At 71.5% G+C, this 57,402-nt stretch carries 50 protein-coding genes and 2 pseudogenes (2 of these 52 only partly in view); 29 read left to right on the plus strand and 23 right to left on the minus strand.

Annotation, left to right across the window (positions count from 1 at the left end; translation table 11 throughout):
* The 3 genes from QQK49_RS17075 to QQK49_RS22915 all read right to left on the minus strand — a co-directional run.
* Positions 1-82 carry the start of a DUF3626 domain-containing protein gene (locus tag QQK49_RS17075; protein WP_284304996.1) on the minus strand. It extends 800 nt beyond the left edge of the window, so only the first 82 of its 882 coding nucleotides appear in the window; the start codon lies at positions 80-82; its stop codon lies beyond the left edge, outside the window.
* Between the two features lie 64 nt (positions 83-146).
* On the minus strand, positions 147-1,031 hold the full coding sequence (locus tag QQK49_RS17080) for an alpha/beta fold hydrolase (protein WP_284304997.1): 885 nt from the start codon (positions 1,029-1,031) through the stop codon (positions 147-149).
* Between the two features lie 65 nt (positions 1,032-1,096).
* Complete coding sequence (locus QQK49_RS22915) at positions 1,097-2,032, minus strand: DinB family protein (protein ID WP_348536223.1); 936 nt, start codon at positions 2,030-2,032, stop codon at positions 1,097-1,099.
* A 455-nt stretch (positions 2,033-2,487) separates the two neighbouring features.
* Here QQK49_RS22915 and QQK49_RS17090 point away from each other — a divergent pair, with 455 nt between their 5' ends.
* The 3 genes from QQK49_RS17090 (at position 2,488) to QQK49_RS17100 (ending at position 6,015) form a co-directional block, all read left to right on the plus strand.
* A complete protein-coding gene (locus QQK49_RS17090) occupies positions 2,488-3,453 on the plus strand; it encodes a helix-turn-helix transcriptional regulator (protein WP_284304998.1) in 966 nt (321 codons plus the stop codon).
* Between the two features lie 93 nt (positions 3,454-3,546).
* The gene (locus tag QQK49_RS17095; RefSeq protein ID WP_284304999.1) at positions 3,547-5,316 is read left to right on the plus strand and encodes a DNA/RNA non-specific endonuclease; all 1,770 of its coding nucleotides are present in this window, start codon (positions 3,547-3,549) and stop codon (positions 5,314-5,316) included.
* A 249-nt stretch (positions 5,317-5,565) separates the two neighbouring features.
* Positions 5,566-6,015 (plus strand): hypothetical protein, encoded by a 450-nt coding sequence (locus QQK49_RS17100; protein WP_284305000.1) that lies wholly within the window; start codon positions 5,566-5,568, stop codon positions 6,013-6,015.
* A 126-nt stretch (positions 6,016-6,141) separates the two neighbouring features.
* Here QQK49_RS17100 and QQK49_RS17105 read toward each other — a convergent pair whose 3' ends face one another.
* Entirely contained in the window at positions 6,142-7,128 is a 987-nt protein-coding gene (locus QQK49_RS17105) for an aldo/keto reductase (protein WP_284305001.1), read from the minus strand.
* A 122-nt stretch (positions 7,129-7,250) separates the two neighbouring features.
* Here QQK49_RS17105 and QQK49_RS17110 point away from each other — a divergent pair, with 122 nt between their 5' ends.
* The 9 genes and pseudogenes from QQK49_RS17110 (at position 7,251) to QQK49_RS17145 (ending at position 14,763) form a co-directional block, all read left to right on the plus strand.
* Positions 7,251-8,720, plus strand: a complete 1,470-nt coding sequence (locus tag QQK49_RS17110; protein ID WP_284305002.1) for a GntP family permease — start codon at positions 7,251-7,253, stop codon at positions 8,718-8,720.
* 208 nt (positions 8,721-8,928) lie between these two features.
* Positions 8,929-10,878, plus strand: a complete 1,950-nt coding sequence (locus QQK49_RS17115) for a methyl-accepting chemotaxis protein (RefSeq protein WP_284305003.1) — start codon at positions 8,929-8,931, stop codon at positions 10,876-10,878.
* A gap of 133 nt (positions 10,879-11,011) precedes the next feature.
* The gene (locus QQK49_RS17120) at positions 11,012-11,653 is read left to right on the plus strand and encodes an IMPACT family protein (protein ID WP_284305004.1); all 642 of its coding nucleotides are present in this window, start codon (positions 11,012-11,014) and stop codon (positions 11,651-11,653) included.
* A gap of 52 nt (positions 11,654-11,705) precedes the next feature.
* Positions 11,706-12,530 (plus strand): NAD(+) synthase, encoded by an 825-nt coding sequence (nadE, locus tag QQK49_RS17125; protein WP_284305005.1) that lies wholly within the window; start codon positions 11,706-11,708, stop codon positions 12,528-12,530.
* A 69-nt stretch (positions 12,531-12,599) separates the two neighbouring features.
* Positions 12,600-12,854, plus strand: coding sequence for a type II toxin-antitoxin system VapB family antitoxin (locus QQK49_RS17130; RefSeq protein ID WP_284305006.1), 255 nt, complete (start codon positions 12,600-12,602; stop codon positions 12,852-12,854).
* Positions 12,851-12,949 (plus strand): annotated as a pseudogene (locus tag QQK49_RS22920) (hypothetical protein); the annotation flags it as partial. The gene QQK49_RS17130 and the pseudogene QQK49_RS22920, both read left to right, overlap by 4 nt.
* Before the next feature lie 77 nt (positions 12,950-13,026).
* Entirely contained in the window at positions 13,027-13,254 is a 228-nt protein-coding gene (locus QQK49_RS22925; RefSeq protein WP_348536267.1) for a type II toxin-antitoxin system VapC family toxin, read from the plus strand.
* A gap of 238 nt (positions 13,255-13,492) precedes the next feature.
* A complete protein-coding gene (locus QQK49_RS17140; protein ID WP_284305008.1) occupies positions 13,493-14,161 on the plus strand; it encodes an enoyl-CoA hydratase/isomerase family protein in 669 nt (222 codons plus the stop codon).
* 2 nt (positions 14,162-14,163) lie between these two features.
* Positions 14,164-14,763 carry a TetR/AcrR family transcriptional regulator gene (locus QQK49_RS17145; RefSeq protein ID WP_284305009.1) on the plus strand — a complete coding sequence of 200 codons (600 nt, stop codon included), beginning with the start codon at positions 14,164-14,166 and terminating at the stop codon, positions 14,761-14,763.
* 95 nt (positions 14,764-14,858) lie between these two features.
* Here the strand turns inward: QQK49_RS17145 and QQK49_RS17150 are convergent, their stop codons facing one another.
* The gene (locus QQK49_RS17150; protein WP_284305010.1) at positions 14,859-15,767 is read right to left on the minus strand and encodes a GlxA family transcriptional regulator; all 909 of its coding nucleotides are present in this window, start codon (positions 15,765-15,767) and stop codon (positions 14,859-14,861) included.
* Positions 15,768-15,771: 4 nt separating this feature from the next.
* Positions 15,772-16,320, minus strand: coding sequence for a cysteine hydrolase family protein (locus tag QQK49_RS17155; RefSeq protein WP_284305011.1), 549 nt, complete (start codon positions 16,318-16,320; stop codon positions 15,772-15,774).
* A gap of 209 nt (positions 16,321-16,529) precedes the next feature.
* Here QQK49_RS17155 and QQK49_RS17160 point away from each other — a divergent pair, with 209 nt between their 5' ends.
* The 7 genes from QQK49_RS17160 to QQK49_RS17190 all read left to right on the plus strand — a co-directional run bounded on the left by QQK49_RS17160 (position 16,530) and on the right by QQK49_RS17190 (position 23,602).
* Positions 16,530-16,940, plus strand: a complete 411-nt coding sequence (locus QQK49_RS17160; protein ID WP_284305012.1) for a protein-tyrosine phosphatase family protein — start codon at positions 16,530-16,532, stop codon at positions 16,938-16,940.
* 745 nt (positions 16,941-17,685) lie between these two features.
* Positions 17,686-18,741: an ATP-binding cassette domain-containing protein gene (locus tag QQK49_RS17165; RefSeq protein WP_284305013.1), complete on the plus strand. Its 1,056-nt coding sequence runs from the start codon at positions 17,686-17,688 to the stop codon at positions 18,739-18,741.
* Positions 18,742-18,797: 56 nt separating this feature from the next.
* The gene (locus QQK49_RS17170; protein WP_284305014.1) at positions 18,798-19,262 is read left to right on the plus strand and encodes a hypothetical protein; all 465 of its coding nucleotides are present in this window, start codon (positions 18,798-18,800) and stop codon (positions 19,260-19,262) included.
* On the plus strand, positions 19,184-20,767 hold the full coding sequence (locus QQK49_RS17175; RefSeq protein WP_284305015.1) for an ABC transporter ATP-binding protein: 1,584 nt from the start codon (positions 19,184-19,186) through the stop codon (positions 20,765-20,767). The genes QQK49_RS17170 and QQK49_RS17175 overlap by 79 nt, the downstream gene beginning before the upstream one ends.
* Positions 20,767-21,762: an ABC transporter substrate-binding protein gene (locus tag QQK49_RS17180; protein WP_284305016.1), complete on the plus strand. Its 996-nt coding sequence runs from the start codon at positions 20,767-20,769 to the stop codon at positions 21,760-21,762. Before QQK49_RS17175 ends, QQK49_RS17180 begins: the two co-directional genes overlap by 1 nt.
* The gene (locus QQK49_RS17185) at positions 21,759-22,805 is read left to right on the plus strand and encodes a FecCD family ABC transporter permease (protein WP_284305017.1); all 1,047 of its coding nucleotides are present in this window, start codon (positions 21,759-21,761) and stop codon (positions 22,803-22,805) included. Before QQK49_RS17180 ends, QQK49_RS17185 begins: the two co-directional genes overlap by 4 nt.
* Positions 22,802-23,602, plus strand: a complete 801-nt coding sequence (locus QQK49_RS17190) for an ABC transporter ATP-binding protein (RefSeq protein WP_284305018.1) — start codon at positions 22,802-22,804, stop codon at positions 23,600-23,602. The genes QQK49_RS17185 and QQK49_RS17190 overlap by 4 nt, the downstream gene beginning before the upstream one ends.
* 63 nt (positions 23,603-23,665) lie before the next feature.
* Here QQK49_RS17190 and QQK49_RS17195 read toward each other — a convergent pair whose 3' ends face one another.
* The 4 genes from QQK49_RS17195 to QQK49_RS17215 form a co-directional block, all read right to left on the minus strand.
* Positions 23,666-23,977 carry a MoaD/ThiS family protein gene (locus tag QQK49_RS17195; RefSeq protein ID WP_284305019.1) on the minus strand — a complete coding sequence of 104 codons (312 nt, stop codon included), beginning with the start codon at positions 23,975-23,977 and terminating at the stop codon, positions 23,666-23,668.
* Positions 23,978-24,080: 103 nt separating this feature from the next.
* Positions 24,081-27,224 (minus strand): ThiF family adenylyltransferase, encoded by a 3,144-nt coding sequence (locus QQK49_RS22930; RefSeq protein ID WP_348536224.1) that lies wholly within the window; start codon positions 27,222-27,224, stop codon positions 24,081-24,083.
* Positions 27,225-27,324: 100 nt separating this feature from the next.
* Positions 27,325-28,587, minus strand: coding sequence for an MATE family efflux transporter (locus QQK49_RS17210; RefSeq protein ID WP_284305020.1), 1,263 nt, complete (start codon positions 28,585-28,587; stop codon positions 27,325-27,327).
* Positions 28,584-29,387: a hypothetical protein gene (locus QQK49_RS17215; RefSeq protein ID WP_284305021.1), complete on the minus strand. Its 804-nt coding sequence runs from the start codon at positions 29,385-29,387 to the stop codon at positions 28,584-28,586. Before QQK49_RS17215 ends, QQK49_RS17210 begins: the two co-directional genes overlap by 4 nt.
* Positions 29,388-29,648: 261 nt before the next feature.
* Between QQK49_RS17215 and QQK49_RS17220 the strand changes: the two genes are divergently transcribed.
* A complete protein-coding gene (locus QQK49_RS17220; RefSeq protein ID WP_284305022.1) occupies positions 29,649-29,774 on the plus strand; it encodes a hypothetical protein in 126 nt (41 codons plus the stop codon).
* A gap of 76 nt (positions 29,775-29,850) precedes the next feature.
* On the opposite strand, the gene QQK49_RS17225 is transcribed toward QQK49_RS17220, so the two are convergent.
* Both QQK49_RS17225 and QQK49_RS17230 read right to left on the minus strand, forming a co-directional pair.
* Positions 29,851-30,396 (minus strand): hemerythrin domain-containing protein, encoded by a 546-nt coding sequence (locus QQK49_RS17225; protein WP_284305023.1) that lies wholly within the window; start codon positions 30,394-30,396, stop codon positions 29,851-29,853.
* A gap of 78 nt (positions 30,397-30,474) precedes the next feature.
* Positions 30,475-31,685: pseudogene (locus QQK49_RS17230) on the minus strand (ATP-binding protein).
* A gap of 294 nt (positions 31,686-31,979) precedes the next feature.
* On the opposite strand from QQK49_RS17230, the gene QQK49_RS17235 reads away from it, so the two are divergent.
* On the plus strand, positions 31,980-33,257 hold the full coding sequence (locus QQK49_RS17235) for an HNH endonuclease signature motif containing protein (protein ID WP_284305024.1): 1,278 nt from the start codon (positions 31,980-31,982) through the stop codon (positions 33,255-33,257).
* Positions 33,258-33,289: 32 nt separating this feature from the next.
* Here QQK49_RS17235 and QQK49_RS17240 read toward each other — a convergent pair whose 3' ends face one another.
* From QQK49_RS17240 to QQK49_RS17260, 5 genes are all read right to left on the minus strand, one after another.
* The gene (locus QQK49_RS17240) at positions 33,290-34,870 is read right to left on the minus strand and encodes an FtsK/SpoIIIE domain-containing protein (RefSeq protein WP_284305025.1); all 1,581 of its coding nucleotides are present in this window, start codon (positions 34,868-34,870) and stop codon (positions 33,290-33,292) included.
* Positions 34,801-37,251, minus strand: coding sequence for an FtsK/SpoIIIE domain-containing protein (locus QQK49_RS17245; protein WP_284305026.1), 2,451 nt, complete (start codon positions 37,249-37,251; stop codon positions 34,801-34,803). Before QQK49_RS17245 ends, QQK49_RS17240 begins: the two co-directional genes overlap by 70 nt.
* 152 nt (positions 37,252-37,403) lie before the next feature.
* Positions 37,404-38,267, minus strand: a complete 864-nt coding sequence (locus QQK49_RS17250; protein WP_284305027.1) for a hypothetical protein — start codon at positions 38,265-38,267, stop codon at positions 37,404-37,406.
* 250 nt (positions 38,268-38,517) lie between these two features.
* Positions 38,518-39,387: an Fpg/Nei family DNA glycosylase gene (locus QQK49_RS17255; protein ID WP_284305028.1), complete on the minus strand. Its 870-nt coding sequence runs from the start codon at positions 39,385-39,387 to the stop codon at positions 38,518-38,520.
* A 3-nt stretch (positions 39,388-39,390) separates the two neighbouring features.
* Entirely contained in the window at positions 39,391-40,446 is a 1,056-nt protein-coding gene (locus tag QQK49_RS17260; protein WP_284305029.1) for an App1 family protein phosphatidate phosphatase, read from the minus strand.
* Positions 40,447-41,129: 683 nt separating this feature from the next.
* On the opposite strand from QQK49_RS17260, the gene QQK49_RS17265 reads away from it, so the two are divergent.
* Together QQK49_RS17265 and QQK49_RS17270 are read left to right on the plus strand one after the other, a co-directional pair.
* Complete coding sequence (locus QQK49_RS17265; protein WP_284305030.1) at positions 41,130-42,248, plus strand: YihY/virulence factor BrkB family protein; 1,119 nt, start codon at positions 41,130-41,132, stop codon at positions 42,246-42,248.
* A gap of 307 nt (positions 42,249-42,555) precedes the next feature.
* On the plus strand, positions 42,556-43,191 hold the full coding sequence (locus QQK49_RS17270) for a hypothetical protein (RefSeq protein ID WP_284305031.1): 636 nt from the start codon (positions 42,556-42,558) through the stop codon (positions 43,189-43,191).
* A gap of 168 nt (positions 43,192-43,359) precedes the next feature.
* Here QQK49_RS17270 and putP read toward each other — a convergent pair whose 3' ends face one another.
* Positions 43,360-44,880: a sodium/proline symporter PutP gene (gene putP, locus QQK49_RS17275; RefSeq protein ID WP_284305032.1), complete on the minus strand. Its 1,521-nt coding sequence runs from the start codon at positions 44,878-44,880 to the stop codon at positions 43,360-43,362.
* A 253-nt stretch (positions 44,881-45,133) separates the two neighbouring features.
* Here putP and QQK49_RS17280 point away from each other — a divergent pair, with 253 nt between their 5' ends.
* Positions 45,134-46,351: a globin domain-containing protein gene (locus QQK49_RS17280; protein ID WP_284305033.1), complete on the plus strand. Its 1,218-nt coding sequence runs from the start codon at positions 45,134-45,136 to the stop codon at positions 46,349-46,351.
* Positions 46,352-46,418: 67 nt separating this feature from the next.
* On the opposite strand, the gene QQK49_RS17285 is transcribed toward QQK49_RS17280, so the two are convergent.
* Positions 46,419-46,787, minus strand: a complete 369-nt coding sequence (locus QQK49_RS17285; RefSeq protein WP_284305034.1) for an FKBP-type peptidyl-prolyl cis-trans isomerase — start codon at positions 46,785-46,787, stop codon at positions 46,419-46,421.
* A gap of 72 nt (positions 46,788-46,859) precedes the next feature.
* Positions 46,860-49,484 (minus strand): aminopeptidase N, encoded by a 2,625-nt coding sequence (pepN, locus tag QQK49_RS17290; protein WP_284305035.1) that lies wholly within the window; start codon positions 49,482-49,484, stop codon positions 46,860-46,862.
* A gap of 126 nt (positions 49,485-49,610) precedes the next feature.
* On the opposite strand from pepN, the gene QQK49_RS17295 reads away from it, so the two are divergent.
* A complete protein-coding gene (locus QQK49_RS17295; protein ID WP_284305036.1) occupies positions 49,611-50,186 on the plus strand; it encodes an LOG family protein in 576 nt (191 codons plus the stop codon).
* 111 nt (positions 50,187-50,297) lie between these two features.
* A complete protein-coding gene (locus QQK49_RS17300; protein WP_284305037.1) occupies positions 50,298-50,993 on the plus strand; it encodes an inositol monophosphatase family protein in 696 nt (231 codons plus the stop codon).
* 43 nt (positions 50,994-51,036) lie between these two features.
* Here QQK49_RS17300 and QQK49_RS17305 read toward each other — a convergent pair whose 3' ends face one another.
* Positions 51,037-51,807 carry a dimethylarginine dimethylaminohydrolase family protein gene (locus QQK49_RS17305; RefSeq protein WP_284305038.1) on the minus strand — a complete coding sequence of 257 codons (771 nt, stop codon included), beginning with the start codon at positions 51,805-51,807 and terminating at the stop codon, positions 51,037-51,039.
* A 410-nt stretch (positions 51,808-52,217) separates the two neighbouring features.
* Here QQK49_RS17305 and QQK49_RS17310 point away from each other — a divergent pair, with 410 nt between their 5' ends.
* From QQK49_RS17310 to QQK49_RS17320, 3 genes are all read left to right on the plus strand, one after another.
* Positions 52,218-52,886, plus strand: coding sequence for a cytochrome P450 (locus QQK49_RS17310; RefSeq protein ID WP_284305039.1), 669 nt, complete (start codon positions 52,218-52,220; stop codon positions 52,884-52,886).
* Positions 52,790-53,473 carry a cytochrome P450 gene (locus QQK49_RS17315; protein ID WP_284305040.1) on the plus strand — a complete coding sequence of 228 codons (684 nt, stop codon included), beginning with the start codon at positions 52,790-52,792 and terminating at the stop codon, positions 53,471-53,473. The genes QQK49_RS17310 and QQK49_RS17315 overlap by 97 nt, the downstream gene beginning before the upstream one ends.
* Before the next feature lie 96 nt (positions 53,474-53,569).
* Complete coding sequence (locus QQK49_RS17320) at positions 53,570-54,463, plus strand: D-hexose-6-phosphate mutarotase (protein WP_284305041.1); 894 nt, start codon at positions 53,570-53,572, stop codon at positions 54,461-54,463.
* 1,023 nt (positions 54,464-55,486) lie between these two features.
* Here the strand turns inward: QQK49_RS17320 and QQK49_RS17325 are convergent.
* Both QQK49_RS17325 and QQK49_RS17330 read right to left on the minus strand, forming a co-directional pair.
* A complete protein-coding gene (locus tag QQK49_RS17325; RefSeq protein WP_284305042.1) occupies positions 55,487-56,488 on the minus strand; it encodes a M66 family metalloprotease in 1,002 nt (333 codons plus the stop codon).
* Positions 56,489-56,731: 243 nt separating this feature from the next.
* A protein-coding gene (locus QQK49_RS17330; protein WP_284305046.1) for a DNA-3-methyladenine glycosylase I crosses the window boundary here: on the minus strand, positions 56,732-57,402 show its 3' portion. It continues 106 nt past the right edge of the window; 671 of the gene's 777 nt are visible here — the last part of the coding sequence; its start codon lies beyond the right edge, outside the window; the stop codon is at positions 56,732-56,734.

A 57,402-nucleotide genomic window follows, 5' to 3' on the forward strand; every position in this document is an offset into this window, starting at 1 on the left:
ACGACCGACCGAGGGGACCGCCCGCACATCTGCTCTCGACGTGCGCGAGGGCGGCCGCCGCCCACCTGCTGGTCCCGGTCATGAGAGCCATGATGAACGGTGCGCGACTCTGCCGGGAGACGGATCGGGGTGAGGCGGACGCCGACTCAGCCGGCGAGGTGGGCGCGAATCTCCGCGAGCACCTCGGCGGGCGCCTCCTCGGGGATGTAGTGGCCGCAGTCGACCTCGCGGCCCGAGACGGTGGTGGCGAACCGGCCCCACATCTCGAGGGGCTCGAAGAACCGGCCGATGATGCCGTGCCGGCCCCACAGCACGCGCAGCGGCACGTCGGTGCGGTGCCCGGCGGCGAGGTCGGCACGGTCGTGTTCGAGGTCGATCGTCGCGGCCGCGCGATAGTCCTCGCACATGCCGTGCGCGGCACCGGGGCCGGTGAGGGCGGCGACGTAGGCGTCGAGGATCTCGGCGGGGAACGGCACCAGGCCCGCGTGACGCCCGGCCAGGACGGATTCGACGTAGGCCCTCGGATCGCCCTCGAGCAGTTGCTCGGCCATGGGGGCCGGGGTCGTGAGGAAGAACCAGTGCCAGTAGGCGTGCGCGAACGCCCGGTCGGTGTTCTCGTACATGAACAGAGTCGGGGCGATGTCCATGAAGAGCGCAGCCGACACCGCCTCCGGCTCGTCGAGCACCAGCCGGGCTGCGACCCGAGCACCGCGGTCGTGGGCGGCGACGGCGAAGCGCTCGTGCCCCAGGTGGCGCATGATGGCGAGGACGTCGGCGGCCATGACCCGCTTGCTGTAGGCGGCGTGATCCTCCCCTCCGGGCGGACGCCCTGAGGCGCCGTAACCCCGCAGGTCACAGGCCACCACGTCGAACTCCTCGGCGAGGTCGGACGCGACCCGATGCCAGATGAGGTGCGTCTGTGGGTGACCGTGGAGCAGCACCAGCGGCGGCCGCCCTACGGTCCTGCTGGTCCACGCGGCGATCTCGACGCCGCCGGAGTCGACGACGACCTCCTCATAACCCTCGAACATGTCCGCAGGCTAGCCCTGCGCCCGTCGGTCGCGGGAGCAGCTGGGCATGGCCATGTCGTGATGATTCAGGGACGCCGGTGCGCGTAGAGATCCCGCAAGAGCGCGATCTCGGCGCCGTGATGGATGACCTCGCGGTTGATGTGCAGGACGAGTTCGATCATCGGGTGCTCCGCCCAATCGCCTTCGGCCTCCCCCACCGGCTGGGCCAGTGCGTCCTCGTCCAGTCCGCGCACGCCGTCACGCCAGCGGGCGTACACGTCGTCCAACTGCGCCAGGGCGCCTGCGGCGTCACCGGCGTAGTCGAAACTCATGTAGTCACAGGGCGGCCCGCCGAAGTGTGCGGCGACGCGCACGCCGAGGCAGCCGACGATGAGGTGGCCGAGACGCCAGGCGATCGTCGTGACGGGTTCGGGTGTGGGCGGCGGGAACTCGAAGTCGATCGTGAAGTCGCCGCCGCCTCCCTGGATCGCGGCGCCGCCGGTGCCGCGCGGGCGCACGGTCCAGCACCCCGGCACCGGCTCCCAGAAGTACTCCTCGTCGGTGAGCCCCTCGAGTCGGGGCCGTAGCTGCCCGTCCCAGTGGAACTCGAGCTGGTCGAGCAGACGCTGCGTCAGATCCATGCCGGACATCCTTCTCTCTCGCAATCTCTCGTCAACCTGCGCGCCGGAGCGCGATACACGTCCCAGCCAATTGGCCAGACGCTCGGTGGGTCCGGCGTCGGCGGCCGGCTCGACGACGGCGTCGAAGGGGACGCCGTTCGCCATGCCGCGCGGCTCGGCCGGCAGTGTGGCGCGGGCCGCGGCGAGGCCGGCTTCGGCGATCTCCGCCGGCGCCTCGGCCGGCAGTCCTGCCGCGGTGGCGAGATCCCAGCCGTGGGCCAGCACCTCCATCAGATAGATCGCCGCGACGACTCGGCCCGGAAGCGTCGGCCCCCACCCCAGGGCGATGTCGGCGCTCAGGGTGTCCTCCGTCCAGGCCTCGCGGGCCTCGGCCGACCGCAATCGGAGGAAATCGGCCCGCTCGGAGGCGGAGACGGCGCATCCACGCGTTCGGCGGCGATCCGCTCGTAGAGGGCCTCGTAGTCCTCGTGCGTGCTGACCACGCCGGCATAGGGGTCGGCGTGGTCGCGACCGAAGCCGGTGATCTTCTCGTAGACCGTGCCGATGTGCCCCAGCAGCCGTCGCACGTCGAACTCGGCACAGGGGTGGCCTGACGCAGGGTCGAGTCGTCGACCTGGGCCACCAGGCCTGCACACCACTCCTGCGCGGCGAACAGCTGCGGCCGCAGATCGTCGCCGGGCGAGGTCGAGGCGGGGTTCGTCGACGTCGGATCACTCGTGCGGGTCGTGTCGGTCATGTCGGGTCTCCGATCAGGTGATGCAGGTCGATCCGGACGATCCGAACGCTAGACCCCGATGGGTGACACCTTGTGTCACCTTTCAGAGGACACTCGACACATGCGTGCGGATCGTCTGCTCGACCTCGTCGCCCTGCTCCGTCGCCATGAACGGATCACGGCCGCGGACCTCGCCGAACGCCTCGGGGTCTCGCGGCGCACGATCCTGCGCGACATCGACGCCCTCTCCTTGTCGGGCGTGCCCGTGTTCGCCGAGCACGGCCGCGGTGGCGGGTTCTCCATCCTGCCCGGCTACCGGCCGGAGACCGCCGGCCTCACCGCCGCGGAATCGGCCGCGTTGTTCCTCCCCGGGGGTCAGATCGCCGCCGACGCCATCGGCCGCGGGGCGGAGTTCCGTTCGGCGCGCAGAAAATTCGAGGCCGTCCTCGACGACGACGCGGCGCGGGGCGTCGGCGACGTGGCCAGTTGGCTCCTCGTGGTGCCCGAGGGCTGGGGCACCGCCGCCGACACCCCTGCCGCCGTCCCCCACCTCGCCGCGGCCGCCGCACGTCGCGAGGTCATCGACATCGCCTACCGCGCACGAGGACAGGGCGAACGCCTCCGCCGGGTCAGGCCCGTCGGCGTCGTCCTCGCCGCCCGTACCTGGCATCTCGTCGCCGAGAAGGACGACACCGGCGAACAGCGCACTTACCGGGCCGACCGCGTCGGGTCGGTGCGCCCCACCGGACAGCACTTCACCCCCGCGACCCCTCTCGCGCAGGCGTGGGAACGTGCCCGCGAGTCCTACTCGACCGCGAGCGGCGTCACCGTCCGGCTCGTCACCGACGAGGCCTGCCTCCCGACCGTCAGGTACGTCGTCTCCCTCGCCGGGCGCGTCTGTCACGTCTCCGAACTCGGCGACGGGACGCTGGCCGTGACGGGCGTGGTCGAACGGCTTCCCCTGGCCGCCGCGATCTTCGCGGGACTGGCGCACCTGGCCGAGATCACCGACCCGCCGGAACTCCGCGACGCGGTCGCCGAGATCTCCCGCCGCAACCTGGCCCGCTACGCGCCTGACGCCCACTGATCACGTCGATCGGCCGAAGAACCCCCGCGCCGATCCACGATCGTTCACCGCTTCGTCACCCACGGGCCGCGCGGGAGCGGGAGGCTGACGGGCATGTCGCCGAAGAACCCTGACGGGACGAAGGATTCACGAACCGACGCGCTGCGGCGGTTCGTCCGCGCCCACGCCGACGCCTACCTGGCCGACCCCAACATCACCTCCGTCGGCGTGGGGTACAAGGAGGTCGACGGCACGAGGACCGACACGGTCGCGATCCAGTTCACCGTGGTCGAGAAGCTGGACGAGGCCGACCTCGCGCTCGTCGGGTCGACCCCGGTTCCGGAGACCATCGAGATCGACCAGCAGACCGTCCCGACCGACGTCGTCGAGCGCACCTTCCGTCCCGCCTACGTGGTCGTGCCCGAGGCCGCCTCCGACACCCGGCGCCGGCGGATCGACCCCGGCACGCCCTACGCCCTCTCCAACTGGCACGTCCTGCACGGTCCACGCGGACGCATCGGTGACGCGGTGCTGCAACCCGGTCCGCACGACGACAACCGGGTCGACCGCAACCGGCTCGGGACGCTGGTCCGGTCACATCTCGGCGCCGCCGGGGACTGCGCGATCGCCACGATCGAGGACCGCCGGTTCGAGCCCGACATCCTCGACCTCGACGTCGTGCCGACCGAGATCGGCGAGCCCGAACTCGGCGACAAGGTGATCAAGAGCGGCCGCACCACCGGTGTCACGCACGGCGTCGTCACCCGACTCGACGTCATGGTGCGCCTCGACTACGGCGAGGGCGTCGGCGAGCAGAACATCGGCGGGGTCGAGATCGGCCCCGACCCCAACCGTCCCGCGCCGGACGGGCAGATCAGCGACGGCGGCGACTCCGGCTCGGTGTGGCTGTTCAGGGCCGGCAACGGACGCACGAGCACCGTGCTCGCCGGACTCAACTTCGCCGGCGAATCACCCGGCGGACGCGATCACGCCATCGCCAACCTGCCGTCCTCGGTGACGACCAAGCTCGACGTGACGCTCTCGCCCACCCGAGGCGCCCAGGCGGCCGGCCACGCCGCGGCGGCGCGCGGCTACGACCCGGCGTTCCTGCGCGCCGAGGTCCCGACGCCCGACCTGGGCGACCTCGCGGGCGACGCCGTCGAGGTCGACGGCTCGACCGTCATCCCCTACACCCATTTCTCGCTGACGATGAGCGCGTCGCGACGGTTCGCCCGCTGGGTGGCGTGGAACGTCGACGGCGACTCCCTCAAGAAGCTGAGCAGGTCGGGCACGAAGTTCCGCCTCGACCCCCGGATCGCGAAGAAGCACCAGGTCGGGGACGAGTTGTACGCCGACAATCCCATCGACCGCGGGCACATCGCGCGCCGCGCCGACCTCACCTGGGGTCCGGCGCCCGAGGCGGAGAAGGCCAACAGCGACTCCTTCTTCTTCACCAACATCGCCCCGCAGATGGACGACTTCAACCAGGGCGCGCGCGGCGGCGTGTGGGGGCGACTGGAGGACGCGGTCTACGCCGAGGTCGAGGTCGACCGGCACCGGATCAGCGTCATGGCCGGGCCGATCCTCGCCGAGGACGACCGCGAGTACCGAGGCGTGCGGATCCCCCGGGAGTTCTGGAAGGTCATCGCGTTCGTCGAGGCCGACGAGCTCAAGGCCCGGGCCTTCCTGCTGACCCAACGGCTCGACCGACTCCAGGCGTTCGAGCTCGGCGAGTTCCGCACCTACCAGGTCACGCTCGAGCTCCTGGCCGACCGCAGCGGCCTGGTGTTCCCCGAGACTCTCACCGACGCGGAGACCTCGCAGGTGGCGCAGGCCGTGGCCCAGCCGCGCATGCTGCAGCGCACGACCGACATCGTGTGGTGAGGCCCGGCCCGTGTTGACACCGAGGTCTCCAGCTGCAACCTCGTGCGTCACGCGACCGACTCCTGATGGCCGCGGTCGAGGGCCCTCAGTGGCGCATCCACCGCGGGCCGGATGGGTGGAACTTCGTTAGTGTTCACCAGGACAGGCCGTCTCGAAGAGCGCATCGGCCGGGTCGCCCCGGTCTCCGACACGCTACGGAACACCCGCCTCGATGAGACGGTGACACCGCTAGGACACAGGAGTCTGCTGATGAAAGCCTCGACCATCGCCCCGATCCTGCTCATCACCGCCGTCGGCCTGGCCGGCTGCTCCGGAGAGGAACAGACCGCGCCGGACACCGCACCCAGCACTCCGGCCACGTCCACGCAGACGTCCGCGTCCACCCCCACCGAGACCGCCACGATGACGGAGACCGAGACGGCGACCGCCACTGCGACCGACGGCGCGACCGACGCCGAGACCACCGCCGGTAGTGGCGCGAACACCGGCGGTTTCGACATCAACAGTGCGAGTGAGGACGAGATCGCTTCCCGCCTCGAACAGGCCGGTGTCCCCGATGCGAACACGTGGGCCACGCGCATCAAGGAGAACGGCCCCTACACGGCCGACAACGCCACGAGCAAGCTGCGGGAACTCGCCCAGAAGTACCCCCTGGACATCAACACCCTCAATGAGATTCGTCGCGCGCTCGGATTCTGATCCTCGCTTCTGCCGGCTGGGCCCGGAGCGGCTGTCACCGAGCAGCGGTTGCGTGACCTCGACGGACACCGTGGGGTGAGACCGAGACGGTGATAGGTCCGGCTCGCGCAGCCGGGCCGACTCTCGTCAGGGGCGGCGTTCGCGGGCGGTGGCGAAGGAGTCGTAGCGCTCGCCGGAGCCGGGCGGCACGGCCTCGTCCAGGGCGACGAGGTCGTCGGCACTCGGATCCCACGCCACGGCCTCGGCGTTGGTCGCCACCTGCTCCGCCCGGGAGACACCCGCGATGACCGAACTGACCGCCGGCTGGGCTGCCAGTCCGCCGATCGCCACGTGCAGCAAGGGGACTCCGCGGTCGTCGGCGTAACTCTGCAGCGCCTCGACGATGTCCCAGTTCGCGTCACGCAGACGCCGGCCCTGCGCCTGGAGACGGCTGCCCTCGGGCGCGTCCTCGCCGCGGCGGTACTTGCCGGTGAGCAGGCCGTAGGCCAGCGGGAAGTACGGCAGGATCCCGACCCCGAGGTGCTCGCAAGCCGGCGCGAGATCGGCCTCGGCCGCACGGTTGTACAGCGAGTACTCGTTCTGCGCCGAGATGAACGCCTCGGTGCCGAGCGAGCCCGCGAGCCAGTGCGCGTCGACGACCTCCCACGCCCGCAGGTTGGAGCAGCCGACGTAGCGCACCTTGCCCTCGCGCACGAGGTCGTCGAGCGTGCTCAGCGTCTCCTCCATCGGCGTCACCCGGTCGGGGGTGTGCAGTTGGTAGAGGTCGATGTGGTCGGTGTCCAGGCGGCGCAGGCTGCCCTCGACCGCGCGGCGGATGTAGCGCCGCGAGCCCCGCCGACCGAAGTCCGGGCCGTACAGACCGTCGAGGTCCATCCCGAACTTCGTGGCGATGACCACGTCGTCGCGGCGACCACGCAGTGCCCGCCCGAGCAGCGCCTCGCTCTCACCGCGCGAATACGAGTCGGCGGTGTCGAAGAGCGTGACTCCGCACTCGATGGCGGCGTCGACGATCCGGACGACCTCCTCGGCGTCGGTGCGCGCGCCGAAGGCGTTGCATCCGATGCCCAGCGTCGAGACGGCCAGTCCACTGTCACCCAGGGTCCTGTACTCCATGTCCCGACCCTATGCGCAAGCCCCGATCAAGTCTTCGTCGCGAGTCGGCCCCACCGGACCCGCCGAGGAGGAGACTGTGGCCTTCCGCATCATGAATCCACCGGCCTGACAACGAGGTAGCCGTGATCGCTGTCCACACGGCGATCGCCATCCTGGCGATCGTCCTGCTCATCATCAAGTTCAAGATCGACCCGATCATCTCCCTGGTCATCGGGTGTCTGTACCTCGGACTCGCCGGCGGCATCGGCTTCGCGGCCACGGTCGAGGCCATCACCGCCGGCTTCGGCGACATCATGGCCAAGATCGGCCTGCTCATCGGATTCGGTGTGCTCATCGGCTCGTTGCTGCACACGACCGGCACCTTCGACCGGCTCGTGGGCGTGCTGCTGCGGGTGCTCGGCCCCAAGCGGATCCCCTACGGGCTCACCGTCGCCCTCTCGACCATCTTCCCCTCGATCTACGTCGACGTGCAGGTCGTCCTCGGCGCGCCCGTGGCCCGTCAGGCCGCCCCGCACCTGGGCAAGAACGGCCTCGCCCTGATGGCGGGCGCGCTCGGCACCGGCATCTTCTGCGGCTACGTGTTCGTCGTGCCCGGCCTCGCCGCCGTCTCCATCGCCGGCCTGCTGCAGATCCCGCTCGGGACCTACCTCATCTACGGCATCGTCTTCGGCCCGCTCACCGCCGTCCTCACCACGTTCGTCTTCAGCCTCATGCTGCGCGGCGGCTACTGGAACGCCGAGAAGGACGTGGAGGTCGACGAGCTCGACGCTCTCGCAGCCACCACCGACACCTCGGTCGACTCCGACACGACCCGCGCCGCGCACTCCGCCGGCACCGATCACGCCATGCATGGCGCCGACGACACCGGCCGTAGTGCAAGCACCACCGAGGTCGACACGACGACCGCCTCCCCCGCCACGACGGCAGGGCGCCGCATCCCGCCGCTCGGGGTCGCCCTGTTGCCGATCCTCGTGCCGCTGGTGCTCATCGCGTTCGGCGCGTTCATGGGGCTGGCGGGTGTCGAGAACGAAGCGATCGACTTCTTCGGCGACGCCAACGTGGCGATGTTCATCGGACTGCTCCTCGCGTTCTTCCTCGCGCGCCGCACCGTCGACCGCGAGCGCACCGACGAGGCGTTCGGCGCGGGCCTGCACACGGCCGGCGAGATCCTCCTGGTCACCGGCATCGGCGGTTCGCTCGGCGCGGTCATCAAGGCGACCGGACTGGCCGACGTCCTCGGCGGACTCTTCAGCGCCGAGGCCGGCGCGCCGATCATCCTCAGCGTGCTGCTCGCCTGGTTCATCGCCGCGGTGCTGCACCTGGCCATCGGGTCGGTGTCGGTGGCGGCGATCACCGCGGCCGGCATCATCGCCCCGATCCTCGGCTCGATCGGGGTGGCCCCGATCGCCATCGGACTCGCCATCGCGTCGGGCTCACTGTTCGCCCTCCAGGTCAACAGCAACTTCTTCTGGATGTACAAGGCCCTCCTCGGGCTGACCACCCAGGGCAGCCTCAAGACGATGACGATGGTCACCTCGATCGCCTCGCTGGTCTCGCTCCCGTTCGTCATCGCGGTGGCGTTCCTCGCCTGATCTCCGGCGCGGATCGCCCGCTCTCCGTTTCCCACTCACGTTTCGTCGCCGAAAACGGACATCTTTCCGAAATTGAGGGTTGACCTCGGGCTCGACGACCCTTCCGACCTGCACATGTGTCCTCCGACACAACCCCGTATCGCTTTGCACCGGGACATTCCGGCCGAAGGGGAAGAGCAACCACCCCTGCCCGTCGAGAGGCCCGACCATGTCCGTTTCTCTGCCCCGTGCACTCAGCTCGATCCGGGCACGCCTGCTGCTGCTGGCGCTGCTCCCCTCGCTGGCCGTGTTCGTTCTCGCGGGGATCATGACCGTGGAGCAGTGGAACACCCGGTCGGAGCGCTCGACCCTCGTCGGACTCGTGCAGTCCTCCTCGGAGATGTCCGGTCTGGCGCACAACCTCCAGGCCGAACGCGGCGCCACGAACACCTACGTCGCCACCAAGGGGGCGCAGCTCGCCGACCGGATTCCGACGCTGCGCAAGGCGACCGACGAGTCGTTGGCGAGCGTCGAGGCGGCCCTGGCCGATAGCGGCCTGTCCGACGAGGCCGCCGCTCCGCTCCAGAAGGCCCTGGCCGAGACGCGCGGCATCGCCACGATCCGCCAGGAGGCCGACGCGTTCTCGCGCCCGCCGGCGGAGTTCGTCGCCGAGTACACGCGGGTCATCGAGGGCGTGCTCGACACGTTCGGGCCGATCGGGCAGGCCACCTCCGACGCCGAGACCGCCCGCGAGGTCACCGCGCTCGCGCAGATCTCCCACGCCAAGGAGAAGGCCGGCCTGCAGCGGGCTCAGATGACGGCCGTCTTCGCCGCCGACAAGTTCGGAGACGGTCAGCGGGACCGCATCGTCAACCTCGTCGCTCAGCGCGAGGCGTTCCTGCACGCGTTCTCCGTGAGCGCCGGGCAGAACGGCATCGATCAGCTCACGGCGATGCAGGGCTCCGACATCGCCAAGCAGGTCGACTCCATGACGACGGAGGCCCTGGGCAAGACCTCCGGCTTCGGTCAGGACCCCGACGCGTGGTTCTCGACCGCGACGGAGTACCTCGACGGCCTGCGGGGCATCGAGCAGCGGGGATACGAACGTCTCGCCGCGGAGGCCGACTCGATGTTCGGCACCGTGCAGCGCGAGTTCCTCCTGACCGTCGCGCTGGTGCTGCTGACGATGGCCCTCACGGTGGGCCTCGGCATCTGGACCGTCCGGTCGATCACGGGCTCGCTGGCCTCGATCGAGACCACCCTGCACGAGCTGCGCGACGGCCACCTCGACGTGCGCGCCGAGATCGTCGGCGACGACGAGATCTCCGCGATGGGGCGCTCGCTCAACACCGCGCTCGACGCGCTGGAGTCCGCGATGGGGCGGATCACCGACGCCGCCAAGCGGCTTCGCGGGTCGGCCACCGACCTGTCCGGTGTCGCCTCCGGCCTGCTGACCACCGCCGGCGAGAGCTCGACCGAGGCCAGCGAGGCGTCGACCTCCGCGGGGCACGTGTCGGCCGACATCGCGTCGCTGGCGCACTCCGGTGAGCAGCTGCGTGAGGCGATCGGCGAGATCTCCCGCTCGGCGGCGCAGGCACAACAGGTCGTGTCGGGAGCCGTCGGCCAGGCCGACCGCGCCGCCGCCACCCTGACCGAGCTCGGCGCGTCCAGCGTCCGCATCGGCGAGGTGCTGAAGACGGTGTCGGACATCTCCGAACAGACCAACCTGCTGGCGCTCAACGCGACGATCGAGGCGGCCCGCGCCGGTGAGGCGGGCAAGGGCTTCGCCGTGGTCGCCAGCGAGGTCAAGGAGCTCGCCCAGGCGACGACGAACGCCACCGAGGACATCGCGGGTCGGATCTCGCGCCTGCGCTCCGACACCGAGGCCGCGTCGGTCAGCATCAGCGAGGTCAGCTCGACCATCGCCGAGATCAACGAGATCCAGACCGCGATCGCTGCAGCCGTGGAGGAGCAGTCGGCCACGACACAGGAGATGACCGCCCACATCGAGCAGGCCGCGGGCAACTCCCGCAACATCGCCTCCCGCGTCACCCGCGTGGCCGACGCGGCCGGACGCACGGATGCGTCCGCGACGACCACAGGAGCTTCGGCGGAGAGCATGTCGGAGCTGTCGCACGAGCTCGACGCCATCGTCGGGGAGTTCCGGGTTCGCACCTGAGCGGGGTGACCCGTGGTTTCGGCGACGCGTCCGTGGGCGCGCGGGTGCGGGGGTGCGGGGATCCGTGGGTCTGAGGGTCTGCGACTCGGCGGGCGTCGGTGGCAGGCGCCGTCCCCCGTGTGAGGATGAGCCGATGAGCGTGTGGTTGCCGCAGGGGTATCGCGAGGTCAGCGAACTCGAGGTGAAGCGGTCCCGGTTCCTCACGACCGTGGCGCGGGTCGAGGACGAGGCGGGTGCCCGCGAGGTCGTCGCCGAGGTGCGCCGGACCTGGCCCGACGCCCGTCACCACTGCACCGCGTTCATCGTCGAGATGCCCGGCGCGCAGCCGGTCGAACGGTCCTCCGACGACGGCGAGCCCTCGGGCACGGCCGGCCGGCCGATGCTCGACGTCCTGCGCGGCGCGGGACTCGCGCAGGTGGTGGCGGTGGTCACGCGCTACTTCGGGGGCGTCAAACTCGGCACCGGCGGTCTGGTGCGGGCGTATTCGGACGCCGTGTCCCTGGCGATCGACGGCGCCCCGCGGGTGCGGCCGGTGGTCTCCTCGGTGTCCGAGGTGACGTTCTCCTACGCCGACGCCGCCCGCGCGCAGGACGCCTTCGCCGCGCACGGCCTGAGGGTCCTCGACAGCGAGTACGGCGAGGCGGTCACCCTCCGGGTCGCCGGTGACGGGGAGCTCCTGCGCGGGCTGGCCGCCGAGATCGTCCGTGAGGACGTGGCGATCGAGCCCCGCGGTGAACACCTGGTCGAGGAACCCGAGCCTCCGGCATCGGCCTGACGCGCCGGTGGCCGACGCGCACGTGGTCGGCCGCGCGGGCCAGAATGGGCGAATGCGAGCACGACAGAAGACGATCATCGACGAACTCGGGGTCCGGCCGGAGATCGACCCAGCAGGCGAGGTCGAGCGCCGCGTGCAGTTCCTCGCCGACTACCTGAGCGCCACGGGCGCGCGCGGGTACGTCCTCGGCATCTCCGGCGGCCTCGACTCGACGCTGGCCGGGCGGCTGGCGCAGACCGCGGTGGAGCGCCTGCGGGAGAGCGGCGGTGAGGCCGTCTTCGTCGCGGTCCGGCTGCCGTACAACGTGCAGCACGACGAGGAGGACGCTGCAGCCGCAGTGGAGTTCGTCGCCGCTGACGAGACGTTGACGTACAACGTCGCTCCGGGCGTGGACGGCTTCGAGGAGGAGTACCGGCGCACGGTGGGGGTGCCGATGACCGACTTCACCAAGGGCAACACGAAGGCCCGCCTGCGCATGGTCGCGCAGTACGCCGTGGCTGGTGACCGGGGGCTGCTGGTGATCGGCACCGACCACGCCGCCGAGAGCGTCACCGGGTTCTTCACCAAGTTCGGCGACGGCGCCGCCGACATCCTGCCGCTGTCCGGCCTGAACAAGCGTCAGAACCGGCAGCTCCTGCAGCATCTGGGTGCGTCGGAGCGGCTGTGGGCCAAGACCCCCACCGCCGACCTGCTGGACGAGAACGCCGGCCGCGCCGACGAGGACGAACTCGGCCTGACCTACGAACACATCGACGACTTCCTCGAAGGTCGTGAGGTGCCGGACGAGGTCGCCGAGAAGATCGAGGACCGCTGGTGGCGCACCCGCCACAAGCGCACGACGCCGGTGATGATCGACGAGACCTGGTGGCGGGCCTGACGACCCACGCTCACACCGGGTGTCGCTCATCCCTGTCAGGGAAGAATCCTCCTTGATATTCTTCCTTTCGTGTCCCTGAACATCAAGGACGCCGAGACCGACCGTCTCGCCCGCGAGCTGTCCCGCATCTCCGGGGAGTCGCTCACGGTGGCGACGCGCATCGCCATCGAAGAACGCCTCGAGAGGATCCGCCACGCCCGACGGCGAAGCACCAGGCGCGACGACATCCTGGGGATCATCGAGACCGGGCGGGCCGAGCGCGACCTCGATCCGCGCAGCGACGAACAGATCCTCGGCTACGACGAGCACGGCCTCCCGACATGACCGTCGTCCTCGACACCTCGGCACTGCGGGCCATCATCTTCGGGGAGGACGACGCGGAGGCCATCATGGACGACCTCCTGGCGCGCGACGACGAACTCCTCGTGAGCGCGGCCACCATGGTCGAGGCTTCCATCGTGGTGACCGCCCGACGGGGGACGACGCGTGCCGGCGCCTGGACTCGCTCGTCGATCACCTCGGAGCCACAACGCATCCCGTCGATGCAGCCCAAGCCGCTCGAGCCGCCCGCGCCTGGCGACGGTTCGGCAAGGGTCGTCATCCCGCCGGACTGAACTACGGCGACTGCTTCTCCTACGCCCTGGCGAAAGAGACGGACGCCGCCCTGGCGTACAAGGGAGAGAACTTCGCGCAGACGGATATCCGTTCGGCCTTCGACGAGTGAATCCCCCGCCCTTGTCGAGCCGCTGACAGCGGGAGCAGGTCGGAGTCTTGCTCAGAGGCCGGCGCACGTCGACGTCTCGCGCGCTCGGTGGCTGCGGGGTGCTTCGACGAGTGAGTCGTCGTCCGCCGGTGCCCCGAGGCAGCACCGGGCATGTTTTTAGAGATGCTCTCTGTTATGGTCCTCGGACCTGGGTACGGCCTGGTCAGGCAGCGCCCGATCCACTTCTGAGGAGCAACGCATGCCGACGATCTCCCCCGACGGACCCATCTGGACGCTGGACCTCGGCGCCGACGAGAACCGCTTCTCACTCGAGTGGCTCGAGCTCGTCGACTCCGCACTCGATGAGCTCGAGGCATCCGCAGAGCCGGCGGTGCTGGTCACGTCCGGGACGGGCAAGTTCTACTCGAACGGCTTGGATCTGGATTGGCTCGTGCAGAACTTCGACCAGCACGCGGCCTACGTGGCCAAGGTCCAGACGCTGCTCGCGCGTGTCCTGACCCTTCCCGTCCCGACCGTCGCCGCCATCAACGGCCATGCCTTCGGCGCCGGGGCGATGCTGGCCCTGGCCCACGACTACCGGGTGATGCGTGACGACCGGGGCTACTTCTGCTTTCCCGAGATCGACATCCAGATCCCGTTCACCGCCGGCATGACCGCTCTCATCACGAGCAAGCTCTCTCCCCGTGCGGCCTTCGACGTGATGGCCACCGGACGCCGCTTCAGTGGCGTGGACGCCGCAGCGGCCGGTGTGGTCGAGCGCGCAGTCTCCCTGGATGAACTCCCTGACGTCGCAACCGGTCTGGTGAGCGACCTCGCAGGTAAGGACCGAACCACCCTCGGCACCATCAAGTCACGGATGTACGCGGAGGCCGTCGACGCACTCCGCAGGCCGGCCCAGGAGTCCTGAGGATGGGTCGTCCGCGCCGCTATGACCTCGACGTCCTTCACGATCACGCCCGGCGGCTGTGGATCGACATGGGGATCGACGACGTCACCATGCGAGCGCTGAGCACCGAATCGGGCGCCTCGAACGGCGCCGTGTACCACGCGTTCGGATCGCGCAGCGGGCTCCTCGCCCGGGTGTGGAGCACGGAGGCACAGAAGTTCCTCACCTTTCAGCGAAGCCGGGTGGTGGGTGCGCTGAGAGACGGCGATCCCGTGTCTGCGCTGGTCACCGCCGCACTGACGCCTGCGTCCTACGCACTGGAGGATGCGGACGGGGCTCGGCTTCTGCTCAGCACGAACGCAGACCGGCTCATGACCCCCGAACTCGATGCCGAGGCAGAGGGACGACTCCGTCGCCTGCAGCGGGACCTCGGTGCGCTTCTCATCGACCTGGCCGAGGCGATGTGGGGTCGGCGAGACCGGGCCGCCGTGACCGCCGTGCAGTATTGCGTCGTCGATCTACCGGCGGCGCTGCTCCTGAAGAACGCGGACATCACCGACCCCTGGCCCGGCACGTGCTCGAACACGCGGTCAGAGGAATCGCCTCGGCGCCACCGCCCGTGAACGGCCGGGCGTCCGGCCGCAACGCATCATGATCGCCCGCATCCCACGCTGACAGGGAAGGTGAGGTTCGAACGTCACGCTCCGGATTCCGCTCGTCAGTCGGCGACGGTGCCACGGCGCGCGCGCGGGGATCGGGCGTCGGCGTATCCGACGGCGGTGGCTGCGGCGTGGCGGGTCCACCCCTGGGTCTGCAGGTGGCGGGCGCGTTCACGGCGCACTGCCGTCGAATAGGCCTGGGGCGTCAGGCCGGTGGCGGCGACGAAGTGGCGTGCGAGGGTGCGTCCGCTGACGCCGAGTCGCCGGGCCAGCGCGTCGAGGGTGTGCGGGGGCTCGGCGGGGTCGTCGAGGACGTCCTGGGCGCGGTGGGCGAGGTCGCTGAGGTGATCGCGGTGGGTGAGCATGACGGACGCCTGCGGCGCCGCTCCCGCCCGCCACGCGGGGACGACGAGGGTGCGGGCGACCCGCGCCGCCAGGGCCGGGCCGTGGTCGTGGGCCACGAGGTGTAGTGCCAGATCGATACCGCTCGCGATGCCCGCGGAGGTGTGCAGGCGGTCCTCGCAGGTGTAGAGGACGTCGCGCATGACCGAGACGTCGCGCGACGTGGCGAGCTCGTCGATCAGGTCGTGGTGGGTGGTTGCACTGTGACCTGCGAGGACGCCGGTCCGAGCGAGAGCCAGCGCGCCGGCGCAGATGCTCGCGACGTGGCCGCCGGCGTCCCAGTGCTCGCGGATCCGGGTCAGCAGGGCGGGGGCGAATCCCGCCGCCGTCTGCGTCTTCCAGCCGGGGACGAGGACGAGGTCGGCCGGGGTGAGGTCCGGCCAGTCGGTGGGGGCGGCGAAGGCGAGTCCCTGATGGCTCTGCACGCGCCCGGCGGCGCCCACGTAGCCGACCTCGTATCGTCCACCGACCTCGGAAGCGTTGACGAACACCTGGGCCGGGCCCGCCACATCCATGAGGTGCGCCGCGTCGGGTAGCACGATCAGGACACGGCGGGTGAGGGTCATGCGATCAGACTCCCACGACCTCGTCGACGGAGACGATCGTGGCGAACCTGCCCGACAGTGCAGCGGCGGTGCGGGCGATCACCTCCTCGGCGTCCAGAACTCCGGACCCGTCGGGCAGGGGCAACGGGTGCGTGGCGGTGATGTCGATGACGACCTCGACGTCGTGACCCAGGTCGCACGCGACCCGCGCCGTGGTCTCGACGCACTGCTCGGTGCGGATGCCGGCGAGACGCAGACGCCGGACTCCGCCGGCCGTGAGGTGCTGGGCGAGGTTCGTCGTGGTGAAGGCGTTGTGGCTGGTCTTGGTGACGGTGATGTCCTCGCTGCGCGGCGTCAGACCGGGCTGCAGTCCGACGAGACCGTTGTCGGGGTCAAAGGGGCCACCCGTGCCGGGAGAGGCGTGAAGCACCCAGACGACGAGCTCCTCCCGGGCGCGAGCAGCCTCGACCAGGCGCTTGACCCGGGCGACGATGTCGGGCGCCGAGATGTCCGACCACGATGACTGCTGCCGGAACGACTCCTGGACGTCGATGACGACTAACGCGGTATCCATGACTCCAGCGTCATGGAGGCGAGGCGCGGGGGCCAGGGGTGCGTACGACGCGAAGCGGAACGATCAGGTCATGCAGAGACAGCGCGGGGCGAGCTTCCCCTCCCCGGACTTCACCCCCGAAACACCGACTTCACACCCGATAGTTTCGGGTGTGAAGTCGGTGTTCTGGGAGTGAGGTCCGCACCTCACCTCCGGGTGACACTTGGGCCATGGAGTGGGAGCTGTCGACACCCGGGGTCGTGGAGTTGCCCGGCGGACGACGCGTGCGAGGTCGGCGCGTGCGCGCCACACCGGCGGTCGCGGCCGACCGGACCCTGTTCCTGACCCTCCGCCGGCCGCGCGGGTCCGACGACGGAGCCTGGATCTGCTGGCCCGACTTCGCGCTGCCGATCGACCGCTCCGCCGCCACTCGAGAGATCCGCCGGGCCTGGGACCTCAGCGCCGACCACCGCGTCGAGGTCGCCTGCGGCGGTGGTGTCGGACGCACCGGCACGGCCCTGGCCGCGATGGCGATGCTCGACGGACTCGAACCGGACGCGGCCATCGCCTGGATCCGCGCCCACTATCATCCTCGGGCCGTCGAGACTCCTTGGCAGAGAAGCTGGCTGCGGAGCTGGTGAGGAGAGGGATCGGTGGCGGGAGACGAACTGCACGGTGATCCCGGCATCGAGAACCACCTGCGCTCGGCGGGGTTGGACATCCCCGACGGGTGACGCCGGGACGCCGGGGCATCTGCGGGCGCATCGCCACCGCCGACCGCCACACCCGAGCTGAAACCGCTGGGGGTCCGGGCGGTCTCGGCATCGGGCGCCGCGAGGCGTGCGGCGGCGTCGGGGAGGAGGTCCCCGGGGCGCACGGCAGGGCCCCGTTCGTGATAAGAATGATTCCTATTATGCTCTGGTTTCCCCGCGCTGTGACCCTCGTGAGACCGCATCTGCCCGCCTGGACCGCCGTACTCGTGCTGCGCATCGCGGGAACGCTCCTGGGCCTCCTCGCCGCCGCCTCACTCGGCATGGCGCTGGCCGGCGGTACACCACGGCCCTGGCTCATCGCGGCCGCCTCGGCCGTCCTCCTCCGGGTCCCCGTGACGATCCTCGGCGGTACCGCGGCCGGCCACCTCGACCGGCACGTGGCCGCCGAGGTGCGGTCCTCCGCGATCCGGCATCTGTGGCGCCTCGGCCCGCACGCCGCCCCCGGGCACCGCGTCGGCCACCTCCTCGTCACCTTCGTCGATTCCGTCGACGCCGCCACGGCCTACCTCAGCCGGTACCTCGTCCAGCTCGCGACCCTCCTCCTCGTCGTCCCCCTCACCCTGCTCGCCGTCGCGACCGTCGACGTGGCCGCCGCCGTCGTCGCCGCGGGGGGATGGCCGGCTGCCTCCTCGCACAGCGCGTCTGGAAGCGCCTCACCGGCGACCGCGGCCGGGAGGTCTGGGAGGCCCAGCGCCGCTACGCGGCCGACCTCGCCGACGCGCTCGAGGGCATGGCCACCCTCATCGACGCCGGCGCGGCCGAGGCCATGCGGCGGCGTCTCCTCGCCGCGGCCGACGGCATCCGGGCGGCGACGACCCGCCACCTGCGCGTCTCCCTCGCCTCGTACCTCCTCACGACGCTGGCGGCCGGTGTCGCGAGCGCCGGGGCCGTCGCCCTGCTCGCGGGTGCGGCACGGCCGGCAGCGGGCATCGTCGCCGCGTTCGTCGTGCTGGAGACGTTTCGCGCCTTCACCGACCTGCGCAATCTCTGGCACGAGGTGTTCTACGGGGTCATGGCGTTGCGCGGCGTCTTCGCCCTCCTCGACCGGAGTCCGGTGGCTCAGGACCGGCCCGGCACGAGCACGGACTCCGGTGAGATCGGCGCCGCGCCGCAGATCAGGTGCGAGGGCGTCCGGTACGGGTACGCGCCCGAATCGGGCGAGGGCGGATCGCTCGCGCTGGACGGAATCGACCTCGACATCCCGGCCGGGGTGACGACGGCGCTCGTCGGGGCCTCGGGCTCCGGCAAGTCGACGCTCGCGCGTCTGCTGCAGCGCCACGACGACCGCTACGAGGGTCGCATCCTCCTCGACGGCGTCGAGCTGCGCGACCTCCCGCTCGCCGCGGTCCGGTCCGCCGTCGGCGTCGTCGACCAGGACGTCTTCCTCTTCGACGAGTCGGTCGCCGCGAACATCACCCTCGGACGCCCCGGCGCGAGGCGGGAGGAGCTGGAGCGGGTCGTGGCCGCCGCCTGCCTCGACGACGTCGTGGCCGAGCTGCCCGCGGGCCTCGACACGGGCGTCGGACGTCGCGGCGGGCGGCTCTCCGGCGGCCAGCGGCAACGGGTCGCCACGGCGCGGGCCCTGCTGCGCGACGCCCCCTGCTCATCCTCGACGAGACCACCTCCAGCCTCGACGGGCTGCGCGAGGCCCGGGTCGCCGCTTCGCTGACCGAGCTCCGGCGCGGACGGACGACCCTCGTCATCGCGCACCGTCCGGCCACCGTGATGCGGGCCGATCACGTCGTCGTCCTCGGGAACGGGCGGGCGCAGGCGTGCGGCACCCCGGCAGCGCTGCGCGCGAGCGGCGACCTCGCGGTCGTCCTCGGCGAGGAGGCTTCAGCACCCGACCTCCCCCTCGACCCGGCATGCGTCCCGTCGGCAGAGGTCTCCCCCGGCGGGGCCGGCCGACGTCTGCCCCGCCTGCCCGCGCGCACGCTCGGCGGCATGGCGCCGGGGCTGCGCGGCATGGCACCGTCCATGCAGGGCCACCTGCGGTCGTTCACGCTGGCCGCCGCCTCGGGTGTCGTGGACCAGGTGTGCGAGGTCGCGGCCGCCACCCTCGCGTTCGTGCTCCTCGCGCGGGCGGCGGCCGGACTCCCCCATCGGGAGTGGTGCTCGCCGGCCTCGTCGTGGTCCTCGTGCTGCGGGCCGTGTCGGCCTGGGCGGAGAACCACCTCTCGCACGTGCTGAGCTTCGAGGTCTCCCACGACCTGCGGGACCGCCTCGTCCGCGCGTTCGCCCACCTGCTCCCGCACGGTCTCGGTCGGCGATCCGTGCCGCAGCTCACGCAGATCGCCCTCGGCGACTGCGAGAAGGTCGAGGTGTTCTACGCCCACACGGCGATCTACCTCGTCTCGGCGATCGTCACCCCCGCCGTGCTCCTCGCCGGCCTCGCCACCGTCCAGCCGGTGGCCGCCGTCGTGGTGCTTGCGTGCCTCGTCCTCGGGGCGGCCCTGCCTGCGCTGACCCGGGTGGCGGGTGCTCGCGCAGCCGAGTCGGCGTCCGACGCGACGGGAATGCTCCGCGACACGGTCGAATCGGCGGTGGCGGGTGTCCGCGAGATCGTCTCCCTCGGTCTCGAACCGGTCGTTCTCGCCGACCTGGCCGCCGCCGAGGACGCCCACCAGCGCGGACGTCACCGCCGGCTACGGATCTCCGCGCTCGAAGAGTCGCTCACCACGGCGCTCGTCACCGCGACCCCGCTCGCCATGGCCGGCGTCCTCACCGCCCACGGCACGGATGCGGCGCTCACCCTCGTCCTCACGGGCGTGGCCACCGCGGTCATGGTGCCCGTCGAGGTGCTCCTGCGCGTCACCCGGCACACCGGTGACACCCGCGCCGCGGCGCGGCGCATCGGCACCGTGCTCACGACCCCCGACCCCGTCGACCGCAGCGGCCGGCTGCCCATGCCCACGGCGAACGACATCGAGGTCGACGGCGTGAGCTTCTCCTGGGCCGGAGCGCCCGCCCCCACCCTCACCGACGTGCGTGCCTCCTTCCCCGCCGGAACGACGACGGCCGTCGTCGGCGCGTCCGGGGCGGGCAAGTCGACCCTCGTCGCGGTCCTCGCCCGTCACGTGCGTCCAGAACGCGGCACCGTCACCCTCGGCGGCATCCCGATCGAGCGGATCGACCCCGACGCCTACGACCTCGTCACCATCGGCCAGGACGTGCGCCTCTTCCACGACACCGTCCGCGCCAACCTCACCCTCGGGGCCGAAGACGCCCCCACCGACGACCGCCTGTGGGAGGTGCTGCGTCACGCCCGGGTCGACGACGTCGTGCGCCGTCTCGACGGCGGGTTCGACGCCGTCGTCGGCGAACGCGGCGGACGGCTCTCCGGCGGGGAGCGGCAGCGTCTGGCCCTCGCGCGGGCGCTGCTCGCCGACGCCTCCGTCATCGTCCTCGACGAGGCGGTCAGCCAGGTCGACACCGCGGGCGAGGCCGCCCTTCATGCCGCCCTGCGCCGGCTCGGCCCGCGCACCGTCGTCATGGTCGCCCACCGGTTGTCGACGATCCTGTCCGCCGACCGCGTCGTCGTCATGGACCACGGACGCGTCGTCGACCAGGGCGTCCACGACGACCTCATGTCCGGATGCCCGGAGTACCGGGCACTCGTCGAGCCGCAGCTCGCGGCGATCACACCGGTGACGGCCGACATCCCGGCCCCGCCTACCCAGAGGAGAAAAACCTGATGAAGAGGACCAGCGTCCACGTCATGGCCGCCTTGGCCGTCACCGTCTCGGCGGCCGCCTGCGCCGCCCCATCCGTTCCGCCCGACGGCAGCGCCGCCGCGACCGGACCCGCCGCGGCGGGGACCGCATTCCCCACCACGGTGACGAACTGCGGTCGCACCGTGACGATCCCGTCGCGCCCGAGCAAGGTCGTCGCCTTCGACGGCGCCGCCGAGACCGTCTTCGCGCTCGGTGCCGCCGAGCAGCTCTCCGGCTACTTCGGCGCCGACCCCAAGGCCCTCCCTGCCGACCTCGCCGCCCAGGCCGGCACGACCACCCGGATCGGGAGCACCTTCCCCGCGCCCACCCTCGAGGCGGTGACCAAGGACAAGCCCGACCTCATCCTCATGTACGGCGAGAACGAGAAGGGCGGACTCACCGGGGAGCGGCTCGACCAGCTCGGCATCCCCCACCTGCAGCTCTCCGAGGCCTGCCGCGACAAGCCCGACGCCACCGTCGAGGGCTACCTCGGCGACGTCCAGACCATCGCCGACGCGCTCGGTCGCGGCGAGGACGGGCGCCGACTCGTCGCGCAGTGGCGACAGCGGCTCGCCGAGCTCCCCGCGCCGAGCGACCCCCGCCCGAGCGTCATGGTGAGCGGCAACGTCGATCCCAAGTCCCCGTTCGCCTCGGGCCGCGGCAGCTTCGTCCAGGACCAGCTCACCAAGGCCGGCGCCCGCAACGTGTACGAGGACGTCGCCAAGGGCTACCTCTCCCCCTCGTGGGAGGACGTCGCCACGCGCAACCCCGACATCATCGTCGACGGCTCCGGCGGCATGGAGAAGAGTCGCGACGCCCTCCTCGCGCACCTGCGCGCCAATCCCGCCCTGGCCCAGATGACGGCGGTCGAGAAGAGCCGCGTCATCGCGGTCCCGTTCTCGCAGAACGTGCCCGGACCGCAGGCCATCGACGGCATCGTCGCCATCGGCAAGGCCGTCGCCGAGGCCCGCGGGTGATCGTCCGGTCGCCCGGCGCACGGCGTCACCTCCACCCCGGCGTCGTCGCGCCGGTCGCGCTGGCGTTGCTCGTCGCCGGCCTCGTCGTGTCGGGGATGATCGGCCCGTCACCGACAGCGGCGGGCGACGTCCTGGACATCGCCTACCGACGCGCGCACGGTGTGGAGTACGTCTCGCCGGGCGACCGGCTCGTCTCCGAGATCCGGCTTCCCCGTGGGGTTCTCGCGGCAGTCGTCGGAGTGGCCCTCGGCGTCGTCGGCTGCGTGCTGCAGGCCGTGGTTCGCAACCCGCTCGCCGACCCGGGGATCCTCGGCGGCACCTCGGGCGCCTCGCTCGGCGCGGTGCTCGCCATCGTGCTCGGGGCCGTCGGCCCCGTCGCCGGTCTCGGCGTGCCGGCCGGGGCATTCATCGGCGCTGCGGGCGGGTTCGGTCTGTCGATGATGCTCGCCGCGCGCCCGACGGGGCTCTCCCCGCTGCGGCTCGTCCTTGCCGGGATGGCCGTGAGCTTTCTCCTCTCGGCTCTCGCCAACGTCGTCGTCATGCGCGCCGGGGACGACCGCAAGATGCGCTCGGCCGTCTTCTGGCAGATGGGGTCCGTGGCGGATGCGACGTGGCACACCCTCCTGCTGCCGCTGGTGCTCCTCGTGCCGGGCACCGTCTGGCTCATGGTGCGGGCGCGGCGGCTCGACGCGCTCGCCTTCGGGGACGACACGGCGATGGCGCTCGGCATGTCGCCGTCGCAGCTGCGGCTCGAACTCCTCGTCATCGCCGCGCTGTTGACGGGTGTGTGCGTGGCGGTCGCGGGCGGAGTCGGGTTCGTCGCCCTCGTCGTGCCGCACGCGGTGCGGATCGTCGTGGGCCCGATCCACCGGCGTCTGCTCCCGTGCGTGGCCGTGGCGGGCGCTGCCTTTCTCACCTGGGCGGACGTCGCCGCGCGCGTCGTCGCCCCACCCGCCGACGTCCCCCTCGGCGTCGTCACGGCACTCGTCGGGGCGCCGGTGTTCGCGGCCCTGCTGCGGACCGGCATGAACGGAGGCGAATGATGACCACACCGTGCCGCGCGCCCGAGGCGACGTCCTCGGGCCGGTTGCGCCTGGCCGATGTCGACGTGTCGATCGGTCGCACGGTCATCGTCCACGGCGCCGACCTCGAGGCGCGTCCGGGCGAGGTGACCGTGCTCGTCGGGCCGAACGGCAGCGGCAAGTCGACGCTCCTGCGCAGCATCTTCCGTGCGTGCCGGGCGGAGGGTGTCATGACGCTCGACGACCTCGACCTCACGCGTCTCGGGCGCCGTGACCTGGCGCGGCGTCTCACCGCTCTCACTCAGGAGCAGATGCCCGCCGCCGGCCCCACGGTTCGGGAGGTCGTCGGCCTGGGACGGATGGTGCACCTCGGGGACTTCTCGCGTCCAGGCGCGCGCGACCGCGAGATCGTCGAGGAGAGCATGCGCGCCACCGAGGTCGATCACCTCGCGGACCGGGACTGCGCATCGCTCTCCGGCGGCGAGCGTCAGCGCACGCATGTGGCGCGGGCCCTGGCCCAGCGCACCGGGGTCGTCGTCATGGACGAGCCGACCAACCACCTCGACATCCACCACCAGGTGCGACTCCTGGAACTGCTGCGGGCGTCGGCGGAGGACGGGCACACGGTGCTCGTCGCCCTCCACGACCTCACCCTCGCCGCGGTCTGGGCCGACCACGTCGTCATGATGCGGGCCGGACGCGTGCTGCGCCACGGCCCGCCGCGGGAGGTACTCACCCCCGAGCACGTCCGCGACTGCTTCGGCGTGAACACCACCTGGGTCCACGTGGCCGGACGGGACCGGCTCGTCGTCGTGTGAGGCCGGTCCCGACGTCGGCCTCGCCGAAACGCCCTCGGCGAGGAATACGTCCCGTCTCTGGGCTCACCCGCCTGCGACGGCGCTCATGACCCGGATCTCATCGCCTGGAGAGACCGCCGTGGCGAGACCGCCGGACCTGCGCACGTTCGTGCCGCCGACGAACAGTTGGACGAACGGCATCGGCTCCCCGGCCGGGGTGGCGATCGCGTCGCGGAACCCGGGGTGATGCCGGTCGACAGCGAGCAGCGCCGTCTCGAGCGTGGCGCCCTCGGCCGTCACCTCCTCCGGGACGGCGAGGGTGACACGGCCCACGCCGGCGGTGAGACGGCGCAGCGGCGTGGGGACGACGACGTGGACGGGCTTCTCGGACGACATGGGGTCTCCTCGGGGGGACGGGATCAGGATGCAAAGGGACGGGCAGGAGCGGGACGAGCCATCGGAGGCTCGGGCGTGGGCCGGAACCCGCAGGAGGGGACGGTCACGGCATCGGCGAGGTGCCGAGCCCGGCCGCCTGCCACGCGAGGATGCCGCCGCCCAGGTCACGGACGTCGTCGCGCCCCACAGCCGTGAGCGCCCCGACGGCCTGGGCCGAGCGGCGTCCGCTCTGGCAGTGCACGACGACCGGCCCGTCGGGCAGCGGATCGATCCCGGACTCGAGGTCGGTGATGAGGTCGTCCAGCGGCACCCATCGCGCGCCGGGTATGGCGGCGACGGCCCGCTCCGGCGCGGTCCGCACGTCGACGAGCGGGATTCCTTCGTCGAGCAGACGTGCGGCCTCCTCGGGGGTGACCAGTCGCCCGTCGCCGCCCGAGGTGGCGCACACGCCTGCGGCCACCTCGACGAGTGCGGTCACCCGCTTCCGCGGCATGGGATCGACCGGCACCTCCGTGAGGATCCCCTCGGCGGCGTCGTAGGCGACGAGACGCCCGAGCAGCGTCCGGCCCACGCCGGTGACGAGCTTGACGACCTCCATCGCCATCATCGTGCCGATCGTGCCGCACATCGCCCCGAGCACCCCGCCCTCGGCACACGACGGGCTGAGCTCGGGCGGCGGCGCCTCCGGGTAGAGGTCGCGGTATCCGACGCCCTCCCCGGCCGGCGGGGCCGACCAGAAGACCGACACCTGCCCCTCGAAGCGCAGCACCGATCCCCAGACGCACGGCACGCCGGTGATCTCGCAGGCGTCCGAGACGAGGTAGCGGGTCGAGAAGTTGTCCGATCCGTCGACGACGACGTCGTGCGCCCGGACGAGGGCGAGGGCGTTCTCGACGGTGATCCGCTCGGCGAGGGTCTCCACGCACGTCAGCGGTGCGTGGTCGGCGAGAGCGGCGCGGGCACTGTCGACCTTCGGCGTGCCGAGGGCGGAGGAGGTGTGGATCACCTGACGTTGCAGGTTGCTGCGGTCGACGAGGTCGTCGTCGAGGAGGGTGATCCGCCCGATGCCGGCCGCGGCGAGGTACAGCAGGATCGGCGATCCGAGTCCCCCGGCGCCCACGACGAGCACCGACGCGGCGCGCAGCCGCCGCTGTCCCTCCTCCCCGAGTTCGGGAACGAGCAGGTGGCGGGCGTAGTAGGCGGTCTCCTCCGCGTCGAGCGGGGGCCCCGGCTCGACGAGGGGCGGGAGTGGGATGGACGTCATGCGTGGGGCCTCCTCCGGTGGTGACGACGCGGGAGCGCCGAGGGGGTCGGTGATGAAGTCGAGTGCGCGACACCAGAAGTCGATCCAGTTGCTGCGGTGGGTGAAGCCGTGTCCCTCGTCGTCGTAGACCACGAGGCAGTGCGGCAGGCCCCGCTCGGCGAGGCGATCGGCGAGCCGGTGGGCGTGGTCGAGCCGCACCCGGGGGTCGTGCCGCCCCTGAGCGAGGAGGACGGGGACGTCGAGGTCGTCCAGGCGCGTGATCGGCGAGGCACGCCGGAGCAGCTCGGCGTCGTGATCGGGGTGTCCGACGCGGCGGTGCAGGAGCCCGCGCAGCGGTCCCCAGTAGTCGGGGATCGTGTCGAGGAGATGGGGCAGATCGGTCGGCGCCATGGCGGCGACGACGCACCGCGCGAGCCGGGGCCGACGCACCCCCGCCATGAGCGCCGCGTACCCGCCGTAGCTGCCGCCGACGACGGCGACCCGCCCGGCATCGGCGAGACCCGCGGCGCACACGTGGGCCACGGCGTCGTCGAGGTCGTCCGACATCGCGAGACCCCACTGCCGGTCACCTGCGTTGAGGTGTGCCTTGCCCAGCCCGGCCGAGCCGCGGTAGTCGACCTGGAGGACGGCGAACCCGGCCGTGGCGAACCACTGCGCGATCGGGTCGAAGCCCTGCACATCCCGCTCCCACGGCCCGCCGTGCACGAGGACGACGAGCGGGGACGGGCTACCGAAGGAACGCGTCGGGAGGGTGAGCCGGGTCGGCAGCCGCAGGCCGTCGCGAGCAGTGACCTCGAGTGTCGCGACCGTGCCGAGAGGCAGGTCCGCCGGCAGCGGGAGGTGGTCGCCGAGGACCGTGAAAGCGCCGGTCACCGTGTCGTGGATCGCGCTGTACGGCGATCCGTGCCCACCGTCGACGTGCACGGTCCACAGGCGGTCGCTCCGGTCACGCCGTTCGATGTCGAGGACGGCATCACCGGTGTGGGCGCGCAGACCGGCCAGCAGCCGGGCGAAGTCGTCGTCGAGCGGCGTGATCCGCTGGGCCGTGCGGCCGTGGACGACGGCGACGGGCCTGCGGCTCTGCGGGTCCTCGAGCACGTCGACGATGTCGGACCCGCCCGGGTGGGCGAGGACGCGTGGCTCACCGAGTCCTGTCGCGGTGAGGGGGATCTCGACGAGGGCCGAGGTGTCCCGGCCGCGGGAGTCGATCATCCGGAGCGTCTCGCCGCCGTCACCCTCCCCGTTTGCGGATCCACCGGCGATCGTCAGGGGGTAGGTCGTCGCCGTCTCCTCCCCCGGGATGTCGATCTCGGCGACGCGGCGTCCGTCGGGATCCGTCACCCGGACGGTCGCGGACCCGTCGTCGTGCGTCGTCACCCCGCCGCGCGGACGCCCCCGCTCGTCGAGCAGCCACGTGTCGTGGCCGGGGTTGTCGGCGAGACGTGCGAACTCCCGTGTGCGCAGGTCGAGCTCGACGAGATCGTGGTAGCGCGGATCGCGGTCGTTGAGGGTGAGGATGACGTGATGGGGGCGACGCCGGTCGTGGCGGACGAGGCGGCACTGCACGCCCTCGGGGGTGAGGTAGCCCGGTCGGTGCACCGTGTCGGCATCCCGCGGGGTGAGGGCGAGCCGGTGGTTCTCCTCCCCGGTGTCGTCGTGCAGGGACAACACGGTGGCGTCGTCGTGGAGGAAGACGTACCCGCGCAGGCTCCCTCCCGCGAGGAGCACGCGGGGCTCACCCACGGGGCTGCCGTCGGAAAGGGCCTGGACCAGCAGCGTCGGGCCGTCGGCGTCGCCGGAGCACCAACCGAGGCGCCGCCCGTCCCCGGAGACGGTCACGGCCGTGTGGTCGGCGTCGGCGAGCAACGCGATGCGGTCGCGGTGCCGCTCGGGGACCTCGGAGAGGTCGAATCGGTCGGCGGAGACGAACGACACGGACGACGTGGCCGGTGCGGAGGTCGGGGGTGTGGGGGCGGAGGTCACGCGGTCTCCTTCAGGTGGCGGCGGACGCGGGTGCGTGCCCGGACGAGGCCGATGGCGGCGACCGTGCACCAGAAGACGAGGTGGTCGACGAAGACGCCGGTCAGGTGGATCTGCAGGTGTCGGACGAGCAGCAGTCCGAGGGGAGGAACACGACGTACTCGGCGACGAGCGAGGCCACCATCGGTGTCCGCGTGTCCTTGAGGGATCGGAGCACGGCGTTGTTGACGACGACGACGGCCATGAGCAGGCCCTGGGCCGCCGCGAGCCACACGACGCCGCGGGCGAGGTCGGCGATCGCGGAGGTCGAGAGCACTCCGATGAGCGGCGGCACGACGAACGGGACGACGAGGAGCCCGACGACCGCCGCCAGGAGCGTGACCGTGAGCGTCTGCCGGATGACGGCACCGAAGGCGGCCCGATCCCCGGCTCCGACCGCGCGGGCGAGGAGGGTCGTCGCGGCGGCGCCGAAGCCCATCATCACGGTCCACAACACGTTGCCGGTCGTGATCTCGAGGAACCGGGAGGCGGCGAGGTGGTCCGGTGGGGAGGTGCTGAGGAGGAACGTCACGACGACTCCCGCACCCGCGCTGGCCGTGGCGAGGACCGCCTCGGGCCAACCGAGGGAGAGGACCTCGCGGTGCAGCGGCCCGGGTCGGGAGAACACGCAGCGCGGGGACGGCGGGGGCACGGCGGCGGCGGTGTCGGGCGCGGCCGTCGGATCGTGCGGGCGCAGGACGGCGCGTAGGAGCACGGCGGCCGAGGCGCACTGGCCGAGCACCGTGCCCATGCCGACGCCGAGCGGCCCGATGAGGGCCCGCAGCGCGAGGGAGGCCCCGATGTCGACCGCGGCACCGACGAGCGCCGACACGAGCAGCATCCGCGTCGTGCCCAGCCCGGCGAGGCGTCCGCGCAGGGCGGCGGCGACGGCGGTGACCGGCACCGCCAGCACCGTGAGCCGCAGATATGAGGCCGCGAATCCGGCGTCGATCGCCGTCCCGCCGACCGCGGCGAGCAGCGGGTGGGCCGCGAGCGCGACGACGACGCCGAGGGGGACGGCGACCCACAGACCCAGGGAGAGGGCGGCCTCGGCGGCGGCACCGGCCCGGCGGGGGTCGCCCCGCCCGAGAGCGCGACCGGCGAGCACCTGGGCCGGCAGACCGACCCCGGAGACGAGCATCGTCACGACGAACAGGACCGTCGAGGACGCGACGACCGAGGCGAGGGTCCGGGCCGACACCCCGGCGAGGAGCAGCGCGTCGTTGGTCGAGACGAAGATCGCCACGAGCGAGGAGCCGATGATCGGAACCGCGATCCTGCGCAGTTCGCGGCGGATCTCGGCCGGGCGGGTCGCGGTCGTCGTCACGGGCGCTCCTCGGTGCCGGGGACGGCGGCAGGGACAGCGGCGAGGTCGCCGGCGGTCGCGGTGGCGTGGAGGTCGAGTTCGCGGACGAGACCCGCCGTGTCGACACCGAGGTCGGCGGCGAGAACGGACGGGTCGGTCTCGGGCGGCAGGCCGTGTTCGTCGAGGTGGCGCGTCCAGAGCTCGTCGGGGGTGAGTCCGCTCGTCAGACCGGCGGCGCGAGCCCGGGCGCGACGGCGGGCGGTCTCCATGAGTTCGTCGCGGAGACCGACGACGCGCAGGTGGTCCTCGAGGTGGTGAAGGGCGCCCTCCGCGCGACTGTCGAGCAGTGCCTGCAGCCTGACCTGCGTGGTGGCGAAGCGCACGAGGCCGCGTTCGTCGAGGTCGTGCTCCCGTGCCCACCCGGCGAGGGCGCCGGCGTCGAGGCCGAGGGCGTCCCGCATGGCCTGGAGTGCCTCCTCCGGGGCGGGGGTGGGCAGGTCCGGGGTGGCGGGGTCGGCGGCCGAGGCGCGCACGAGGCAGGCGCGCATCGTCTCCGGCCAGAGTCTGCGCAGCCTCAGCTCGGCGACGAGGTGCTCGTGCACCTCGCGGTCGGCGGCGCCACGCGTCGAACCACGCCGCTGCTGCAGTGCCGTCCACTGCCGGGTCTGAGGCAGCGGGGCGGGTGTCGGGCGGTCCGGGTGCATCGGGTCGTGGGGGTGGGCCGGGGCGTCGAGGAGCTCGGGCAGGAGGCGCAGGGCCGGGGTGCGGTGTCCTTCTTCACGTTCTGCATCACTGCTCCTTCTGCTCGGTTCATCACCCACTGCGGGTGACGCGCTCGACACTCCCAAAAATGAGAACCATTGTCAATAGAATCGCGGACCACCGCAGATCCGTACCGGCGAGCTGCCGACCGGCCCGACGATCCCTGCCGCCCCCATGGCACACGGCGACGCCTACCGGTGCGAAACCCGGCCCCCGTCACACCTGAATCGCCGTGAGTCGCGTCGTGATGGCCGGCCGGGGGTCGGCCGGCAGGGCAGGCGCCGCGGGACACCTCGGAAGTCCCCCTCGCGGGGCACGACGTGCCGGACGCCGACACGCGCCACCAGCTCGTCCGCCATCGGCGAGACCTACCGGCGGTCATCACCCTCACCCCGCGGATCGAGCACCACCTACGCGCAGCGGGATTCGACCTCCCCTACGGCTGAGGTCGGAGGCGTCCGGGACCGCTCGGCATCGGTCGAGAGGGTGGGAGAGGGCACGACATCCCGGGCGCCCTGACGGCTACCCCTCGGTCCGCTTGAGCTCGGCCTTCGGGTCCTCGACGTACTCGTCGGCGTCCTTGTCGACCGGCTTGATGCCCTCCGCCGCCGTCATCGCCTCGAAGCGAAGGAAGTCCACGGCGATGTCGTGGCGCAGCTGGAAGTCGGCGTTGGCCCGGAAGTCGCGCAGGTCCTGCCGCTCCTCCTCACCCATGTGGTCGGAGTTGGCGACGTCGGCGTCGGTGACGGCCTGCCACCATTCCGACGACCCGACCTTCGCAGCGTCGGCGCGGCGCACCGCATCGCGGATCTTGTTGTGGTCCTTGATGGCGTCCTCGACCTCGCCGTCGACCGTGCCGTCGTCGGCGTCGGCAGCGCCCGTGCCCTTGGTGAGCAGCCGCGGGTAGAAGAAGCGCTCCTCGCCCTCGGCGTGGGTCTCGAGGAAGATCGCGAGGCGACGCCACAGCGCGGACAGTCCCTCGATGTCGTCCTTGGGCCACTCCTCCAACTGCGCGAAGAGGCGCCGCTGCTGGTCGTGCTGGTCGAGGATGATCTCCGTGATGTCCATACCTCGACCCTAAGACGGACGATCGCTCCGTGCAGGGCGAGACGGACGCGCGCCCGAGGCTCTGCGCAGGCCTACGCCTCACGCGATCGAGCGCAGGTATCTCCCGAAGTGGGGAACGGTGAACGCGATGCGACCTCGTTCTCCGGAGTAGATGAGCCCCTTCTTGAGCAGACCGTCGCGTGCCGGGGACAGCGATTGCGGTTTGCGGTCGAGGTTCTTGGCGACATCGGAGGTCGCCACCGACTCCGACTCATCGAGTTCCTCTCCGGCGGCGAGGAGTTCGGCGGCGACATCGGCCATCGCCCGCAAGTACTCCCGCTCGCCCGGGGTCGCGCGCTCGAAGCGCGAACCGAAGAAGCCGACGCCGAGCTCCTCCTCGGCCTCCGGGCCCGCGACCTCGACGTCGCGCGCCGTGATCGGAGACTGCGGCGCGGCATCCCACGTCACCTTGCCGTAGGCCTGGATGAAGTACGGATAGCCGCCCGTCGCCGCATACATGGCCTCGAGCGCGTCCGGCGCCCACTCCGCATCCTCCTCGCGCGCCGGCGACTGCAGCGCATGCTCGGCTGCCGCACGATCGAGGCGGTCGATCCGGTTGTATCGGAACAATCGCTCGGAGTAGGACTTGCTCGCCGACAGCACCGCCGGAAGGTGCGGCAGGCCCGCGCCGACGACGATCACCGGCAGCCCGTTCTGACTGATCTCATGACAGGCCGCACACAGCGCCGACACGTCGTCCGGCCCGAGATCTTGCATCTCGTCGATGAAGATCGCCACGCCCTTGCCGACGTCCGCCGCCAAACCGCCGACGTCGGTGAGCAGTTCGACGAGGTCGATCTCGATGTCACCGGAGTCGGCCCGACCCGTCTGCGCCGGTGCGTCGATGCCCGGCTGCCACTTATCGCGGAGCTTGGCGTTGGCCGGCGCATCACGCAACGCGAACGCCTTGATGACGCCGAGCACCTGATCGACGTCCTCCTGCTGCGGGTGGCCCAGTTCGCGCACCGCGACGTGCAGCGCGGCACTCACCGGACGACGCAGACCCTGGTCGGGACGCGCCTCGAACTTGCCCGACCCCCAGCCCGCCCGGACGGCAGTCGACCGCAGCGCGTTGAGCAGCACGGTCTTGCCGACGCCCCGCAGCCCCGTCAGCACGATCGACCGCTCCGGACGACCGCGCGCGATGCGTTCGAGGACGACCTCGAAGGTCCGCAACTGCTCGTCACGGCCGGCGAGCTCGGGGGACGCTGCCCGGCGCCGGGCGCGTAAGGGTTCATGATCGGATCCACGCTCGCACCGTATAGGGCGATCTATGCGTGGACTGAGAGACACGCAGCGGTGTGGACGGGCCGGTGGGGTCCACAGGGCGCAGTGAGGGCGCTCGAGGTCGACGCGATCCGCGACAGGGTGGGCGTCAGAACTGCCGTAGACGACCCGGGCCGACGCTTCGGAACCTGCCGACTGGCCGTCCTGACCGATCGTTGCTCGACGCAATGTCGTTGCTGATGACGCTTTTTGGGCTGTTCATCGCCTCTTTGTGGAAACATATATCGGATCGTACGTATGAGCGATAGAATGGCTGCATGGACACCAGCGGCCTCATCGGCCCGCTCGCCGTCGAGCAGGCGCGCGTGATCCTGGCTCGGGCCAGGGACGCCCTGCTCGACCTCGGTGATGCCATCACCGCGTGCCAGACGGCGGAGCTGGGCGAGGTCGCCGCGGAGGTGGCCTCACTGCGTCTGGCTGCGGAGACGACGCTGGTGGAGGTCACTCGGGAGGCCGTCGATCGTGGGTGCCTGGTCGACACCGGCGCGACCTCGGCAGGGGCGTGGCTGTCCCAGCAGAGCGGCGATGCCGTACGCGAGCGCGAGGCCCACACCATCGGCACCGTCGCCACTGCCGTCGCGTCCCCCATCCACGTGCCCGTACGTGAAGCGCTTCGGCAACGACGCTTCGGAGCCGAGACCGCCAGAGTGATCCTGGCCGAACACCACGAGATCAGGTCGACCCTGCCCTGGCAGATGCACGACGACATGCTCGAGAAGTTGATCGACCTCGGCGGCCGAGGATTCACCACCACAGAGCTGCGCAGGTTCCGCCGCGAGCTCATCGCCGAGTACGGCGCGCACGGACTCCTCGACAAGCAGCAGGCCGCTCTGACCCGCAAACGAGCCATGACGACGTTCACCGAAGGCGACGACGGCATGTTCTACGCCCGCTTACGCCTCGACCCCGCCTCCCACGCCGTCGTGGCCGCCACCCTCGACGCCCTGTCGGCACCCAAGACCGGAGTCGACGACGCCGGAGACGTGGTCCGCGACGACCGCGCCCCCGAACAACGCCGCGCCGACGCGTTCGTCGAGATCTGCGCGAACTTTCCCGGCCTCACCGGCGCCGGCATGCGCCACACCACCAAGGCCAAGGTCGTCCTGACCCTGTCCTACGCCGACCTCGTGTCAGGCACCGGCTGCGCCACCACCCTGACGGGCGAATCCCTGGCTCCCGGCATCGCCCGCGAGATGGCCTGCGACGCCGGCATCATCCCCCTGGTCCTGGGATCGGCGAGCGAAGAGATCGACGTCGGCCGCGAAGAACGTCTCGCCACCGCGGCGCAGATCAGCGCACTCCGACATCGCGACAAAGGGTGCACCTATCCCGGCTGCACACGCCCGCCGACCTGGTGCAAAGCCCACCACATCGTGCACTGGTGCCTGGGCGGACCCACCGACCTGACCAACCTCGCCCTGCTCTGCCAACACCACCACAGCCACGTCCACCGGCACGGACTCGCCGCCACCGTCGACGACACCGGCGTGCACTGGCACATCCCTGCCCACGCCCGAGGGCGGGCGGCCGCATGAACGGCCGCCGCCCGACCTCAGAGTGCCGAGGTTCAGAGTCCCGGGGCGGGCAGCAGGTCCGACCTCACCACCTGCACGCGCTCGGCCAGGCCGTCGAGCACCAGGTACCCGGCGCCGACCCCCAACGCGCGGCCGTACTGCCCGCGCCGCAGTCGAACTCCGAACGCGTCCCCCTCCTCGGTGCCCTGCGGCGCCAGCATCACCCCGCAGCGCGCCCGCCGCAGCGCCGGCGCCGGGCCCCGGAACGACGCCAGGATCTCCTCGGCCTCACCCGAGCCGACGAAGAACGACCCCGTGTCCCGCATCCGCTGCGGCAACGACGCGAGCTCATCCGCCAAGGCTCCCTCGGGCAGCAGGTCCACATCATCGGCCACCACGAGGAGCCGCCTGCCTTCGCGCAGGGCGCGCCGCACGACCTCCGCCAGCTCGGGCGCATCCTCGTCGTGCCGGAACGGCCCATGGACACGGGGATACACCGCCGGCAACCGCGTCAGAGGACTACGCCGGGCCGTCACCACGGCGACCTCCCAGCCGCCCTCCAGAGCCGACTCGACCATCGCCACGAGCACACCGGAACGCCCCGTCCGTCGCCGCCCCGTCACGAGAGCACACGGGCCGTGCTCGTCGACGTCGATCGACCTCGGACCCAACTCGTCACCGCCGACCGCGACCAACAACGCGCCGGCCGAACCCGATCGCCCCTCGACCGGCTCCCCGAGCACGACCGGGACGTCCGCGCTGCGCGTCTCCGCCCGTTCCAGCGCCATCGCCTCGACCAGCTCGGTCACGTCGTCGCGCGTCACCAGCACCGGCAGCCGATCGATGCGGAACGGCCCACCCCGAGACCACGGCACCACCCGATCGGGCACCCCGGTCTCGCCCTCCGCGTCGCCGACGGCATCGACGCCGGCCTCGGCCACCTGCGTCTCGACACCCTCCGGAGCGCGCCATCCTCGGCCCGGTTCACCACGACCGGGCGGACCCGACAAACCCGCGGACACGTAGTCGTAGGCATCCGCGAGGCGCAGCACCAGGCGGTCGGGGAACAACGCCGTCGCGCGACCGGTCAACATGGACCGATCCCCGGTGGCCACGACGAGGATCCCCGCTCGGCCGCCCTCGGTGACGAGGCGCTCCAACGTGGACACCAGGGTGCGGTCGTCGGAGACCTCCGCCTCCTCGGTCAGCAGATCCCACCGGTCGATCAACACCGCCATGTACGGCCACGGGGCGTCGGGCTCGGCCTCCCGCTGTGCAGCGATGTCACGCCGCCGGTGCAGCGCCAGCGTCTGGATGCGCCGATCGAGCTCCTCGGCCAGGCGCATGACCAGCCTTCCCAACCGGTCCAGCTCGTCGCGGAACACGACGGCGCCGACGTTCGGCGACTCCTCGAGATCACCCAGTGCCCTCGCCCCGGCGTCGATCGCGTACACCTGCACCTCGGTCGGAGCGAACCGCCGCGCCACCGACGCCGCCACCGCACTCAAGGCTCCCGTGCGACCCGACCGCGCCGCGCCGATGATCGCCAGCGGCACCCCGTCGTTCAGTCGCAGGGTCGCCACCGCGCGGCGTTGCTCGGCCGGGCGGTCCTCGAGTCCGAACGGTACGACCATGTCCTCCGGGTCCCTGACCTGCGAGGTCGACCGGCGGAAAGGGTTCCGGGCCCTGAGTCCGGTACCGCTCCCCTGATCCCCGGTGCCGGTCGCCACGTGCCCGGTATCGGCGGCTGCGGAGCCACCCCCGACCCGAGTTCGGCATCGAGCACGTCGAGGCCGAGCCGCGGTGGCAACGGGGGCAACCACGGACTCGGCGGCAGCGGCACACCCCGACTCGTCGCCACGGACCGCATCGTGTCGACCATGCGGGCGAGATCGGATCGGGCCGCGAGCTCCTCCACCGGCTCGCCGAACACGTACGGCGTCCCGTGCGGCACGCTCGTCGGGCCGGGCAGCGTCACCCGGGCGGCCTGGATCGTCACCAACGGCTTGCGTCCGACCCGCACGAGCGCGCGACCGGGTTCCTTCTCGTCGATCGCGGCCGCATCGGGCTCACCGATGACATCGACGGAGTCAGCCGCCTCGGCGACCCGCAGACTGATGCGCAAGGTCGTGTTGGCGCGGATGTCGGGACTGACCGCCCCCGCGGGTCTCTGCGTCGCGAGCACGAGATGCAGCCCCAGCGAGCGACCCCGCCGGGCGATGTCGACCACACCGTCGACGAACTCCGGCAGTTCGGCTGCCAGGGTCGCGAACTCGTCGACGACGATGACCAGTCGCGCGAGCTCGCCCTGTCCCGTCGCGAGGTAGGCGTCGAGGTCGGTGACGCCGGCCTCGGCCAGCAACCGCTCCCTGCGGCGCACCTCGGCGGTCAGACTCGACAGGGCCCGCTGGGTGAGCCCGTGATCCAGATCCGTCACCAGGCCCACCGTGTGCGGCAGGCGAGCACACTCGGCGAACGCCGCACCGCCCTTGTAGTCGACCAGCAGGAACGACATCGCCTCCGGCGGATTGACCGCCGCCAGACTCGCCACCAGCGTCTGCAACAACTCCGACTTTCCCGAGCCGGTGGTGCCGCCCACCAGAGCGTGCGGGCCATCCGTCCGCAGGTCCACCGTCGCCGCCCCCTCCTTGCCGGCGTCCACGACCCGACCCACGGGGACGCGGGTACTCGGCCGCCCGGCCCACCGGCCCGCCACCGCGTCGGCATCGTCCGGCTCGACCTCGAGGAGCTCCGCCAGGCGGCCTCCCGACACGACCCGCCCGTGCTCGGCGACCGCGGTCGTGCGCGCCAACCGCTCACTCCACTCCAGGGCCGGCAGGTCGACGTCGACGTCCCCGACCCCGGCCAACCCGCGCACGTGAGCCCGCGGCCCCGCCACGTCGACGACCGGTCCGACGCCGTCCCGCTCGCCGAGCACGAGGACCGCCAAGCCCGGGCGTGCGATGCGTCGGGGGTCACCGGCCACGCCGTCCACGACCACCACGTCGACGGATCCGCCGGGCGCCGCCGCGATCTCCCCCACCAGCCGGGCGCACGCCGCATCGTCGAACCCGGCCCGCACGAACCGCTCGTCGTGGCACCGCGCGTGCGGCAACCACCGCATCCACGCCCACTGGCTCCGCCCCTCGTCGACGCCCGGAGCCAACAGGGTCAGCCGCAGACGATCCGGCCCCCACGAGGCGATCAGCCTCCCGAGGAGTGCCCGCGCGAAGACGTGGCGATGTTCGCCGATGACGGTGAGCAACGGCTCGGCGGCCAGATCGACGCTGACGACCTCCCCATCCGTCCGCCCCAGTTCCCACGTGAACCGCTCGGCCGGAGCGGCGTCGGAACCGGCTGCCTCAGCACCGGAGACCCGGTCGAGCAGCACGTCGGCCAACGGAAGCCCCGCCACGGGACGCAGCGCCTCCGCAGGACCGGCGCACCAGCGCAGCAGCAACTCCAGGCCACCCACCCGACGTCGCTCCCCGACCGGCCACGGCTCGCTCCACGCTCGAGTGTCGGGCTCGGGGCTGGGGTCGCACTCGGGCTCGGGCTCGGTTCGGCCATCACCGGGTCCGCCGTCATCGGCCACGACATCGTCAAGCACCACGTCGAGCACCACGTCGTGGAGGTCCCGCTCGGCCCTCGGCCCTTCGGCGTCGGTGCGCACGGCGCTCTCGGCGTTCTCGGCGCTCTCGAGCCGCACGACACCACCACAGCGCACGTCCACCCACCAGGTCGCCCGCGTGGGCAGCGGCACGTCGGCCTCGGCGTCGCCTCCGCATCGGTAGCGTCCCACCTCGAGCCGGTGAACGATGCCCGCGCCGAGGCCGCTGACCACGACGATCTCCACGACCCCGAAGGGCAACTCGGTCACCTCGAGACCTGCCCGGATCGCCTCCTCGACGGTGCCGTCCAGGTGCGGGCCGACGCCTCGCAGCACACCCCCGGCCGGCACCGGAACCCCGCCCGGAGGACGGACGAACACGTCGGTGCCGTCCGGCGCCGTCATCAACCCGAGCGTCGCCCCGCTCGCCGATCCCGGGTTCTGCGCGGAGGTCGCCGACGTCCGCGGAGCCTTCGCCGCTCTCGCCCTGGCTCCCGCCTTGGGCCCCGTCTTCGGTCCCGCCGTGGCGCCGCTCTTCGAGCCGCCTCTCGAGCCCCTCACCACATCACCACCCCGGATTCGACCCGCCACTGCCATACCCCGTGCCCCACTCCGGGGGCGATCACGGTGGGCGCCCCGCGCGACCGGGACGCCTGCCGCACGAGCCTCCGCTCCACGTCGTCGGCGGGCCTCGCCATGAGGACGACCTCGTGCGCACCGCGCGGTGGTGCGCCCCAGCGGCCCCGCACGCCACCGAGATCGAGAGGTCCGCCGGACAGGACGTCGGCAAGGCCGGACACCGAACGCACCCGAGGATCCCCGCCCGGAGTCGCACCCGGCTCCCCACCAGGTCCTTCACCCGAAGCCCCACCGGGATCCCCACCGGGATCCCCGCCGCGGCGCCCACCTCCCAGGCCGACGGCCGTGATGTGCACCCGCCGCGACCACGGCGCCCGCAGGAGACCGCTCGCGATGCGGGCGAGCACCTCGTGCACCTCGGAGACCGCACCGGCGATCTCGATGAGACCGGGTGCCGCCGCGAGATCCACGAGCACGGCCCGATCGCCTGCGCGTCCCAGGGGAACCAACCCCGGGTAGGCGTCGAGCGTCTCCTCACTCCGCGGCAGTTCGGCCGTCTCGACGCTCCACAGGTGGCCACGGGTCCGCCACGGTCGCGGCGCCGGACCCAGTGGCGCCGACAGGTGCGCCTCGACGACGCCCTCACGCACGGTCACGACCGGGATGAGCGGCAGCGCCCGACGTTCGGCGCGGCACGCCCCGACGAGCTGACGCAGAGCCCGATGCAGCCCGAGCGTCGCTCGGCGACTGTCGAGGAGGTCGGGGCCGGCGGTCGACACGGTCAAGGTGCCGTCGGACACTCCCGCCGGCACCTCTCGCGTGGCCTCCGTCGAGGCCGTCATGACGTCTTCTCCCGCTCCCCCATCTGGGGAATCATCCGTGACGACCAGCGCCGATGTCGATGACCACACGGCCGGCGGGCCCGCGCTCAGCGGCCCTGCTCACCTGCGCCGGAACCGAACCCGCCCCTGCGGAAAACCCACACACCCCGGCGCCCGGACGCGCCTCTCCCCACCCCCGGAGAAGGCCGTCGGCCGGCCACCCCTCGATCGCATCCGAACGCTCCGGACGTGTGTCGACGCCGCTGCAGCGTCACTTGAGCAGGCGGGACATCCGACGATCGGCCAACGGTTTGCCGCCGGTCTGGCAGGTGGCGCAGTACTGCAGCGAGGAGTCGGCGAACGACACCTCCCGCACCACGTCGCCGCACACCGGACACTCCTGCCCGGTGCGGCCGTGGACCCGCATGCCCCCGCGCTTGGCGTCCTTGAGTTCGGCGGCCGGCTTGCCGCTCGCCGCCCCCACCGCGGCCCGCAGCGTCTCCTGCAGCGCCTCGTACAGCCGCTCCACGGTCGCCTCGTCCAGCGACGTCGTCATCGCGAACGGCGACAGCTTGGCCACGTGCAGGATCTCGTCGGAGTACGCGTTGCCGATGCCGGCGATGAGGCCCTGATCCCGCAGGACCCCCTTGATCTGGGCACGCTTGCTCCGCAGGATCGTCGTGAACGCGGCGAGGGTGAAGTCCTCACCCAGCGGGTCCGGCCCGAGGGACGCCACCCGCGGAACGGCCTGGGGGTCGTCGACGACGTACACCGCTAGACTCTTGCGGGTGCCCGCCTCCGTCAGGTCGAAGCCCGACCCGTCGTCGAACCGCACCCGCAACGCGATCGGCGACTTTCCCGGGCGCAGCGGCTTCTCCGACAACGCCTCCGACCACCGCAACCACCCGGCCTTGGCGAGGTGGAACACCAGATGGGTCCCCTCGCAGTCGAGGTCGATGAACTTGCCGACGCGCCGCACTCCCGCGACCGGGAGGCCCGCGAGCGCGTCCGGCGGCGGGTCGTACGTCTTGAGCACGGCGATCGACCCGAGCTGGACGGACACCACGACGCGCGGCTCGTCCTGGACGAGGCGGGCGGACAGGAAGTCGGCCAGCGCCTGCACCTCCGGCAGCTCGGGCACGACTCAGACCTGACCGAGCAGGGCCCGCATCTGCCGAAGCAGGCCGTAGCCGTCGGGAGCGCGCAGCACCGGCACGGGTTTGCGCACCCGCGGCCCGAATCCCTCGATCGAGACGGGCAGCCCGTGGCTGAGCACCTGCTGCGTCGTGGACAGTTCACGGATGCCGATGGCCCGCACCACGTCGGGGCGGTCCCGCGCGAAGTCGCCGTAGATCTTGGGGTCGTGCTGCCCGTCGTCGCCGATGAGCACCCAGTGGATCTGCGGGAACTCGCGCGCCAGCCGGTGCAGGTTGACCCGCTTGTGCTGCTGCCCCGAACGGAACCAGCCGGTGTTGGTCGGCCCCCAGTCGGTGAGGAGCAGCGGCCCGCGGGGGTAGCCGTGCCGGCGGATGAACCGGTTGAGGGTGTCGGCCGTGTTCCACGCCCCGGTGGAGAGGTAGAAGATCGGCGCCCCCTCCTGCATCTCCAGGAGCTCGCGGTACATCGGCGCCATGCCGGGCACGATGTGCCTCGCCTGCTCGTGGAGCACGAACGTGTTGTAGGCGGCGAGCAGCGGACGCGGCAGCGAGGTGGTGATGATCGTGTCGTCGATGTCGCTGACGAGACCGAACCGTACCGCCGGGTCGACGATCATCACCGTAGCCGTGTCGGGCGTTCCGCCCACGGGCGTGATCGTGACCTCGTGCCACCCCGGCGGCAGGTCGTGCCCGTCGATGGTGACGTCGATGTAGCCGCTGCGGTCCGAGTAGGCCTCGTGCTCGACCCCGGCCACATCGATGACGACGGGGGCGTTCATCAACTGGGCCGTCATGAACGCGCGCCACCCGCGCACCCGCGGCTCCGGCTCGAGGGCCACCTCGTCCTCGCCGGAGTCCCCGGTGCCGGTGACGTCGTCGGGGTGGCGGGTCAGCATCAACCGCCCGAGGATCCGCACGAAATCGGGCGAACCGTAGCCGGTGTGACCGATGGCCCGCGGCGTCCAGCCTCGCGAGGCGAGCACGCGGTTCATCCGGGAGTTCCACGCGTCCTCGACGAGGGCGGCGGCGTGAGGTCGCGACATGCCTCGACGGTAGTGGATCGGGCGCCCTCACGAGTGGTAGGTCGACCGGTCCGACGTCCGCACCTCGCACCGCGGGGAAAGTGACGGAGGTCACCGGCCGGGTTCGCACCGTCGCGCTGCTGATGTCACGACCGACAACAGGCGCCGACACCCGCGCACTATCCCCGCGAATATCGCTGCCCCACAAGGTGACTCGCCACCCATGCCGTGCCGGCTCGAAGACCGTCGCACCGCCCCCGCCCCACACCCCCCGATCGAACCGCCCCACGCCTCGGGTCGGACGTTCGACCGAGACCCCCGAACCCCTCAGTAACCCGGGCCCCGGGCCGATGAGGAAAACGGCCGCGACGGACTGCGGCCCCGGGCCGTGCCCGGGACGACGGCCACGGAGGGCTCGCGCAGTGCACGAGAAGGACACCCGAGGACACCGGTCACGCCGCCGGCCGCTCCCCCCACAGCGGGCGGATCGGTGCGGCCTGGCCACTCCGTCGAGGCCGCGCGCCGACCGGCGCCCCCGAGGCCTCCGTCCGACCCGCACCGGGCTGCCGCGCGATCACGCCGCCCCGCTGCGAGGGCGCCTGGGCTGCCGCCACACCCACGGGCTCGAAGAAGTTTGGTCCGCACGTCACGCGGGTATCGTCGCGGTTGTCGACGACACCCAACCCGCCTTGAGGACCCCCACCATGAGCCAGCCTTCGGAGGGCACCAGCGCGCGCAAGGCCGAGACGGCCCCGCCGCCCGACGCGCCCTTCAAACCCGACAACCCCACCGAGCTCACCAAGCCGTCGTGGCGGTACACGGCCCGCAAGGCCCTCATGGAGTTCAACCGCGACGGGTGCACGGACTCGGCGGCGGCGTTGACCTACTTCGCCGTCCTGTCGATCTTTCCCGCCCTGCTCGCCCTGGTGTCGCTGCTGGGCGTGTTCGGCCAGGGGCAGCGCACCGTCGATGCGCTCCTCGGCCTCGCCTCGGACTTCGTCCCCAACGACGTCCTGTCCATGGTCGAGCCGGTCGTCGCCTCCATGGTGCAGACGCGGGCGGCCGGATTCGCGCTGGTCACCGGTCTCCTGGTGGCGCTGTGGTCGGCGTCGAACTACACCACCGCGTTCTCGCGGGCGATGAACCGCATCTACGAGGTCGACGAGGGACGCCCGATCTGGAAGGCCCGCCCGCTCTTCTACCTGGTCACCCTGCTCATCCTGGCGCTCATCGCGGTCGTCGGATTCGGCCTGGCCGTCAGCGGCCCGGTCGCCCGCGCCGCCGGCGACCTCATCGGGCTCGGTGACACCGCCGTGATGGTGTGGGACGTCGTCAAGTGGCCGGTCCTGCTGGCCATCGTCATCCTCATCGTGGCGCTGCTGTACTTCATCACGCCGAACGTGCGGCAACCCAAGTTCCGCTGGATCAGTGTCGGTTCCGCGGTGGCGATCGTCGGCTGGCTCCTGGTCTCGGTGGCCTTCGGCTTCTACGTCGCCAACTTCGGCAACTACAACGCCACCTACGGCTCCCTCGGTGGCGTCATCATCTTCCTGCTGTGGCTGTGGATCACGAACAACGCGCTGCTCTTCGGTGCCGAGATCGACGCCGAGCTCGAGCGCTCGCGCCAGCTGCAGGCCGGCCTGAAGGCCGAGGAGACGCTCCAGCTGCCGCCGCGCGACACGACCGTCAGCGACAAGGCTGCCGCCAAGCGTGACGAGGTCATCGAGGCCGGCCGCCAGATCCGGCTGGAATCCGAGGCCGCCACCAACGCCGAGGCCCGCCAGGACGGCACCCGCGGCGGGTCGTCGACCGCCAAGGGCTGATCACCCCGCACCCTCCCGCCAGACCCAGCTCGGGCCGCCTCCCACGTGGAGGCGGCCCGAGCTCGTCTGTCCCGTCGTGTCTCGGCCGTCGTCACGAGCCGCCCGTGAATCCCCTGGCGCGACAAACCGGTTCATCCGCCCTGCCCGCACAGGGATACATCGGCACCGATCTGGATGCCCGTCCTGGACGGTAGTTCAGTACGCTCCACCTGGACGGGCGTTCACGACGCCTCGCCGCGTGGCTGGGGAGCCACGAGGGGGATCCGGGGGGATCCTCCGACGACATTTTCGACCTTGGGGGTCACCGATGGACACGATCCACATCTCACTGCTGGCTGCATCCGCCGTGCTCGTGGCGGCTACCGCGGCGGGTGATGCCGGGCTACGTCGCCGCGGGCGGGACCTGCCGCTCATCGGGTACATCATCGGTGGCGCGCTCGTCGTGGGGAACGCGGCCTGTCTCCTGCCCACCGCGCCGCGCTGGTACCAGGTGGTCATGCTGTCGCTGTCGCTGGCGGGCTTCGTGTGGTTCTTCATCTCGGTCGCCTCGGCCACGGAGCGTTCCACCGAGGCGCAGACCGCCTCGCGTGACATCTACGCCGGCCTGATGCCGACCCGCCCGACACCGCCCCGGCCGGCGCTGCGGGTCGTCCAGGCCACCGTCGTCGACGCACCGGACCGGACGATCGCGGACACGCCGACCGCCACGCAGGAGACCTTCGCCGCGCATTCGCCCGCCGGCAGCCGCGCGACGACCGGATCCACGTACGTCGCCGCCGACATCGGCACCTACATCGACGCCCGCGGCACCCGCCGCACCCACGGCCGGCACGTCGCCCGCACCCACGACCGCACCGACCCGACCGAGCGCTTCCTCCGCCTCGCGGACGCCTACTCGATCGAGCGCGGACCCCGCAGCCTCGGCCGCTCCTCGCTGGCCTGACCCGCGACGCCCGGTCCACACCTGCGACCGCGGCGTCCCACCGACCCCCTCCGGCGCCACCCCCTCGGCGCCACCCTGTGAAGAAAGCGACGGGGCGGAGCTCATCGAGCCCCGCCCCGTCGTTCCTGTGCGCCCGTCGATTCCTGTGCTCCACGTGGCGCGTGACCCTCAGGCCTGCTTTTCCTCGGCCTTGATCTCGTGGCCGAGCGTGCGCATCGCGTCGAACTCACCCTCCAGCGCCTCGTTGCGCCGGTAGGTCATCATGCTGACGACGACCGCCACCAGCAGGTTGAGCGCGAACCCGGGCACGATCTCGTACAGACCGAACAGCGGATCCTCGCGCGTGCCGCCCCACGTCGAGCTCGGACCCCAGAAGCCGACGGTCAGGGCACCGACGATCATGCCCGACAGAGCTCCCTGCCACGTGAGCTTGCGCCAGTACAGCGACAGCAACACGATCGGGCCGAGGGCTCCACCGAAACCGGCCCAGGCGAACGACACGAGCCGGAGGATCGTGGCGTTCTGCTCCCATGCCAACCACCCGGCGATGAGCGCGACCACCAGCACCGCGAGACGTCCGAGCAGCACGTTGCGGGTGTCGCTGCTCGCCTTGCCGAACGCCCGGTAGATGTCCTCGACCAGCGCGGATGAGGTCACGATGAGCTGGCTGCTCATCGTGCTCATGATCGCGGCCAGCACGGCGGCGAGCATGAACCCGGCGATGATCGGGTGGAACAGGATCTGACCCATGCGGATGTACACCGTCTCGGGGTCGGTGATGGCCAGTTCGGGGTGCTGCCGGAAGTAGGTGAGGCCGACCAGCGCCGTGCAGATCGCGCCGGTCACCGAGAAGATCATCCAGCCGATCCCGATGCGCCGACCCGCGACCGCCTCGTCCGCGGACCGCAGCGCCATGAACCTCGTGATGATGTGCGGCTGCCCGAAGTAGCCGAGTCCCCAGGCCAGCGAGGAGACGACGCCGACGACCGTGGCTCCCTGCACCAGCGACAGGAAGTCGGGGTCGACGGCCCGCACGGTGGAGGACACCTCGCCCAGACCGCCGACGACGAACAGGCCGACCAGCGGCACCGCGACGAGGGCGGCGACCATCATCACGCCCTGCAGGAAGTCGGTGTAGCTGACGGCGAGGAACCCGCCGAACAGCGTGTAGGCCACCGTCACCGCCGAGATGACGAGCAGGCCCTCCTCATAGGAGCGGCCGAACGAGCTCTGGTAGAAGACGCCGCTGGCCGTCATGCCGGAGCTGACGTAGAACGTGAAGAACACGAGGATGATCACGGCCGACGTCATGCGCAGCGCGCGCGAGCGGTCGTGCAACCGGTTCTCGAAGAAGCTGGGGACCGTGATGGAGTCGTTGGCGACCTCGGAGTAGGCGCGCAGGCGCGGCGCCACCCACTTCCAGTTGGCCCACGCGCCGACGGTGAGGCCGACGGCGATCCACGACTCCACGAGTCCCGAGGCGTAGATGGCGCCGGGCAGGCCCATGAGCAGCCAGCCCGACATGTCCGAGGCACCGGCCGACAGGGCGGCGACGCTCGGAGGAAGATCACGGCCGCCGAGCATGTAGTCGCCGAGATCGTGGGTGCGGCGGTAGCTGTACCAGCCGACCAGCAGCATGGCCACGAGGTACACGACCATCGTGGCGATCTGCCAGGCAAGTGGGCTCATCGGGCCTCCTGGTGGGTTCGGAATCGAGGTGGATCGGACGGATGGTGCGGGAGTCGACGGGGCACGGGTGATGTCGACCGGTGTGCAAGAGGCCGGTGGATGCCTCGATCGCTGGACACTACTCCCATCCCACTGACGTCAGGGTCTGGACGCCTGGTGGGGCACAGCGCGTACTCTGTCCTTGTTTTTCACGCTACTTCCCGTTCAAATGAATGTGGGAGCGGTCCGCATACCCCGACCGGAGGCTTCACCAGTGCTTTCACAGCAGTCCACCGAGGTCGTCAAGGCCACCGCCGGCGTCGTCGCCGAGCACGCCGTCGAGATCACCTCGCGGTTCTACCCGCACATGTTCGAGGCTCACCCCGAGCTCCTCGACATCTTCAACCGCGCCGACCAGGAGCTCGGTGAGCAGGCCCAGGCGCTGGCGGCCTCGGTCGTCGCGTACGCGGTGCACCTCATCGACCCCGATTCGCCGTCGTTCGAGCCGGTGCTGCAGCGCATCGCCCACAAGCACGTCTCGCTCGGCATCACCGCGCCGCAGTACACGATCGTCGGACACCACCTCATGTGGGCCATCGGCGACGTGCTCGGCGACGCCGTCACGCCCGAGATCGCCGCCGCGTGGGACGAGGTCTACTGGCTCTTCGCGCTGCAGCTCGTGGCCGAGGAGGCCAAGCTCTACGCGCAGCACGGCCTCGACCCCGAGAACCCGTGGCGCGACTACCGGGTCACCGACCGGATCGACGAGGTCGGCGTCGACGAGAGCGCCGAGGTCGTCACGTTCGTGCTCGCCCCGGTCGACGGCGGCGAGGTGCCCGCGCACAGCGCCGGCCAGTACGTCACGGTCAACCCCGTCCTCACCGACGGTGGCACCCAGCCGCGGCAGTACACGATCTCCTCCGGCCCCAAGTCGACGACGCTGCAGATCACGGTCCGCCGGGTGCGCGGCGTGGACGGCGCCCCGGACGGGCTCGTGTCCAACCACCTCATCGACAACTGCCCGGAGGGGACGGTCATCCCCGTCTCCGTGCCGTGTGGCGACGTCGTCCTCGACGACTCCAGCGACCCGTTGGTGCTGGTCAGCGCCGGGGTCGGCATCACCCCGATGGCCGCCATCGTCGACGACCTCGCGGACCGGGCCCCGAAGCGTCCGGTGCTCATGGTCCACGCGGACGCCTCCGCCGGACGCCACCCGCTGTACGACACGGTGTCGGCGAGCGCAGGGCGGCTGGAGTCGGTCGGCTCGCACCTCTGGTACGAGGACCTCGAGGGCGCCGCCGAGCGTGGCGCGGTCGAGGGTCTGATGGACCTCACCGACGTCGAGGTGCCGGAGAACGCGACCGTCTTCATGTGCGGCCCGCTGCCGTTCATGCGCACCGTGCGCCGCAGCCTCCTCGACAAGGGAGTCTCCGGCGAGCGCATCCGCTACGAGGTCTTCGGCCCCGACCTGTGGGCCCAGAACCCCAACTGACGCGCAACGAAGAACGCCGAGACCGCCGCCTATAGGCGGCGGTCTCGGCGTCAGTGGATTCGGTCTCTTACGCGACGTCGACCAGGTCGACGACGAACACCAGGGTCTCGTTGGGCTTGATCGCGCCACCGGCACCGCGGGCGCCGTAGCCGAGCTCCGGCGGGATCGTGATGCGGCGACGTCCGCCGACCTTCATCCCGACGATGCCGTCCTCCCAGCCCTTGATGACCATGCCCTGTCCCAGCGGGAACCTCAGGGGCTCGCCGCGGTCGTAGCTGCTGTCGAACTCCGCCCGGGTGGACCACGCGACCCCGACGTAGTGCGCCGCGACGGTGTGGCCATGCGCGGCCTCCTGGCCCGACCCCTCGGTCAGGTCCTCCAGCAGCAGTTCGGTGGGGGCGTCGCCCTCGGGAATGGTGACGTTCGGCTTGTCCATGCACGCCACCTTAGGGGCGAGGGACCTGAGCCCACGACCCCCACCACCCGTCACTGGAACCGGCGGGAGCCTCTACCCCGCCGCCTGGGCCCGCAGGGCGCGCTCGAGCAGAGCCAGTTGCTCGACGACGAGACGCCGGAGCGCCGCCGGGGCGTCCTCGTGGTCGCCGAGCCAGGTGCGCAGCGCGACGACGACCGGCTGCTCCTCCACGCCCTGCCCCTCGGTCAGGTCGCCGCCGAGGAAGAAGCCGTCCACCATGCGGGTCGCGATCTCCTGGCTGCGGGACTGCCAGAAGGGCAGCAGCGCGTCGAGGTACCGCTGCAGATACGACTCGGTGAGGGGTCCGTGACCCGGCGTCGAGAATCCGGTGGTGTAGGCCGTGACGTCGTCGTTGGACACGTCCGGATCCTCCAGCACGGCCGTGAACGCCCGCTCCTTGGTCGCCGCGTCGGGCCGCGAGGACTGCACGGTGAGGTGCCGGATCCGCGCCGGCGAGCCGGTGTCCCGCTGCCGCTCGGCGTCGATGTCCGCCTCGCTTGCGTGCCCGGTGGCGACCAGCGCCCGCCAGAGTCCCCACCGCATCATCGAGTCCATCGCGAGCCCGTCGACGACGTCGGTGCCCTCGAGCAGCGCACGGATCTCCGTCGCGCGTGCGTCGCAGGACAGGGCCGCGATCACGAAGGTCCGGGCGAACACGATCTGGGTGCTCGATCCGGGCTCGGCCGCCCGCATCTGCTCGGCGGACAGGTCGAGGATGCGGCGGACCAGCTCCTCGCGACGCTCGGTGGGCGCGTAGGACCGAGCCGCCGTGAGCGCGTTGCCCAGGGCCGCCGTCAGCAGCCCGACGTGTGACTCGGTCGGCGCGTGACGGCAGACGAGGTCGACGAAATCGGACGCCGGCAGGAGCGCGTCGCGGCAGGCGTTCCACAGGGCCGACCACACGCAGGCCCGCGTGAGCGAGGACTCGATCGCGAACGTGCCGCGGATCGTCTCCAGGCTGCGCTCGTCCAACCGGACCTTGGCGTAGGTGAGGTCGTCGTCGTTGACCAGGATCAACGCGGGCGCCGGGAGTCCGGTCGCCTCCTCCACGAGCGTCCGCTCGCCGGTGACGTCGAGTTCGAGGCGGGCACGCCGGCGCAGCACGCGGCGGCCTTCGTCGCCGTCGCCGACTCCCTCGCCGTCGAGGTCGTAGAGGCCGACGACCAGCCGGTGATCGCGCCACACGTCTCCGTCCGCACCGGACCCGGCCTGCTCGACGACCAGTTCGGCGATCGTGCCGTCGTCGGCGAGGCTCACCCGGGGCGTGAGTTCGGAGACGCCGGTCGTGTGCAGCCACTGCTCGACCCACGGCCCCAGCTCGCGCCCGGAGGCCTCTTCCAGCGTGGCGAGCAGGTCGGGCAGGGTCGTCGAGCCGAACGCGTGCCGGGCGAAGTAGCGCCGCGCGCCCTCGTAGAACTCCTCCTCACCCACGTACGCCGCGAGTTGCTTGAGCACGCTCGCGCCCTTGGCGTAGGTGATGCCGTCGAAGTTCTGCCGGGCCGCCTCGATGTCGGGGATGTCGGCGACGATCGGGTGCGTCGTCGGCAACTGGTCCTGCTCGTACGCCCACGCCTTGCGCCGCACGCAGAACGGCGTCCACGCGTCGGTGAAGTCGGTGGCGAGCGCGTTGGCGGCGGTGCCCATGTAGTCGGCGAAGGACTCCTTGAGCCACAGCTCGTCCCACCAGCGGGGCGTGACGAGGTCGCCGAACCACATGTGCGACATCTCGTGCATGAGGGTGTTGGAGCGGCCCTCGTACTGCGAGCGCGTGGCGGCCGACTCGTACACGTACGCCTGGTCGGAGAACGTGACCAGGCCCGGGTTCTCCATCGCGCCGAGGTTGTACTCGGGCACGAAGATCTGGTCGTACTTGCCCCAGGGGTAGGGATAGGCGAACGCGGTGTCGAAGTGGTCGAGGCCGGCCTTGGTGAGTTCGAAGAGGTTCTCGGGGTCGAAGGCGGCGGCCAGGGACTCCCGGCAGAGCAACGCGAGCGGCACCCGCAGGTGGCTGCCGTCCGCGACGGTGCGGCTCCACTCGTCGTCCCACCGGCGGTAGGGCCCGGCGATGACGCAGGTGAGGTAGGTTGACTGCGGCGGGGTCGTCGCGAACGTGCGGCGCGAGCACCGCAGGCCGGCGCGGTTGGCGGGGCTCTCCTCGCGGGCGATCTCGGCGCCGTTGCTGCGGATCTCCCAGTCGTCCGGGCCGGTGACGACGAACGTGAACGGGGCCTTGAGGTCGGGCTGCTCGAAGCACGCGAAGACCCGGCGCGAATCGGAGGGCTCGTACTGCGTGTACAGGTAGACGCGGTCGTCGGCCGGGTCGACGAAGCGGTGCATGCCCTCGCCCGACCGTGAGTAACGCGCCCGCCCGCGCACCGTGACGGCGCACGGCGCGCCCGCCGGGACGTCCACGCGGACGCGGGCTCCGTCGGCGTCGACGTCGCGGGCCTGCCCGTCCACGTCCACGCCCGTGACCTCGCCGATGAAGTCGAGCACGATGTGCCCCGAGGCGCTGCTCAGGTCGATCGTCGTCACCGAGGAGAACGTCGCCTCCTGCGGGTCGGTCGCGTCGGACACGTCCAGTTCGACCCGGTAGGAGGTCAAGGTCACGTCGGCGCTGCGGTGGGCGCACTCCGCACGGGTGAGGTTGGTGTCCATGCCGGTCAAGGTACCGCTCACCCTGTGAGGGGCGCCCTCGGTTTCGGCGGGAGCCGGGTGTGGGGAGGCCTCCGGCCGGCAGCAGCCCTCATGCGCGCCGACGGCCACGCCCGTAGGCTGGAGGATATGCGCAGTGTCTGTGTCTTCTGCGGTTCCAGCCCCGGTGACGACCCCCGGTACCTCGAGGCCGCCACCGCACTCGGCGACGAGCTGGCCCGCCGCGGCATGAGGCTCGTCTACGGCGGCGCGTCCGTCGGGCTCATGGGTGCCTTGGCCGACGCCGTCCTCGCCGGGGGTGGCGAGGTGGTCGGGGTGATCCCCGAACACCTGGTGTCCTCGGAGATCGCCCATCCCGGCCTGACGGAGTTGCACGTCACCAACTCGATGCACGAACGCAAGGCGATCATGGCCGAGACCTCCGACGGGTTCGTCGCCCTCCCGGGCGGATTCGGGACCCTGGAGGAGCTCGTGGAGATCCTCACCTGGAACCAGCTGGGCCTCATCGCCAAACCCGTCGGTCTGCTCAACACCCTCGGTTTCTACGACCGGCTCACCTCGTTCTTCGGGCACTGCGTGTCGCAGGGATTCATCCGCGCCCCGCACCTCGGCCTCTACACGATCGATCCCGAACCGAGTTCCCTGATCGAGGCCATGACCAACCATGTGCCGACCACGACGCCGAAGTGGAAGGACCGCAGCTGAGGCGATGTGAGACGGTGGGTGCGTGGACACCCAAGCCGTTCTCGACCTGATGCGCGAGGTCGCTGCAGAGGTCATCACCCCCGCTTCCGGGCCCTCGGATCGGGTGAGGTGATGGAGAAGAAGCCCGGCGATCTGGTCACGGTCGCCGATCACGAGGCGGAGCAACTCATCACCGAGGCCCTCTTACGCGACGATCCACACGTCCTCGTCGTGGGCGAGGAGGCCACGGCGGCCGACCCCGACCTCCCCAAGGCCCTGGCGGGCGCGGGTCACGCGTTCACCGTCGACCCGGTCGACGGCACCAAGAACTTCGTCAACGGCTCGCCCGATCACGCGGTCATGCTCGCCGAACTCCGCGACGGGGAGCCCGTGCGCGCCTGGATCCTCCACCCCGCCCACGACGTCGCCTACGTCGCCGAGAAGGGCGCCGGCGTCTACCGCGACGGAGTCCGGCTGCCCGCCATGAGCGTTCCCGCCGACGGACTCACGGTGTGCACCTCCAGCCCCTCCCTCGAAGGGCGCCACGGCACACTCGATCTCGGCCCCACCGCCTGGAGTTGCGGCATCGACTACCCGTGGCTGCTGGAGGGCCGGGCCCACGCCCTGCACTACACCCGCGGCCTGCCGTGGGACCACGCGCCCGGATCCCTGATGACCGAGGAACTCGGCGGCGTCGTGCGGTTCCTCGACGGCACCCGATACGGGGTGGCCGACGGGGCACGCGGCCGGACGGGGCTGTTGGCGGCCGCCTCCCCCGATGCCTGGGACGAGATCGCCCCGCAGCTCGCCGACCTGCGCCGCGGCTGAGGCGAACTCAGGCGGCCACGCGAACTCGGGCGGACTCCGGCGATCAGAACGGCGCGAGCAGGCACGTCATCGTGCCCTCGCGCTTCTCGAACTCGCTGATGTCGACGAGGACCGGCTCGTACCCGAGGTCGGCGATGGTCCGGGCCGACCCCGGCGCGCTGGCCGCCACGAGCACCGCGCCTCCCCCGAGCGGAAAGGCGTGCGCCCCACCGCGTTCGGGCACCGGCACGAAGTCCTCGAACACCGACGGGTCGTCGACCAGGGGCGGGTGGCCGAGGACCGTGCCGCACGGCAGCGCCGTCACACCCGAGTTGAGCTGCACCGACTTGTGCAGCGGGACGGGGACGACCTCGAGCCCCGAGGCCTCCAGCGTCCTGGTCACCTGCGCCAGCCCCGCACGGTTGGTCCGCACGCCCACGCCGACGTAGACGACGTCCCCGACGCGCACGAGGTCACCACCGTCGACCGTCCCCGGACGGCGGATCGGCACCACGCGAACATGCCTGGACGCCAGCGTCCGCCGGATCGCGGCCCGCTCCGGGCGACGTGACTCCACCGCCGACCGGGTGAGGATGACCCGGCCGCCCACGGAGACCGCGGCGTCGCCGACGAACACCCCGTCGGGGCACGGCGGATCACCCTCGTGTCCCTCGACGACGACGACCTCCCACCCCGCCGCGGACACCGCCTCGCGCACGTCGCGCCACTGGGCCATCGCGCGCTCGAGGTCGACCGGCTCGCGGTCGATGAGCGAGACGACGGCCCCACCCAGACCGGGCTCGGGAGGCCTCATCAAGGCCCGGCGGCGCATCATGGGTCCAGCGTGGCACGAGTCGGCACACTCCCCTGCAGGGTTCCCCCTGCCACTTGACCGTCTCTTGACCTGTTCCTGACCGGATCCGATACGGGCGATCGACCGGAAGACCTCGCACCTGCCCCGACGCTGCCGAAGAGGACATCGACGGCGACTCCACCACCGCCGTCGCGGCACCCGGAGCGGTCACAGGCCCAGGTCCCACACGAAGGGGCGGCGCGTCACGACGCGCCGCCCCTTCGGCGCGTGTGGCATCGGCGCGTGTGTTGCATCCGACCGGGAACGTCGGCGCCCCCTCGACCGTCAGACTGGGCGAGGAGTGTCGACACAAGGAGCGCCCATGACCGCGTGCCCACACGGGCTTCGGAGAACGCAAGACCGTCCGCGAGGGAGAGGCCCTGACTCCGCCGGTGGAGGTGATCGACGGCGTCTGCCACGTGCGGTCCTATCCCCTGGTCAAGGAGATCCTGCGCGCCGGGACGACCACGGTCCAGGCCGGTTTCAACGCCGACATGGCCACCGAGGGCCGAAAGACGATGAAGGACCCGATCCTCTTCATGGACGGCCCCGAACACCGCCGCCAGCGCAGCATGATCGCCCGGTACTTCGCGCCGGCCACCGTCGCCCGCCGCTACCGCGACCTCATGGAGGACCGCGCCGATCGGCTCGTCGCCGAAGTCACCGCCGAGTTCGACGCGGGCCGCTCCGTCGACCTGGCCGACATCAGCCTGCGCTACTCCGTCGAGGTCGCCGCCCAGGTCATCGGCCTGACCAACTCCGACCGGGCGGGCCTGTCGAGGCGACTGGAACGCCTCTTCTCGATCCCCGCCCAGCCGCCTCGGTCGACCGATCCCGACGCCGAGGAAGGCGCTGCCGACGGCGAGGATCACCGCCGAGACGGCGAGCTGCCACCCCCGCCCGTGTGGCCGCGACCATCAAGGGCGGCGCGGCGTCCTTGGCGGGGAGGTTCTCGGCCCTCGCGATGTCCGCGCGGGCCCTCGCGCCGCTGTCCTTGTTCTATGTGCGCGACGTCAGACCGGCGATCGTCGCCCGGCGCCGCGAGCGCGACGAGGACGTGATCTCCCACCTCATCGACCAGGACTACACCGACCCCGAGATCCTCATCGAGTGCGTGACCTACGGCGCGGCCGGCATGGTGACCACGCGCGAGTACATCTGCATGGTCGCCTGGCACCTGCTGGAGGACGCCGAGCTGCGGCGGCGCTATCTCACCGCCGAGCAGACCGAGCGGCACGACATCCTCCACGAGATCCTGCGGCTCGAGCCGGTCGTCGGCCACCTCTATCGCCGTGCGACCTCGGACATCACGCTCCAGGACGGCGGCACGGTCCACCACATCCCCGCGGGCGCCGTCATGGACCTCTCGGTGCGCGCCGCCAACGCCGATCCCGACGTGGTCGGCGAGGACCCGCTGTGCGTGCGTCCCGACCGGGCCATGTCCAAGGGGGTGCGCCCCGAGGCCATGTCGTTCGGCGACGGCAACCACCGCTGCCCCGGAAACTCCCTGGCCATCCACGAGACCGACATCCTCCTCACGCGCCTGCTCGCGCTCGAGCCCGTCCTGGAGAGTCCGCCCCGGCTCGGCTGGCTCGACCTCATCGCCGGGTACGAGCTGCGCGAGGTGCGCCTGCGGCGGGCGGCGTAGGGCTGGCGCGTGGTCTGCGGCACGAAACCGCTGCACGACACGGCGATTCGTGCCGACATGATGGGCGTGAGCGCTTCCTCGGTAGACCATGGACACATGAACACCACACCTGAGCAGTCGTCGCTGCCCGACGGAGTCACCTACGAGGGTGGCGATGCACCCCGCCTGGTGATCGACACGCCCGCGGCCCGCGGCGAGATCCACCTCGACGGTGCCCAGGTCACCCGGTGGGCGCCGGCCGGTGCCGACGAGGTGCTCTGGGTCAGCGCGCTGACCCGCAGCGGTGAGGGCATCGCGGTGCGCGGCGGCGTGCCGATCTGCGCGCCGTGGTTCGCCACGGGCCGCGCCAAGAACCGCTCCCCGCAGCACGGGTTCCTGCGCCTGGTCCGCTGGTCGCTCACCGAGACCCGCCGCGTCGGGGACGACGTCACGGTCGTCCTCACCGCGCCCGACCTCGCCTCCCTCGAGGACGTCCCCGGCCTGGACCAGACGCCCTCGGATCTCACGGCCACGTACGAGGTGACGATGGGGCGCACGCTGCGGATGTCCCTGACGATCACCTCACCCACGCAGAAGCTGGAGCTCGAGGAGGCCCTGCACACCTACCTGCGGGTCTCCGACGTCACGCAGGCGCGGGTCGAGGGCCTCGACGGTGCGCGGTACGCCGACAAGGCCCCCGGTGGTCGTGCGGTCAACGCCCAGCAGGGCGACGTGACGTTCATGCGTGAGACCGACCGCGTCTACGCCTCCACCGAGACCGTCACCCTCGTCGACGGCGAGCGCCGGGTCGTCGTCGAGAAGTCCGGCTCGGCCAGCACGGTCGTGTGGAATCCCTGGGAGCGCAAGGCGGCCGAGATCTCGGACTTCGGCGACGACGAATGGCCGGGCATGGTGTGCATCGAGACGGCGAACGCCCTGGCCGGGCACATCAAGCTCGAACCCGGGCAGTCGCACACGATGACCGCGGAGATCTCGCTGCAGAACGCGTGACACGCGGGTCCGATGCGTCTCCTTTCCGACTCGGCCGGTTGGGTTCGTCGCGGGGGTCGGGAGTAGGTTGAGCCCGGACCGGCGGCCCGTCCGCCCGAACGACCGAGGAGACACCGTGCGCACCTTCGACGCCCTGGCGCGCACGTGACTCTCAGCATCATCGCGCTCGTCCTCGGCGTGCTCGCCTACGGTGGCGCCGGGGCCCGCCTGTCCGACGGGGCCCGCGGAGACGTCCACCCCCTCAAGTCCGGCGCGTGGTGGACCGGAACCGCCCTGCAGGGAGCCGGGTTCTTCTTCACCCTCCTGGCCCGCGGGCATCTGCCGCTGCTCATCGTGCAGGCGGCGGTCGTCGGGGGTCTGGCGATCACCGCGCTCATCCAGCACCTCGCCGGCACCCGCGCGCTCAAGGGCCGCGACGTCGGTGCCATCGGCGTCGTCGTCACGGGGATCGCGCTGTTGGCCGCGACGACCGTGCCCGGGCCGGCCGTCCCCATCGAGCCGCTGCACCTGCTCGTCCTCGGTGCCGGAGTCGCCTTGTGCCTCGGCACGATTCCGTTCAGGCTCCACCCCGGTGTCAGCGGCGTGCTGGCCGGTCTGGGGTTCGCGATCAGCGCCATCACGGCCCGCCTGCTCGTCGCGGAGATCGATCCCGACATCTGGCGGTTCTGGGAGTGGCCGTGGACCCTGTGGGTCGCGGGCTTCCTGCTGGTCGGCGGTCTCGTGTTGGCGCAGGTGCACCTGACCCGCGGCCTCGCCGTGTCGCACGCCGTGGGCGTGCTCGGGGCCAACTACGTCACGAGCACGATCGTGCCGGCGGCCGTCGGACTCGTTCTGCTCAATGAGTACCCCCGCCAGGGGATGGCGTGGGCCGTCGGCGTCGGACTGCTCTTCTCCCTGGTGGGCGCCCTCTCCCTCCTGCGCCCTGACCAGGCCGACCCCACAGCCCAAGGCGTCCTCCCCCACCGACCGACGCCTGAGGACCCGGCGCACCGTTCGAGCGGGTCGGCGCAGGGTTCGAGGTGCTCAGCGCCCGATGCCGGCCGTCATCGGGTTCTGGGGCCCTGCGGCGGTGGCGCCGCTTCCGGAGGCGAAGCATCCCGAGACCGCGCCGAGACGGCGCAGGCCCGCGAGGTCACCGGCTCCCCAGCGTGCCTCCTTGTAGGTGGTCTCCGGGTACATGATCTGCGCGCGGTCGCCGGTCTTCGGGTGGTCCAGGCCGAGGGTGTGCCCGACCTCGTGCATGAGCACCTGCCCCCAGGTGCCCAGTTCGCCGGAGGCGCGGCCGCGCCCGAACCCGCCCGGCAGGTTCTTGGTCGTGTTGATGACGACGTACCCCTGCACGGCCCGGTGCCACGAACGGCCGCCGACCTTCTGCGCCTTCAGGTCGTAGAAGACGCCGGCGACGCCCAGGGCGTTCGTGCGCTTCTCGAGGAACTTGGTGCGTGAGGGCGTGGTGTAGGCGATGACCAGGTGCGTGCCGTCCGGGTACTCGTCGGGCACCGATGTCGACCGCGCGCCGGGGACGACCTTGGTGGTCCCGAGGTAGCGGTAGTTCACGCCGCTGGCCGTCGAGGCCTGCGCGACCGCGGCGCGGACGTCGTCGAGCGCGCCCTGCGGCGCCCCCGCCAGGTTGACGCGGTACCCCACGACCGTGCAGGGATCCCACCGCACGGGCGGGGTCGTGAGGAAGGCGTGGGACTTCGTGTCGCCCTCGCCCACACCGACGGTGAAGGTGGCGGAGGAACCGGCGGCGTGCGTGCCGGTCGCCGGGGCGAGGAGGCGGTAGGTGCCGACTCCGGGGCTGTCGGTGGGCAGGTTCACTGCGAACGTGCCGGTGGAATCCACGTCCGCGACGCGGCGCCACGAGCGCCCCACCAGCTGCTGCAACTGCACGTCGCGGGCCGCGGTGGCCGTCACACTGCCGCGCACGACGACCCGGTCGCCCACGCGGGCCACGGCCGCACTGGGCGCGCCCGTGAGTGACGTCGCGGCAGGCCCCGGGTCCGCATGGACCACCGTGGGCACGCTCAGACCTGACAACCCGACGATCGCGGCGAGAACGACCCGCCGACCCCCTGCACCCAACACCTGCGCCTCTTCACCTGCTCCGCGCCGCGCATCGACGCGGTCGCGAGAGCCCTGATCGCAGAGACGATCAGCAGGAGTTCACGAGTGCGTGTGCGAGGACGTCCGACTTCCCCCGAGGCCGGGATCCGGCCGCAGCCGGATACACCTCAAGAATCTCACGATCGGGCAGGACATGCCAGGTCAGAAGTCGACCGTTCGGCGATCTGTTCCCCCGGCAGGATCGACCGCGGACGGCTGCGCGACGGCCCGCCGCACGGGAACGATGCCGGCCGCCAGCAGCAGGGCCTGGGCCATCACCGGGCCGAGATGGACGAAGCCCGCCTCCTTGAGGTCGGCGGCCAGGCGCGCGGATCTCTCACCGGCGCGGGGGATCTCGCTGACATCGACCGCAGGCGCCACAAGCTCCCCCGCACTACGCCCCCACACCAGGTCCACGAGGCCGCCGTGATCACGCAGAGCCATGACGGCCCGCGCGTCGGTGACCACCGCCTCGATCTTGCGCCGGTTGCGGATCATGGATGCATCCGCCACGAGTCGGTCGACATCGGCGTCGGTGAACGCGGCCACGATCGAGGCGTCGTACGCGGCGAACGCCTCCCTGAGCGCGTCGCGCCTGCCGAGCACGGACGACCAGGTCAGACCCCCCGCGAACACGAGCAGGGCGATGAGTTCGAACAACCCCGCCTCGCTCTCGACGGGTCGTCCCCACTCCGTGTCGTAGTACCGGCGCACCGCCTCGCCACGATCGGCCCAGGCCGGGCGGAGGACCCCGTCCGAGGAGAGGACGGTCGGCGCGAGATCGGGGCCGGCCTCGGTCTCTGCGGGGTCGGTCTCTGCGAGGTCCGTGTCGG

The sequence above is a fragment of the Mobilicoccus caccae genome, from assembly GCF_030161635.1.
Classification (GTDB): Bacteria; Actinomycetota; Actinomycetes; order Actinomycetales; family Dermatophilaceae; genus Mobilicoccus; species Mobilicoccus caccae.

Bases quoted from the DNA above. Each gene is read 5' to 3' on its own strand.
- QQK49_RS17080 (WP_284304997.1), bottom strand. From the start codon at position 1,031: ATGTTCGAGGGTTATGAGGAGGTCGTCGTCGACTCCGGCGGCGTCGAG.
- QQK49_RS17090 (WP_284304998.1), top strand. From the start codon at position 2,488: ATGCGTGCGGATCGTCTGCTCGACCTCGTCGCCCTGCTCCGTCGCCAT.
- QQK49_RS17095 (WP_284304999.1), top strand. From the start codon at position 3,547: ATGTCGCCGAAGAACCCTGACGGGACGAAGGATTCACGAACCGACGCG.
- QQK49_RS17100 (WP_284305000.1), top strand. From the start codon at position 5,566: ATGAAAGCCTCGACCATCGCCCCGATCCTGCTCATCACCGCCGTCGGC.
- QQK49_RS17105 (WP_284305001.1), bottom strand. From the start codon at position 7,128: ATGGAGTACAGGACCCTGGGTGACAGTGGACTGGCCGTCTCGACGCTG.
- QQK49_RS17115 (WP_284305003.1), top strand. From the start codon at position 8,929: ATGTCCGTTTCTCTGCCCCGTGCACTCAGCTCGATCCGGGCACGCCTG.
- QQK49_RS17120 (WP_284305004.1), top strand. From the start codon at position 11,012: ATGAGCGTGTGGTTGCCGCAGGGGTATCGCGAGGTCAGCGAACTCGAG.
- nadE (WP_284305005.1), top strand. From the start codon at position 11,706: ATGCGAGCACGACAGAAGACGATCATCGACGAACTCGGGGTCCGGCCG.
- QQK49_RS17140 (WP_284305008.1), top strand. From the start codon at position 13,493: ATGCCGACGATCTCCCCCGACGGACCCATCTGGACGCTGGACCTCGGC.
- QQK49_RS17145 (WP_284305009.1), top strand. From the start codon at position 14,164: ATGGGTCGTCCGCGCCGCTATGACCTCGACGTCCTTCACGATCACGCC.
- QQK49_RS17150 (WP_284305010.1), bottom strand. From the start codon at position 15,767: ATGACCCTCACCCGCCGTGTCCTGATCGTGCTACCCGACGCGGCGCAC.
- QQK49_RS17155 (WP_284305011.1), bottom strand. From the start codon at position 16,320: ATGGATACCGCGTTAGTCGTCATCGACGTCCAGGAGTCGTTCCGGCAG.
- QQK49_RS17160 (WP_284305012.1), top strand. From the start codon at position 16,530: ATGGAGTGGGAGCTGTCGACACCCGGGGTCGTGGAGTTGCCCGGCGGA.
- QQK49_RS17165 (WP_284305013.1), top strand. From the start codon at position 17,686: ATGGCCGGCTGCCTCCTCGCACAGCGCGTCTGGAAGCGCCTCACCGGC.
- QQK49_RS17170 (WP_284305014.1), top strand. From the start codon at position 18,798: ATGCGGGCCGATCACGTCGTCGTCCTCGGGAACGGGCGGGCGCAGGCG.
- QQK49_RS17180 (WP_284305016.1), top strand. From the start codon at position 20,767: ATGAAGAGGACCAGCGTCCACGTCATGGCCGCCTTGGCCGTCACCGTC.
- QQK49_RS17190 (WP_284305018.1), top strand. From the start codon at position 22,802: ATGATGACCACACCGTGCCGCGCGCCCGAGGCGACGTCCTCGGGCCGG.
- QQK49_RS17195 (WP_284305019.1), bottom strand. From the start codon at position 23,977: ATGTCGTCCGAGAAGCCCGTCCACGTCGTCGTCCCCACGCCGCTGCGC.
- QQK49_RS17225 (WP_284305023.1), bottom strand. From the start codon at position 30,396: ATGGACATCACGGAGATCATCCTCGACCAGCACGACCAGCAGCGGCGC.
- QQK49_RS17235 (WP_284305024.1), top strand. From the start codon at position 31,980: ATGGACACCAGCGGCCTCATCGGCCCGCTCGCCGTCGAGCAGGCGCGC.
- QQK49_RS17240 (WP_284305025.1), bottom strand. From the start codon at position 34,870: ATGGTCGTACCGTTCGGACTCGAGGACCGCCCGGCCGAGCAACGCCGC.
- QQK49_RS17245 (WP_284305026.1), bottom strand. From the start codon at position 37,251: ATGACGGCGCCGGACGGCACCGACGTGTTCGTCCGTCCTCCGGGCGGG.
- QQK49_RS17250 (WP_284305027.1), bottom strand. From the start codon at position 38,267: ATGACGGCCTCGACGGAGGCCACGCGAGAGGTGCCGGCGGGAGTGTCC.
- QQK49_RS17260 (WP_284305029.1), bottom strand. From the start codon at position 40,446: ATGTCGCGACCTCACGCCGCCGCCCTCGTCGAGGACGCGTGGAACTCC.
- QQK49_RS17265 (WP_284305030.1), top strand. From the start codon at position 41,130: ATGAGCCAGCCTTCGGAGGGCACCAGCGCGCGCAAGGCCGAGACGGCC.
- QQK49_RS17270 (WP_284305031.1), top strand. From the start codon at position 42,556: ATGGACACGATCCACATCTCACTGCTGGCTGCATCCGCCGTGCTCGTG.
- putP (WP_284305032.1), bottom strand. From the start codon at position 44,880: ATGAGCCCACTTGCCTGGCAGATCGCCACGATGGTCGTGTACCTCGTG.
- QQK49_RS17285 (WP_284305034.1), bottom strand. From the start codon at position 46,787: ATGGACAAGCCGAACGTCACCATTCCCGAGGGCGACGCCCCCACCGAA.
- pepN (WP_284305035.1), bottom strand. From the start codon at position 49,484: ATGGACACCAACCTCACCCGTGCGGAGTGCGCCCACCGCAGCGCCGAC.
- QQK49_RS17295 (WP_284305036.1), top strand. From the start codon at position 49,611: ATGCGCAGTGTCTGTGTCTTCTGCGGTTCCAGCCCCGGTGACGACCCC.
- QQK49_RS17300 (WP_284305037.1), top strand. From the start codon at position 50,298: ATGGAGAAGAAGCCCGGCGATCTGGTCACGGTCGCCGATCACGAGGCG.
- QQK49_RS17305 (WP_284305038.1), bottom strand. From the start codon at position 51,807: ATGATGCGCCGCCGGGCCTTGATGAGGCCTCCCGAGCCCGGTCTGGGT.
- QQK49_RS17315 (WP_284305040.1), top strand. From the start codon at position 52,790: ATGTCCGCGCGGGCCCTCGCGCCGCTGTCCTTGTTCTATGTGCGCGAC.
- QQK49_RS17320 (WP_284305041.1), top strand. From the start codon at position 53,570: ATGAACACCACACCTGAGCAGTCGTCGCTGCCCGACGGAGTCACCTAC.